The 56,475-nt window shown below is 74.6% G+C and carries 48 protein-coding genes (2 of these 48 only partly in view); 28 read left to right on the top strand and 20 right to left on the bottom strand.

Annotated elements, in window-relative coordinates; translation table 11 throughout:
• Both ACZ5GH_RS34560 and ACZ5GH_RS34565 read right to left on the bottom strand, forming a co-directional pair.
• Positions 1 to 180 carry the 5' portion of a hypothetical protein gene (locus ACZ5GH_RS34560; protein WP_464336287.1) on the bottom strand. 249 nt of this gene lie to the left of the window's left edge, so 180 of the gene's 429 nt are visible here — the first part of the coding sequence; its start codon is at positions 178 to 180; the stop codon falls past the left edge of the window.
• 125 nt (positions 181 to 305) lie between these two features.
• The gene (locus ACZ5GH_RS34565) at positions 306 to 998 is read right to left on the bottom strand and encodes a phosphoribosyltransferase (protein ID WP_464336288.1); all 693 of its coding nucleotides are present in this window, start codon (positions 996 to 998) and stop codon (positions 306 to 308) included.
• A 425-nt stretch (positions 999 to 1,423) separates the two neighbouring features.
• Here ACZ5GH_RS34565 and ACZ5GH_RS34570 point away from each other — a divergent pair, with 425 nt between their 5' ends.
• From ACZ5GH_RS34570 to ACZ5GH_RS34600, 7 genes are all read left to right on the top strand, one after another.
• Positions 1,424 to 1,876, top strand: a complete 453-nt coding sequence (locus ACZ5GH_RS34570; RefSeq protein ID WP_387757395.1) for an STAS domain-containing protein — start codon at positions 1,424 to 1,426, stop codon at positions 1,874 to 1,876.
• A gap of 11 nt (positions 1,877 to 1,887) precedes the next feature.
• Positions 1,888 to 2,385, top strand: coding sequence for an ATP-binding protein (locus ACZ5GH_RS34575; protein ID WP_387757396.1), 498 nt, complete (start codon positions 1,888 to 1,890; stop codon positions 2,383 to 2,385).
• 128 nt (positions 2,386 to 2,513) lie between these two features.
• Positions 2,514 to 2,885, top strand: a complete 372-nt coding sequence (locus ACZ5GH_RS34580) for an STAS domain-containing protein (protein WP_387757398.1) — start codon at positions 2,514 to 2,516, stop codon at positions 2,883 to 2,885.
• Positions 2,886 to 3,027: 142 nt separating this feature from the next.
• Positions 3,028 to 7,191, top strand: coding sequence for a HAMP domain-containing protein (locus tag ACZ5GH_RS34585; RefSeq protein ID WP_464336289.1), 4,164 nt, complete (start codon positions 3,028 to 3,030; stop codon positions 7,189 to 7,191).
• A gap of 67 nt (positions 7,192 to 7,258) precedes the next feature.
• Positions 7,259 to 9,640 (top strand): SpoIIE family protein phosphatase, encoded by a 2,382-nt coding sequence (locus ACZ5GH_RS34590; protein ID WP_464336290.1) that lies wholly within the window; start codon positions 7,259 to 7,261, stop codon positions 9,638 to 9,640.
• A gap of 128 nt (positions 9,641 to 9,768) precedes the next feature.
• Positions 9,769 to 10,152 (top strand): hypothetical protein, encoded by a 384-nt coding sequence (locus tag ACZ5GH_RS34595; protein WP_387757403.1) that lies wholly within the window; start codon positions 9,769 to 9,771, stop codon positions 10,150 to 10,152.
• A gap of 44 nt (positions 10,153 to 10,196) precedes the next feature.
• Entirely contained in the window at positions 10,197 to 11,339 is a 1,143-nt protein-coding gene (locus tag ACZ5GH_RS34600) for a baeRF2 domain-containing protein (protein WP_387757404.1), read from the top strand.
• A gap of 96 nt (positions 11,340 to 11,435) precedes the next feature.
• Here the strand turns inward: ACZ5GH_RS34600 and ACZ5GH_RS34605 are convergent, their stop codons facing one another.
• The 5 genes from ACZ5GH_RS34605 to gcvPA form a co-directional block, all read right to left on the bottom strand.
• Positions 11,436 to 12,089: a GntR family transcriptional regulator gene (locus ACZ5GH_RS34605; RefSeq protein ID WP_387757406.1), complete on the bottom strand. Its 654-nt coding sequence runs from the start codon at positions 12,087 to 12,089 to the stop codon at positions 11,436 to 11,438.
• A 91-nt stretch (positions 12,090 to 12,180) separates the two neighbouring features.
• Complete coding sequence (locus ACZ5GH_RS34610; RefSeq protein WP_464336291.1) at positions 12,181 to 12,927, bottom strand: SDR family NAD(P)-dependent oxidoreductase; 747 nt, start codon at positions 12,925 to 12,927, stop codon at positions 12,181 to 12,183.
• A gap of 42 nt (positions 12,928 to 12,969) precedes the next feature.
• The gene (locus tag ACZ5GH_RS34615; RefSeq protein WP_464336292.1) at positions 12,970 to 14,169 is read right to left on the bottom strand and encodes an ATP-NAD kinase family protein; all 1,200 of its coding nucleotides are present in this window, start codon (positions 14,167 to 14,169) and stop codon (positions 12,970 to 12,972) included.
• Positions 14,166 to 15,767 (bottom strand): aminomethyl-transferring glycine dehydrogenase subunit GcvPB, encoded by a 1,602-nt coding sequence (gcvPB, locus tag ACZ5GH_RS34620; protein WP_464336293.1) that lies wholly within the window; start codon positions 15,765 to 15,767, stop codon positions 14,166 to 14,168. Before gcvPB ends, ACZ5GH_RS34615 begins: the two co-directional genes overlap by 4 nt.
• On the bottom strand, positions 15,764 to 17,122 hold the full coding sequence (gene gcvPA, locus ACZ5GH_RS34625; protein WP_464336294.1) for an aminomethyl-transferring glycine dehydrogenase subunit GcvPA: 1,359 nt from the start codon (positions 17,120 to 17,122) through the stop codon (positions 15,764 to 15,766). The genes gcvPB and gcvPA overlap by 4 nt, the downstream gene beginning before the upstream one ends.
• 96 nt (positions 17,123 to 17,218) lie before the next feature.
• On the opposite strand from gcvPA, the gene ACZ5GH_RS34630 reads away from it, so the two are divergent.
• The 7 genes from ACZ5GH_RS34630 to ACZ5GH_RS34660 all read left to right on the top strand — a co-directional run bounded on the left by ACZ5GH_RS34630 (position 17,219) and on the right by ACZ5GH_RS34660 (position 26,448).
• Positions 17,219 to 18,610, top strand: coding sequence for an ABC transporter substrate-binding protein (locus ACZ5GH_RS34630; RefSeq protein ID WP_387757413.1), 1,392 nt, complete (start codon positions 17,219 to 17,221; stop codon positions 18,608 to 18,610).
• An 11-nt stretch (positions 18,611 to 18,621) separates the two neighbouring features.
• The gene (locus ACZ5GH_RS34635) at positions 18,622 to 19,551 is read left to right on the top strand and encodes a carbohydrate ABC transporter permease (protein ID WP_387757415.1); all 930 of its coding nucleotides are present in this window, start codon (positions 18,622 to 18,624) and stop codon (positions 19,549 to 19,551) included.
• On the top strand, positions 19,548 to 20,465 hold the full coding sequence (locus tag ACZ5GH_RS34640) for a carbohydrate ABC transporter permease (RefSeq protein WP_464336295.1): 918 nt from the start codon (positions 19,548 to 19,550) through the stop codon (positions 20,463 to 20,465). The genes ACZ5GH_RS34635 and ACZ5GH_RS34640 overlap by 4 nt, the downstream gene beginning before the upstream one ends.
• 41 nt (positions 20,466 to 20,506) lie before the next feature.
• Positions 20,507 to 22,651: a beta-galactosidase gene (locus ACZ5GH_RS34645; RefSeq protein WP_464336296.1), complete on the top strand. Its 2,145-nt coding sequence runs from the start codon at positions 20,507 to 20,509 to the stop codon at positions 22,649 to 22,651.
• Positions 22,648 to 24,843, top strand: a complete 2,196-nt coding sequence (locus ACZ5GH_RS34650) for an MGH1-like glycoside hydrolase domain-containing protein (RefSeq protein WP_464336297.1) — start codon at positions 22,648 to 22,650, stop codon at positions 24,841 to 24,843. Before ACZ5GH_RS34645 ends, ACZ5GH_RS34650 begins: the two co-directional genes overlap by 4 nt.
• A gap of 42 nt (positions 24,844 to 24,885) precedes the next feature.
• The gene (locus ACZ5GH_RS34655; RefSeq protein ID WP_464336298.1) at positions 24,886 to 25,593 is read left to right on the top strand and encodes a ribonuclease H family protein; all 708 of its coding nucleotides are present in this window, start codon (positions 24,886 to 24,888) and stop codon (positions 25,591 to 25,593) included.
• Positions 25,594 to 25,794: 201 nt separating this feature from the next.
• Complete coding sequence (locus tag ACZ5GH_RS34660; RefSeq protein ID WP_387757424.1) at positions 25,795 to 26,448, top strand: LysE family translocator; 654 nt, start codon at positions 25,795 to 25,797, stop codon at positions 26,446 to 26,448.
• Between the two features lie 104 nt (positions 26,449 to 26,552).
• On the opposite strand, the gene ACZ5GH_RS34665 is transcribed toward ACZ5GH_RS34660, so the two are convergent.
• Positions 26,553 to 27,836, bottom strand: coding sequence for a hypothetical protein (locus tag ACZ5GH_RS34665; protein ID WP_464336299.1), 1,284 nt, complete (start codon positions 27,834 to 27,836; stop codon positions 26,553 to 26,555).
• A gap of 351 nt (positions 27,837 to 28,187) precedes the next feature.
• Between ACZ5GH_RS34665 and ACZ5GH_RS34670 the strand changes: the two genes are divergently transcribed.
• The 4 genes from ACZ5GH_RS34670 (at position 28,188) to ACZ5GH_RS34685 (ending at position 32,733) form a co-directional block, all read left to right on the top strand.
• The gene (locus tag ACZ5GH_RS34670; protein ID WP_464336300.1) at positions 28,188 to 28,925 is read left to right on the top strand and encodes a dienelactone hydrolase family protein; all 738 of its coding nucleotides are present in this window, start codon (positions 28,188 to 28,190) and stop codon (positions 28,923 to 28,925) included.
• Between the two features lie 353 nt (positions 28,926 to 29,278).
• Complete coding sequence (locus ACZ5GH_RS34675; protein ID WP_464336301.1) at positions 29,279 to 30,541, top strand: TolB family protein; 1,263 nt, start codon at positions 29,279 to 29,281, stop codon at positions 30,539 to 30,541.
• 215 nt (positions 30,542 to 30,756) lie between these two features.
• Positions 30,757 to 31,734, top strand: a complete 978-nt coding sequence (gene sph, locus ACZ5GH_RS34680; RefSeq protein ID WP_464336302.1) for a sphingomyelin phosphodiesterase — start codon at positions 30,757 to 30,759, stop codon at positions 31,732 to 31,734.
• Positions 31,735 to 31,887: 153 nt separating this feature from the next.
• Complete coding sequence (locus ACZ5GH_RS34685; RefSeq protein WP_464336303.1) at positions 31,888 to 32,733, top strand: thioesterase family protein; 846 nt, start codon at positions 31,888 to 31,890, stop codon at positions 32,731 to 32,733.
• 65 nt (positions 32,734 to 32,798) lie between these two features.
• Here ACZ5GH_RS34685 and ACZ5GH_RS34690 read toward each other — a convergent pair whose 3' ends face one another.
• Together ACZ5GH_RS34690 and ACZ5GH_RS34695 are read right to left on the bottom strand one after the other, a co-directional pair.
• A complete protein-coding gene (locus ACZ5GH_RS34690) occupies positions 32,799 to 34,124 on the bottom strand; it encodes a radical SAM protein (protein WP_387757435.1) in 1,326 nt (441 codons plus the stop codon).
• A gap of 96 nt (positions 34,125 to 34,220) precedes the next feature.
• Positions 34,221 to 34,607 carry a MerR family transcriptional regulator gene (locus tag ACZ5GH_RS34695; protein ID WP_464336925.1) on the bottom strand — a complete coding sequence of 129 codons (387 nt, stop codon included), beginning with the start codon at positions 34,605 to 34,607 and terminating at the stop codon, positions 34,221 to 34,223.
• A 131-nt stretch (positions 34,608 to 34,738) separates the two neighbouring features.
• Between ACZ5GH_RS34695 and ACZ5GH_RS34700 the strand changes: the two genes are divergently transcribed.
• Positions 34,739 to 35,404, top strand: coding sequence for a class II aldolase/adducin family protein (locus tag ACZ5GH_RS34700; protein ID WP_387757438.1), 666 nt, complete (start codon positions 34,739 to 34,741; stop codon positions 35,402 to 35,404).
• Positions 35,401 to 35,823 (top strand): carboxymuconolactone decarboxylase family protein, encoded by a 423-nt coding sequence (locus ACZ5GH_RS34705; RefSeq protein ID WP_387757439.1) that lies wholly within the window; start codon positions 35,401 to 35,403, stop codon positions 35,821 to 35,823. Before ACZ5GH_RS34700 ends, ACZ5GH_RS34705 begins: the two co-directional genes overlap by 4 nt.
• A gap of 10 nt (positions 35,824 to 35,833) precedes the next feature.
• Here the strand turns inward: ACZ5GH_RS34705 and ACZ5GH_RS34710 are convergent, their stop codons facing one another.
• The 3 genes from ACZ5GH_RS34710 to ACZ5GH_RS34720 are packed head-to-tail and all read right to left on the bottom strand — an operon-like array spanning position 35,834 to position 39,900.
• On the bottom strand, positions 35,834 to 37,492 hold the full coding sequence (locus tag ACZ5GH_RS34710) for a S41 family peptidase (RefSeq protein WP_464336304.1): 1,659 nt from the start codon (positions 37,490 to 37,492) through the stop codon (positions 35,834 to 35,836).
• A gap of 30 nt (positions 37,493 to 37,522) precedes the next feature.
• Positions 37,523 to 39,130, bottom strand: coding sequence for an amidohydrolase family protein (locus tag ACZ5GH_RS34715; protein WP_464336305.1), 1,608 nt, complete (start codon positions 39,128 to 39,130; stop codon positions 37,523 to 37,525).
• Positions 39,130 to 39,900, bottom strand: a complete 771-nt coding sequence (locus tag ACZ5GH_RS34720) for a uracil-DNA glycosylase family protein (protein WP_387757444.1) — start codon at positions 39,898 to 39,900, stop codon at positions 39,130 to 39,132. The genes ACZ5GH_RS34715 and ACZ5GH_RS34720 overlap by 1 nt, the downstream gene beginning before the upstream one ends.
• A 676-nt stretch (positions 39,901 to 40,576) precedes the next feature.
• On the opposite strand from ACZ5GH_RS34720, the gene ACZ5GH_RS34725 reads away from it, so the two are divergent.
• Positions 40,577 to 41,893, top strand: a complete 1,317-nt coding sequence (locus ACZ5GH_RS34725; RefSeq protein ID WP_464336306.1) for a family 2 encapsulin nanocompartment cargo protein terpene cyclase — start codon at positions 40,577 to 40,579, stop codon at positions 41,891 to 41,893.
• Positions 41,894 to 41,977: 84 nt separating this feature from the next.
• Positions 41,978 to 42,856, top strand: a complete 879-nt coding sequence (locus ACZ5GH_RS34730) for a geranyl diphosphate 2-C-methyltransferase (protein WP_464336307.1) — start codon at positions 41,978 to 41,980, stop codon at positions 42,854 to 42,856.
• Positions 42,857 to 43,010: 154 nt separating this feature from the next.
• On the opposite strand, the gene ACZ5GH_RS34735 is transcribed toward ACZ5GH_RS34730, so the two are convergent.
• Complete coding sequence (locus ACZ5GH_RS34735) at positions 43,011 to 43,655, bottom strand: dihydrofolate reductase family protein (protein ID WP_464336308.1); 645 nt, start codon at positions 43,653 to 43,655, stop codon at positions 43,011 to 43,013.
• A gap of 300 nt (positions 43,656 to 43,955) precedes the next feature.
• On the opposite strand from ACZ5GH_RS34735, the gene ACZ5GH_RS34740 reads away from it, so the two are divergent.
• The 3 genes from ACZ5GH_RS34740 to ACZ5GH_RS34750 all read left to right on the top strand — a co-directional run bounded on the left by ACZ5GH_RS34740 (position 43,956) and on the right by ACZ5GH_RS34750 (position 45,997).
• The gene (locus ACZ5GH_RS34740) at positions 43,956 to 45,026 is read left to right on the top strand and encodes a phosphatidylinositol-specific phospholipase C domain-containing protein (protein WP_387755740.1); all 1,071 of its coding nucleotides are present in this window, start codon (positions 43,956 to 43,958) and stop codon (positions 45,024 to 45,026) included.
• Positions 45,027 to 45,139: 113 nt separating this feature from the next.
• On the top strand, positions 45,140 to 45,532 hold the full coding sequence (locus ACZ5GH_RS34745; protein ID WP_387755742.1) for a guanyl-specific ribonuclease: 393 nt from the start codon (positions 45,140 to 45,142) through the stop codon (positions 45,530 to 45,532).
• Between the two features lie 114 nt (positions 45,533 to 45,646).
• Entirely contained in the window at positions 45,647 to 45,997 is a 351-nt protein-coding gene (locus ACZ5GH_RS34750) for a 5-carboxymethyl-2-hydroxymuconate Delta-isomerase (RefSeq protein WP_387755744.1), read from the top strand.
• Between the two features lie 67 nt (positions 45,998 to 46,064).
• Here ACZ5GH_RS34750 and ACZ5GH_RS34755 read toward each other — a convergent pair whose 3' ends face one another.
• A complete protein-coding gene (locus ACZ5GH_RS34755; RefSeq protein WP_387755746.1) occupies positions 46,065 to 47,678 on the bottom strand; it encodes an alpha/beta hydrolase in 1,614 nt (537 codons plus the stop codon).
• 146 nt (positions 47,679 to 47,824) lie between these two features.
• Between ACZ5GH_RS34755 and ACZ5GH_RS34760 the strand changes: the two genes are divergently transcribed.
• The 3 genes from ACZ5GH_RS34760 to ACZ5GH_RS34770 all read left to right on the top strand — a co-directional run bounded on the left by ACZ5GH_RS34760 (position 47,825) and on the right by ACZ5GH_RS34770 (position 51,962).
• The gene (locus ACZ5GH_RS34760) at positions 47,825 to 49,177 is read left to right on the top strand and encodes an MFS transporter (protein WP_464336309.1); all 1,353 of its coding nucleotides are present in this window, start codon (positions 47,825 to 47,827) and stop codon (positions 49,175 to 49,177) included.
• A 236-nt stretch (positions 49,178 to 49,413) separates the two neighbouring features.
• A complete protein-coding gene (locus ACZ5GH_RS34765) occupies positions 49,414 to 50,235 on the top strand; it encodes an SAM-dependent methyltransferase (protein WP_464336926.1) in 822 nt (273 codons plus the stop codon).
• A 92-nt stretch (positions 50,236 to 50,327) separates the two neighbouring features.
• On the top strand, positions 50,328 to 51,962 hold the full coding sequence (locus ACZ5GH_RS34770) for a purple acid phosphatase family protein (protein ID WP_387755750.1): 1,635 nt from the start codon (positions 50,328 to 50,330) through the stop codon (positions 51,960 to 51,962).
• Positions 51,963 to 52,133: 171 nt separating this feature from the next.
• Here the strand turns inward: ACZ5GH_RS34770 and ACZ5GH_RS34775 are convergent, their stop codons facing one another.
• The 5 genes from ACZ5GH_RS34775 to ACZ5GH_RS34795 form a co-directional block, all read right to left on the bottom strand.
• Complete coding sequence (locus ACZ5GH_RS34775; RefSeq protein ID WP_387756174.1) at positions 52,134 to 53,612, bottom strand: cytochrome P450; 1,479 nt, start codon at positions 53,610 to 53,612, stop codon at positions 52,134 to 52,136.
• 168 nt (positions 53,613 to 53,780) lie between these two features.
• The gene (locus ACZ5GH_RS34780; protein ID WP_387755752.1) at positions 53,781 to 54,398 is read right to left on the bottom strand and encodes a GTP-binding protein; all 618 of its coding nucleotides are present in this window, start codon (positions 54,396 to 54,398) and stop codon (positions 53,781 to 53,783) included.
• Positions 54,379 to 54,741, bottom strand: a complete 363-nt coding sequence (locus tag ACZ5GH_RS34785) for a DUF742 domain-containing protein (RefSeq protein WP_387755754.1) — start codon at positions 54,739 to 54,741, stop codon at positions 54,379 to 54,381. The genes ACZ5GH_RS34780 and ACZ5GH_RS34785 overlap by 20 nt, the downstream gene beginning before the upstream one ends.
• Before the next feature lie 82 nt (positions 54,742 to 54,823).
• Positions 54,824 to 55,210, bottom strand: coding sequence for a roadblock/LC7 domain-containing protein (locus tag ACZ5GH_RS34790; protein ID WP_355264222.1), 387 nt, complete (start codon positions 55,208 to 55,210; stop codon positions 54,824 to 54,826).
• A 17-nt stretch (positions 55,211 to 55,227) separates the two neighbouring features.
• Positions 55,228 to 56,475: the 3' portion of an ATP-binding protein gene (locus tag ACZ5GH_RS34795; protein ID WP_387755756.1), read on the bottom strand. It continues 534 nt past the right edge of the window; only the last 1,248 of its 1,782 coding nucleotides appear in the window; its start codon lies beyond the right edge, outside the window — the gene reads right to left on this strand; its stop codon occupies positions 55,228 to 55,230.

The following is a 56,475-nucleotide window of genomic DNA, read 5'->3' on the forward strand; positions in this document are numbered from 1 at the left end:
CGGCCCGTCCGGCGCGGACCAGACGATCCGGATCGGATCGGTGTGCCCGGCGCCGTTCTCCACGCTGAACCCGTGGGCCGCGAACACGGCCGCCAACAGGGCGCCCAGCCACAACAGCCGCGCCGCCACCCCTCGGGGGCGGGCGCGTCGTGTACGCAACGGCGACCGGGCGGTGACCATGCCGTGATCCTAGCCCGACTTCCCGCTCCGCCATAGCGTGCCCTGGTTGATGTGATGAATCGTCAACCAGCTGTGCCGGCAGGCCGATCGATGGAAGCGCGGCGCACGCCGGAGAGGGGCGCTTGTCAGCTCCGGTCGCTCCGTGCGGCCGCGTGCCCGACGCGGGGCCGGCCGGGCGGGGTGCGGCGCTGGAGCACGACGGCCGCCTCGCGGTCGGTGACCTCGTGGAAGTCGCTGTACCAGGGCCCGGCGGCGTGCGCGTAGCGGGGGAGGTGGAGGCAGACCACCGCGTCCACGTCCCGGTGCAGCTCGGCCGCGATCCGGGCGTCGCCGACCGGCGCCGCGACGATCAGCTGCCGCGGGTGCTCGGCGGCGAGCGCGTGGAGCGCCGCCCGGGCGGTGAGGGCGTCGGTCAGGCCGTCGGAGACCAGGACGGCGGTGCGCCCGCTCAGCGGCAGCCGGGCGCGGCCCTGGCGGTAGAGCGACTCCCGGCGGTGGACCTCGACCCGTTCCCGCCGGACGCTCTCGCCCAGCTCCGCCGGGGTGACGCCGAGGCTGGTCAGGCTGCACCGGTCGAACAGCGGGGGGTCACCGTCGGCGATCGCGCCGACCGGGCGGTCGTGGCCGGGCACGGCCAGCGGCCGCACCACGGTGGCTTCGAGCGGGGCGCCCAGGGCCTCGGCGACCTCGGCGGCCACCGGCATCCCGCCCGGTGCCAGGCCCAGGACCACCACCCCGTCGCCGCTCCGTTCGCCCAGCAGCGGGACGAGCCTGCGGGCCAGCTGGTGTCCGGCGGTGCTGCGGTCGAGGAATCTCACGGCCTGTTCCCTGCCCTCCGTGCGTCCGAGCGCCCCGGTCGGGCGGCCGGGGTGCACCGGCGAGCGGCCTGCGGCCCCCGCCGCCGGTGCGGCTTCCCCGTCGGGACGGGCTCTAACGTCCGGCACGCGGCCCGGATCGTCCGTGGACGGTGACCCCGGCCCGTCCGGGACACGACCCGGACCGTCCAGGACGCGGCCCCGGAGCGTCCCGGACGCGATCCGGGCCGGACGCCCCCGGCGGGTGTGCCCCGGGCGGGTGTGCTCCGGCGGGGTTCGGGCAGACGCGGGGCATGGACGGCCGACGGTCGGCGCTACCGCCCGTACCCGGTGTGCTCGCGGGTACGGGCGCCGGCACGGCCCGCGACGGCGCACGCGATGATGTCCGGCGCGACGCCCCGCCGTCCCCGTCTGACCGGGAGCGAGCCATGCCAGGACCATCCGAGCCATCCCACGAGCCCGCCGGTCGGGACGGACCCGGCGAGCCCGAGCCCGACGACCTGAGCGTCACGGTGGCCGACCGGGGCCGGGTGCGGATCGTCACCGTCACCGGCGAACTGGACCACGACAGCGCCGACCGGCTGCGCGTCGCGCTCGCCCGGCCGGCGTCGGCGGACGGCATCGAGCGGATCGTGGTCGACCTCGCCGGCCTGCGGTTCTGCGACTCGACCGGACTGAACGTCCTGCTGCGCGCCCGACTGGACGCGGGAGCGGGGGAGCTGCGGCTGGAGCTGGCCGGCCCAGGCCCGCTGGTGGCTCGGCTGATCGCGATCACCGGGGCCGACAGCGTGCTGCGGGTCCACCCAGATCTCCGCGCGGCGCTGGCGGTCTCCGGCGAGGGGTCCGCCGGCGGGGCCGTGGTGCCACCCGGACCGAGGTGAGGAGGCGGACCGTGGAGCGCCCCGCGAACGGTGGGCCGCCGGGCCGGGAGGAGACCAGGCGGCTGGCGCTGCAGGGCAGCGCCGGCGCGGTACAGCGCAGCCGTGACTTCAGCCGGCGGGCGCTGGTGTCCTGGCACTGGCTGCCGGCCGCCGACGAGGAGCGGCGGGCCGCGGCCGAGGACGTCCTGCTGATGGTCTCCGAGCTGGTCACCAACGCCTGCCTGCACGCGCCCGGCGGCCCGCGCGAGCTGCGGCTGCGCTGGGACGGCGACCGGCTGCGGGTGGAGGTCGAGGACGCCAGCCCCGTCCCGCCGCGGCTGCGCCCGTTCGCGGGGCCGGGCCGCCCGGGCGGGCACGGGCTGCGGGTGGTCGACCGGCTCGCCGCCGCCTGGGGCTCGCGGCCCGAGGGCGGCGGGAAGCTGGTCTGGCTGGAGGTGCCGCGCCCACCCGCCGTGACGGCGGCGGACGGGAACCGGGCCGGGGGACCGGCGGGGCCGGGCCCGGGCTGATCGGCGGCCCGGCCCGATCGGGACGCACCGAGGGGTTTCCGGCGCGGCACAGCGGATAGTCGCGGGATGTGAGCGCCGGCCGTCGACCGGCGCGTGCGGTCCGGACCGTGTGAGAGGAGCCCGCAGCCATGGCGCAGCGCCCGTCGAAGTCCGGGGAACCCGCCGCCGACCGGGCCGAGGGGCTCACCGTCGAGATCCGGCCGTGGGCCGGGGGGGCCGTGCTGGCGCTGCTCGGCGACCTGGACCTGGACTCGATCGCCGATCTGCGGGTCGCGTTCGACCGGGCCCTCACCGAGCCCGCCACCGTCATCGTGGTGGACTGCGCCGGGTTGGAGTTCTGCGACTCCACGGGGCTCAACGCCCTGCTGCGGGCCAAGGCCCGGGCGGCGGTGGACGGCAGCCGGATCGAGCTGGCCCGGCCCCGGCCGCTGATCCTGCGGATGCTCGAACTGACCGGCGCCACCGACGCCTTCCCGATCCGCGACACCGTGCCCGACTGAGCCCGGCCCCCGCGTGCCCTCCCCGCCGTGTCACCCCCGGCCGGCGGTGGCACAGTGGGAGCAGGGCGGCGCCCGCCGCCTTCGGGGCCGAGGTGCCCGAACGGCGCACCCCGGCCGTGCGAGCGATCCGGACGGTGGACGGATGGACGAGCACCCGGTGGCCGGAGCCCCCGCGCCCGACCCGGCCGAGCAGGCGCTGCGGCAGCTGCTCGCCGGGCTGACGGCCGTGCGCGACGGGGACTTCCGCACTCGGCTCGCCCCGGACCGGCCGGGGGTGCTGGGGGAGATCGCCGCGGTCTTCAACGGCATGGCCGACCAGCTGGCCCGGGTGACCTCCGAGGTGACCAGGGTGGCCCGGGAGGTCGGCAGCGACGGACGGCTCGGCGGCCAGGCCCAGGTGCCGGACGCGACCGGCACCTGGCTGGAGCTGACCGACTCGGTGAACGCGATGGCGCGCAACCTGACCTGGCAGGTGCGCAACATCGCCCAGGTCACGACGGCGGTGGCGCGCGGCGACCTCACCCAGAAGATCGAGGTGGACGCGCGCGGCGAGATCCTGGAGCTCAAGAGCACCGTCAACACCATGGTGGACACCCTCTCCTCGTTCGCGGACGAGGTGACCAGGGTGGCCCGGGAGGTCGGTACCGAGGGCCGGCTCGGCGGCCAGGCCCAGGTGCCGGGCGTCGCCGGGACGTGGCGCGACCTGACCGACTCGGTGAACGCGATGGCGGGCAACCTGACCTGGCAGGTGCGCAACATCGCCCAGGTGGCGACCGCCGTGGCGGAGGGGGACCTCACCCAGAAGATCTCGGTCGCCGCCCGCGGGGAGATCCTGGAGCTCAAGACCACCATCAACACCATGGTCGACCAGCTGTCCGCCTTCGCCGCGGAGGTGACCAGGGTCGCCCGCGAGGTCGGCACCGAGGGCCGGCTCGGCGGCCAGGCGGACGTCCGGGACGTCTCCGGCACCTGGAAGGCGCTGACCGAGTCCGTCAACGTCATGGCCGACAACCTCACCGCCCAGGTCCGCTCGATCGCCGAGGTGACCACCGCCGTCGCGGAGGGCGACCTGACCCAGAAGATCCGGGTCGACGCGCGCGGGGAGATCCTGGAGCTGAAGGAGACCATCAACACGATGGTGGACCAGCTGTCCGCCTTCGCCGCCGAGGTGACCAGGGTCGCCCGGGAGGTCGGCACCGCCGGGAACCTGGGCGGGCAGGCCACCGTCCGGGGCGTCTCCGGGACGTGGAAGGACCTCACCGACAACGTCAACGTGATGGCCTCCAACCTCACCGGCCAGGTCCGCTCGATGTCCGAGGTGGCGACCGCGGTGGCCCGCGGCGACCTCTCCCGGAAGATCACCGTCGAGGCCGAGGGCGAGGTCGCGGCCCTCGCCGACGCGATCAACACCATGGTGGACACCCTGTCCGTGTTCGCCGACGAGGTGACCCGGGTCGCCCGCGAGGTCGGCACCGAAGGCATCCTGGGCGGCCAGGCCCGGGTGCCCAACGTCGCCGGGACGTGGAAGGACCTCACCGACAACGTCAACTTCATGGCGCACAACCTGACCAGCCAGGTGCGCAACATCGCCCAGGTCACCACCGCCGTCGCCGAGGGCGACCTGACCCGCAAGATCGACGTGGACGCGCGCGGGGAGATCCTGGAGCTGAAGACGACCGTCAACACGATGGTCGACCTGCTGTCCTCGTTCGCCGCCGAGGTGACGCGGGTGGCCCGGGAGGTCGGCAGCGAGGGCCGGCTCGGCGGGCAGGCCCGGGTGGAGGGCGTCTCCGGCACCTGGAAGCGGCTCACCGAGAACGTCAACGAGCTGGCCGGCAACCTGACCCGGCAGGTCCGGGCGATCGCCGAGGTCACCAGCGCCGTCGCGGCCGGCGACCTGACCCGCTCGATCAGCGTGGACGCCTCCGGCGAGGTCGCCGACCTCAAGGACAACATCAACGCGATGGTCGGATCGCTGCGCGAGACCACCCTGGCCAACCAGGAGCAGGACTGGCTCAAGACCAACCTGGCCCGCTTCTCCGCCGCCATCCAGGGCCGGCGCGACATCCGCCCCGTCGCCGAGATGATCACCGACGAGCTGACCCCGCTGGTCGGCGCGCAGTACGGCGCGTTCTTCCTCGCCGAGGAAGGCGCGGACGGCACCGAACTGGCCCTGATCAGCGCCTACGGCCGCCCGGCCGGCGAGCGGCGGCTCCGGCTGGGGGAGACCCTGGTCGGCCAGGCCGCCCGGACCCGGCGGACCGTCGCGGTGGACGAGCTGCCGCCCGGCTACGCCACCGTCTCCTCCGGCGCGGGCAGCGCCGACGCCCGCTCGCTGGTCATCCTGCCGATCGCCCTGGAGGAGTGGCTGATCGGCGTGATGGAGTTCGCCTCCGTCCACCCGTTCACCCAGGTCCACCGCGACTTCCTGGCCCAGTTCGCCGAGATCTGCGGGGTCAACCTGGGCAACCTGCTGGCCAACGCCCGCACCGACGAGCTGCTCGGCGAGTCCCAGCGGCTCACCGCCGAACTCCAGGCGAGATCCGAGGAGTTGCAGGAAGGGCAGGAGGAACTGCGGCGCTCCAACGCCGAGTTGGAGGAGAAGGCCGCGCTGCTCGCCCAGCGCAACCGGGACATCGAGGCGAAGAACCTGGAGATCGAACAGGCCCGCCAGGAACTGGAGGAAAGGGCGAGGGAGTTGACCCAGGCCTCGATGTACAAGTCGGAGTTCCTGGCCAACATGAGCCACGAGCTGCGCACCCCGCTGAACAGCCTGCTCATCCTCGCCCAGCTGCTCGCCGAGAACAGCGGCGGCAACCTCACCCCGAAGCAGGTCGAGTACGCGGGCGTGATCCACTCGGCCGGCACCGACCTGCTCCAGCTGATCAACGACATCCTCGACCTCTCCAAGGTGGAGGCCGGGAAGATGGACCTGGCCATCGAGCCCTTCGCGGTGCGCGAGCTGCTGGAGTACGTGGAGTCCGGCTTCCGGCCGCTGGCCGACCAGAAGGGGCTGGCCTTCGAGGTGTCCGTCGACCGGAACATGCCGGAGCGGATCGTCACCGACCAGTCCCGGCTGCGCCAGGTGCTGCGCAACCTGCTCTCCAACGCCGTCAAGTTCACCGACATCGGCCGGGTGGAGCTGCGGATCGAACGCGTGGAGGAGGCGGACCTGCCGTCCGGACTCGGCCGGACCCGGGCCGCGGTGGCCTTCCACGTGGACGACACCGGGATCGGCATCGACCCGGCCCACCTGGACACCATCTTCGGCGCCTTCCAGCAGGCCGACGGATCCACCGCACGACGCTTCGGCGGCACCGGCCTCGGGCTGTCGATCAGCCGGGAGCTCGCCCGGCTGCTCGGCGGCACCATCACCGTGCGCTCGGCGGCCGGGCAGGGCAGCCGGTTCACGCTGTACCTGCCGCTGGGCGAGGACGAGCACACACCGGACGGCGCGGTCGAGCCGCGGGTCCTGGTGGTGGAGCCCGACCCGCCGGGGCTGCTCACCCAGCTCGCCCGGGCGGCGGTGGGGACGTCCTCGGGCGGTCCGACCGGCGGCTCTCCGGATGCGCCGGCGGCCGGCGGCCCGGCGGACGGCGGGCCGGCGTCGGTGGTGCGGGTCGACGGGGTGGGCGACGAAGCCGGGCTGCGGGCCGCGCTCACCGGCGGGCCGTACCGGTGCGTACTGCTGGACCTGGTCGGCTCCGCGCACCTCGCCCCGCTGCTCGGGCGGTTCGCGGCGGGCGGCACGCCGGTGCTCGGGTACGGGACCGGCGGTGCGCCGCCCGAGGGCGTGGAGCGGGTCGGCGGACTCGACGAGCTGCGGGTGCGGGTGATCCGGGCGCTCGGCGGCGAGCCCCCGGCCGCCCGGGAGCCCGGGGAGGCGGAGGAGGCCGCGGGGACCGACGACCCGGGCGTCGCCGCCGCTCTCGCCGGACGGACCGTGCTGATCGTCGACGACGACATCCGCAACGTCTTCGCGCTCACCGCCGCCCTGGAACGGCACGGACTGGACGTCCTGCACGCCGCCGACGGCCGCGCCGGGCTCGACCTGCTGCGCTCCCACCCGGAGACCGACCTGGTGCTGATGGACGTCATGATGCCCGGACTGGACGGCTACGCGGCCATCGCGGCGATCCGCGCCGACGCGCGCTTCGAACGGCTACCGGTCGTCGCCGTCACCGCCAAGGCGATGCCCGGCGACCGGGACCGCAGCCTGGCCGCCGGGGCCGACGACCACGTCACCAAGCCGGTCGACACCGGCCGGCTGCTGGAGCGGATGCGGGACTGGCTGGACGCGTCATGACCGCTCTCCGGCACGGGGGAACCGCCCTCCGGCACGGCGGAACCGCGCTCCGACCCCGGGGTGCGCGGTGACCGCCGGGCAGGAGCCCCCCGGGCACGCCGGGCGGGAGTCGTCCGGGCAGGAGTCCGCCCGGCGGGAGTCCGCCGAGCGCACCGCCCGGGCCCTGGCCGAGACCGTCCGCCGCCTCCAGGCCGCCGCCGCCCGGTCGCACGCCGAGGCCCGGACCAGGGCCGCCGTCGACCTCGCCACCGGCATCCTGGCCGAGCGGCTCGACCTGCCCGTCGCCGAGGCCGCCGCGCACCTCGCCCGGCTGGCCCGGGATGCGGGCGTGCCGGTGCTCGCGCTGGCGGCGGACGTCGCGGGGCTGCCGGCGCCGGGCCCGGTCCCCGGCCAGGAGCCGGCACCGGAACCGGAGGAGGGGCCCGGACGGTCCGCCCCCGCCCTGACCGCCGTCGGCCCGTCCGAGGCCGGCCCGCCCGTCGCGCCCGCGCTCGCCGCCTCGCCCGACCTGGAGCGCGCCGCCGGGGCCGTCCTGGACCAGGCCGCGGCAGCGGTCGGCGTCCGCGCCGTGGCCGTCTGGCTGCGGCTGCCCGGCGGCGCGCTCGCCCTCGCCGCGCACGCCGGGCTGTCCGCCGAGGAGGCGGCCGGCTGGGCCCGGGTACCGCCCGGCGTGCCCACCCCGGCGCAGCTGGTCGTCGGCGGCGGAGCCGAGCTGTGGCCCGGCGACCCGGGGGCGGACGGGCCCTCGGTGGGCGCCGGCGCCGCCCGGGCGGTCCTCCCGCTGATCGACCGGCGCCGCCGCCGCGGCGCGCTGGAGCTGCTCTGGCCGGCCGCCGGCCCGGGATCCGCCCCGGTGCTCGGCCAGGCCCAGCGCCGCGAGCTGTGCGCCCTCGCCGACCTGTGCACCACCCTGCTCGGCCCGCCCCCGGAGCCGATGGCCCCCGAGCAGGCCGCCGCCCTCCTGGACGGGCTGCTCACCCCCGCGCTGCTCCTGGCCCCCGCCGTCCGGGCCGAGCGGATCGCCGACTTCACGCTGCTGCGGGTCAGCGCCGGGTTCCGCGACCCGCTCGGCCGCTCCCGGCAGGACTTGGAGGGCGCCTCGCTGCTGGCGACCTACCCCGCCGCCTGCGCCGCCGGACTGCTCGACCGGCTGCTGCGCGCGTACGAGACCGGCGTGCCGTCGACCGCCGAGCCGGTCCGGCTGGCCTTCCGGGAGCACGGACCGGCGGTGCCGGTGGCCGTGCTGCTCTCGGTCGTCCCGCTCGGCGCCCGGATGCTGGTCTGCTGGCAGCTGGAGGACGAGCGGGAGGACGACGAGCACACCGCCCTGCTGCGCCAGGCCCAGCGGCTGGCCCGGGTGGCCGGGTTCGAGGAGCGCCCGGCCGAGGGCCGGATCCGCTGGAGCGACGGGCTGCGCGAGCTGTACGGACTGCCGCCGGACGCCCCGCCCGTACCGCTGGACCGGCTCGCCCGGCACACCCACCCGGACGACCGGCCGGCGATCCGGCGGCTGCTGGACACCGTCCGGCACCACCACCGCACCGCCTCCGCGGTGGTCCGGCTGGACCGCCCGGACGGCACCCACCGCTTCACCCGGGTGATCGCCGAACCGGTGGTGGACGAGGCCGGCCGACTGGTCGCCGTCCGTGGCGCCTACCACGACGTCTCCGCCCAGCACTGGACGGAGGTCGCGCTCGGCGCCACCCGGGAGCTGCTGGCCGACAGCGAGCAGGAGTCCGCCGAGCGGGCGCAGCTGGCGCTCCGGCTCCAGCAGGCGATCCTGCCGGCCGCGCCGCCCCCGCTCGGCGTGACCGGCCTGCACGCCGCCGTCCGCTACCGCCCCGCCGGCCAGCGCGACCGGGTCGGCGGCGACTGGTACGACGTGCTGGTGCTGCCCGACCGGCGGGTGCTGCTCGCGGTCGGGGACGTGGCCGGGCACGGCGTCGGCGCGGCCACCGGGATGGTCGCGCTGCGGCACGCGCTGCGCGGCCTCGCCGTCACCGGGGCCGGCCCGGGCCGGCTGCTGGCCTGGGCCAACACCGTGGCGCTGCGCGAACCGGGCCAGATCACCGCAACCGCCGTCTGCGTGCTGCTGGACCCGGTCGGCGGCGAACTGCGCTGGGCCCGGGCCGGCCACCTGCCGCCGATCCGGCTCGGCGCGGGCGGCGCCCAGGTGCTGCCGCTGCCGCACGGCGTGCTGCTCGGCGCGCTCGACGACGCCGAGTACGAGGAGCACACCGCCCGGCTCGACCCGGGGGACGTCCTGCTGCTCTACACCGACGGGCTGGTCGAGCGCCGGGACCGCCCGGTGGAGGAGTCGGTGGAGCAGCTGCTCCGGGCGGCCGGCGCCCCCGGCCCGGACCTGGAGCAGTACCTGGACCGGCTGCTCGAACTCAGCCCCGCCGACACCGACGACGACACCTGCCTGATCGCCGTCCAGACCGAGTGAGGCCGATCGCCGCCGCGACGGCGGTCGCCCGTCCCTTCCGCCGCCGTTCCCCGGCGGCCGTTACGGGCCGCCGGGGGCGGGTAGGCGCGAGCGGACAAGGGGGGCCGAGACGGAAGGGACCGATCCCCATGTTGCTGCTGGGACTTCTGCTGATGGCGGCGTCCGGAGCATTCGTCGGACTGCTGATCGCGGACAACCTCTCCGGCGGGCCCGACTACCAGGTGACGATCCTGGGCAACGACCTCGTGACGCTGAACAGCCTGAGCATCTTCCTCGCCGGGGTGGCGCTGGCCCTGATCTTCTGCCTCGGCCTCGCGATGATGCGGCTGGCCCGGCGGACGCCGCGACGGGCGCGGCGGGCGCGGCCGGTCGCGGCTCCCGTGGAACGCGAACGCACCCTGGGCGGCACCGACGACATGCGGGTGCTGCCCGAGGACCGGGCCGCCGAGCAGGGCGGCCGGGAGACGGCGGCGCGACCGGGCGGCCGGATCCGGCACATGTTCGGACACTGACCACCGGTCGCCGACCGAACCGCCCGCCACCCAAGGAGGCCGCCATGGACCTCGCCTTCCTCACCCCGCTGCTCGACCGGACCAGCCCCTGGGCCTCGGTTTACCTCGACACCTCCCGCGCCACCGAGGACGCCGCCCGGCGGCGGGCGCTGATCGACCGCGCCGCCGTCCAGCGACTGGCCGACGCCGGCGCAGACGGGCCGACCTGCACGGCCGTCCGCGAGCACCTGGCCGGGATGCCCGCCGCCGGGTCCCCGCCCGGCCGGGCGCTGTTCGCCGCCGACGGCGAGGTCGTGCTGGACGTGCCGCTCGCCGACTCCCCGCCCGACGTCGCCGCCACCTGGGCCCCGCTGCCGCACACCGGCCCGCTGCTCGGCCTGCTGGACGACGCGGTGCCCGCCTGCCTGGTCGCCGCCGTCGACCGCACCGGGGCCGACCTGCGGCGCTACGAACTCGGTCGCGGGGAGCCGCTGGGTACCGTCGAGGGTCCGCAGTGGCAGGGCCGGGGGCACCGCGCCCCACCCGCCGACCGCTACGAGTGGCACTACCGGCACCGGGTCGAGGACACCTGGGAGCGCACCGCCGGGATCGTCGCCGAGCACCTCGCCCGGAGCTGGCCGCACAGCGGCGCCCACCTGCTGGTGCTCACCGGCGGCACCCGGGAGCGCCGGGCCGTCCACGACCGGCTCCCCCCGCAACTCCAGGACGTGACCGTCGAGTTGGACGGCGAACCCGCCGGAGGCGCCTTCGACCGGCGCCTCGCCGAGGCCTGGGCCGACCACCGCGGCCGGCACGTGGCCGAGCTGCTGGACGCCTTCCGCACCGGCGTCGGCCGCCCCGGCGGACACCGTACCGACGGCGACGGCACCGAGACCGCGCCCGGCCCGGCCGCCCAGGGCATCCCCGCCGTGGTGAGCGCCGCCCGGCAGCACCAGCTTGCCGCGCTGCTCCTGCAGGCCGGCGGCCACGACCCGGAGCGCCCGGTGTGGACCGGGCCCGAGCCCGAGCACCTCGGCGTCGACCGGGCCGACCTGCGGCGCATGGGCGTCCGCCACCCGGTGCAGGCCCCCGCCGCCGACGCCCTGCTGCGCGCCGCCACGGCCTGCGCGGCCGAGGCCGTGCTCGTCCCGGAGACCGTCCCCGGCCCGCCGGGTGGACTCGGCGCGGTGCTGCGCTGGCCCGCCTGACGCCACGCCCGACCGGCGGACGGCACACCGCCGGCCCGTCGGCCGGGCGGAGCCGGCGCCGACGGGCCGGCTCGGAGACCGTCACGGCCGCGTCGTTCAGCGGGCGGCGACCGGGGGCAGCCGGTCCAGGATGCGCTCCATGCCGCTGGTCCAGTTGGCCTCCAGCGCGGTGACGGCCTGGTCGATGTCGCCGTCCAGCAGGCACTGGGCGATCCGCTCGTGCTCCTCTGCGGCGCGTTCCAGGATCTCGTGGTCGCCGACCACCACCCGCTCGTAGCGGTGCAGGGTGAGCTTCAGCGAGTCGATCATCTCGCGCAGCCGGGCGTTGGCGCAGCCGGAGAGCAGCAGGGCGTGCCAGGCGTCGTCGTAGCGTTCTATCGTGCCGTGCGGGGCCTGCGGGGCGGAGAAGGCGCGGGCCTCGGCGAGCAGCCGGGGGGCGATCTCGGCGAGGTGCGCGGGGTCGGAGGTGCGCAGGGCCAGCGACTCCAGGGCGATCACGATCGCGGTGAGGTCGAGGAACTCCTGTTTGCCGGTGGGCGCGAAGCGGAAGCCCTTGCCGCGCTCGCTGGTGATGATGCCCTCGCGTTCCAGGCTGATCAGGGCCTCGCGCAGGGGGGTCCGGCTGACGCCAAGTTCCTCGGCGAGCTGGACCTCGTTGATCGACTCGCCGGGGGTGAACCGGCCGCGGCCGAGCTGCTCCAGGAGTTCGTCCTTCACCTGCTCGCGCAGCGGACGCCGCTCGATCGCCATCGGGCTTTCCTTTCGTTCTCGGTCGGTAGCGTACCGGCCGGGCGACCGGCGTCGGCGGTCAGGCGCCCGGGGCCGGGTACGGCGGTGCGGGTCAGGCGGTGCCGGCGCCGTCCACGGCGATGACCGCGCCGCTGACGAAGGCGGCGGCGTCGCTGGCCAGGAACGCCACGGTCCGGGCGATGTCCCGGGGTTGGCCGATCCGGCCGAGCGGCCGGTCGGCGGCGTCGGTGTAGAAGGCGCCCGGGCTCTCGCCGAGCTGGCGGGCCTCCTCGGCGAGCATCCCGGTGTCGGTGTCGCCCGGGCAGACGCAGTTGACCCGGATGTTGTCCGGGCCGTGGTCGATGGCCATCGCCCGGGTCATGTTGACCACGGCGCCCTTGGAGGCGCAGTAGGAGACGGCCCGGCCCCCGCCCTTGATGCCCCAGCCGGAGCCGGTGTTGACGATGCTGCCGCCGCCGTCCGCGGCCATCAGCGGCACCACCAGCCCGCTGAGCAGCATGATCGAGCGGACGTTGACGGCCATCACCAGGTCCCAGTCCTCGTCGCTGATCTCGGTGACGGTGGAGCGGCGGATGATGCCCGCGTTGTTGAACAGCACGTCCACGCCGCCGAATTGCTCCACCGCGGTGCGTACGGCCCGCTCGCAGTCGGCGCGGCGGGAGACGTCGCAGCGGACGAAGGTGCCGCCGGTCTCCTCGGCGGCCGCTTCGCCGCGCTCGGCGTCGACGTCGAGGAGGACGACGGCCGCGCCGAGTTCGGCGAGCAGGGCGGCGGTGGCCCGGCCGATGCCGGAGGCGGCGCCGGTGACGATCGCGCGCTTGCCGTGCAGGTCGATCATGGGAGGCTCCTTCAACTGGCCTGGGGGAGTGGGGCGTCGGAGTCAGGCGGAGAGGCGGTAGACGGCGCCGGAGCGGCGGCCGGTGATCACCCGGACGTGGCCGGCGAGGGCGTCGTCCAGGTCGGGGTCGCCGGTGTCCAGCAGCAGCGGGCGCCCCGCCAGGGCGGCGAGCTTCGCCTCGGTGGCGAGCACCAGCAGCCTCTCCCGGCCCGCGGCGCGCAGCAGTTCGGGGGTGAGCTGCTGGTTGCCGCGGCCGAGCAGGAAGCCCTGGCCGCCGATCGGGGACAGGGCGATGTAGGGGGTGGTGGGCAGGGCGCGCAGCTGGTCGGCCCGGGCGTCGCGGACCAGCACCCGGGCGGCGGGGGCGAGGCCGTCGGCTTGGCCCGGGCCGGGGGCCCGGGGCCGGACTCCTGCCCGCGGGGCACCGGCGGGGCCGAGCCGCAGCAGGTCGACGCCGGTCAGGCTGGTGTCCGGCGCACCGAGCGCGGTGGCCACCGCGTGGGTGGTGCTGCCGGGCCCGAGGACCAGCAGCCCGCCGGGGCCGACCCGTTCGGCGACCTCGGCGGCGAGACCGGCCGGGGTCCCCGGGTCGGGCCCGGAGCTGCCGGTCTTGCGCTGCTGCACCCGGGCGGGCAGCACCGGGACGGTCAGCCGGCCGTACAGCCGGGCGGAGACCAGGCCGGCCCGCAGCGCGGCCTCGTCCCGGTCGACCACCTCGGCGGCCGTCAGGCGCACGCCCCGGCCGGCCGCCCAGGCCGCCGCGACCTCGGCGGCGGCCCGGGGGTGGACGGCGAACACCGCGGAGTGCATCTTGACCCCGGCCGGGATGCCCAGCACGGGCAGCCGGGGCTCGGGCCCGAGCGCCTCCAGCACGTCGCGGGCGGTGCCGTCGCCGCCGCAGAACAGCAGCAGTCCGGCGCCGGCCGCGACCAGGGCGCGCACCACCGCGCGGGTGTCGGCGGCGGTGGTCGCCGCCCCGGCGGGCCGGTGGACGACCCGCGCGGGCCGGCCGGCCGCCCGGGCGGCGTCGGCGCCCATCGGGCCGTCGGCGGTGACCAGCTCCACGCCGGGCAGGCCGCGCAGCGTCAGCGCGGCCCGGGCGACGGCCTGCGGGGCGGCCCCGAGTGCCAGGGCCCGCCGCTGGACGTCGGCGCCGTCGCTGCCCTTGAGGCCGACCCGGCCGCCGAGCCCGGCGACCGGGTTGACCACGAGCCCGATCCGGGCGCCCGGGGCGGACGTCACGGCCGCTCGCCCAGGACCTTGCGGCGGTAGGCGCGCCAGCTGACCGCCCAGAGCGCCGGGTCGTCCAGCGGTTCGTGCCGGATCCGGTGCACGGTGGAGTTGTGCGGCGCGGTGCGGACGGTCTCCGGGTCCTCGTACGCCTCGCGGGCGACCTCGGCCAGGATCGCCGCGTACTCGTCCAGGTCGGCCCGGGAGTAGGACTCGGTGGGCTCCAGGGTCATCGGCTCGGGGACGACGTAGGGGTGGTGGCTGGTCCAGTAGTGGGTGCCGAAGTCGGCGGCGCGGTAGCCGAGGTCCTCGCTGTGCAGGCCGGTGTCCTCGTTGAGCCGCTGCCAGCTGTAGCGGACCTGCTCGACCCGGGGGCGGCCCTCGGCGTACGGGACGGAGACGCCGCGGATCCGCCGTACGTGGTGCAGCAGGTAGTTGTTGTTGAGCACGGCCGTCTCGGCGGCCGCGCGCAGCCCCTCGGCGCCCAGCGCGGTGATCCAGGCGTAGGCGCGCACCAGGTTCGGCACGACGCCCAGGTAGGGGCGGATCTTGCCGACCGAGTCCGGCCGGTCGTCGTCCAGGAAGTACCGTTCGCCGTCGAACTCGACGGTGGGGCGCGGCAGGTGGGGCGCCAGCTCGGCGGTGACGCCGCAGGCGCCGGCCGCCGGGCCGCCGCAGGCGTGCGGGGTGGAGAAGGTCTTGTGCAGGTTGAAGTGGCACAGGTCGAAGCCGGCCTCGCGGGCCCGGGTGATGCCGAGGATGCCGTTGGCGTTGGCCTGGTCGTAGGCGCACAGGCCGCCGGCCTCGTGGACGATCCGGACGAACTCGGCGATCCGGGGGTTGTAGATGCCGGTGTCCTCGGGGTTGGTGATCAGGAGGGCGGCGGTGCGCGGGCCGACGGCGGCGCGCAGCGCCTCGATGTCGGGGTAGCCGTCGGCGTCCGGGTGCAGGGTGACCACCCGGAAGCCGGCGGTCCTCGCGCAGGCGGCGTTGGAGGGGTGGGAGAAGGCGGTGGTGACGACCTCGTCGCGCTGCTCCAGCTCGCCGCGCGCGGCGTGGTACGCGCGGATCACCGAGACGTTGGTCCAGATCGCCGCCGAGCCCGCCCCGGGCTGGAGGCTGACCCGGTCCATGCCGGAGACCTCCTTGAGCGCCTGCTCCAGCCGGTGGACGAGTTCGAGCACGCCCTGGACGGTGGAGGCGTCCTGCGCCGGGTGCAGGGCCGCGATCCGGGGGTCGCGGACGAAGGCGTCGTTGACCTTGGGGCTGTACTTCATGGTGCAGGTGCCCTGGCCGACGTCCACGTTGAGGTCGGCGCCGAGGTTCTCCTGGGAGAGCCGCAGGTAGTGCCGGAGCACCTGTTGCTGGCCGAGTTCGGGCAGGGCGGGCGGTGTGCCGCGGCGCAGGGCGGCGGGCAGCCGCGCGGCCGGGTCGCCGACGGCGGCGGTGACGGCGGGCTCGGGCAGCGGGGGCAGGACGCCGCGCTCGCCGGGGGTGCCCAGCTCGAAGATCAGCTTCTCGTCCCAGCGGGCCTGGTGGAAGCGGCGCAGCGCGGGTTTGGCGGCGATCCGCGGGTGCACCGGCCGGCTGTTCTCCTGACGATTCGTCACTTCACGATCTCCTCAAGCGCGTCGGCGAGGCGGTCGATGTCGGCCCGGGTGTGCAGTTCGGTCACGCAGTACCGGCCCTCGTGCGGCCCGGCCGGGGTGCCGCCGTGCAGGCCGAGGGCGAGCAGCGCGCCGGCGATCTCGGCGGCGCCGCGCTCGCCGGTGTAGCGGACGGTGAAGTCGGCGAAGTGCACGGCCTCCGGGTCCGCCGGTTCCACGCCGGGGACGCGGGCCAGGCGCCGGCGGGCGTACTCGGTGTTGGCGAGGATCGTCGTGCCGATCTCGCGCATGCCGTGCGGTCCCATCAGCGCGAGGTAGACCCCGGCGGCGATGCCGTGCAGGGCGGCGGCGGTGCCGACCCACTCCTTGCCCCCCTCGCGCAGCGCGAAGGAGGTGCGCTCGTACGCGACGTCGCCGAAGCCGTACTCGCCGGGGACGTCGGTGGGGGTGAGGCCGAACAGCCGGCTCGGGTACTCGGCGACCAGCCGCTCGTCGTCCGGGCTGCCGATGAAGCCGGCGTTGCCGCCGCCGAAGCTCGGGTGGATGCCGAGCGGCTGGAGGTCGCCGCAGGTGAGGTCGGCGCCGAGTTCGGCGGGCGGGGTGAGCACGCCGAGGCTGAGTGGGTTGACGTGGACCACCGCCAGCGCCCCGGCCCGGTGGGCGAGTTCGACGTACCGCGGCAGTTCCGGGTCCACCCGCCCGCAGTGGTCGGTCAGTTGGGCGTAGACCGCGGCCGCGTCGCCCCGCTCCAGCGCGGCCCGGACGGCGGCGGGATCGGCCGGGACGGGCACCAGTTCGTGGACGCCCCGGACGTAGTCGCGGATCCGGGAGAGCCGGTCCGGGTCGATCGCGCCGACCAGCACCAGCCGGCGCCGCCCGGTGGCCCGTCCGGCCATCCGCAGCGCGGTCGCGGCGGCCTGGAAGCCGTCGTACGTCGGCACGTTGACGACCTCGACGGCCAGCAGCTCGGCCATCAGCGACTGGTACTCCCACAGCGCCTGGAAGCGGCCGTGGTCCTCGTACGGTTCGCCCGCGTAGGCGGTGAGGAACTCGCTGCGGTTGACGATCTCGTCCACCACGGCGGGGACGTGGTGGCGGTAGCAGCCGGCGCCGAGGAAGCTGCGGCCCGGCGGCACGGCGGTGTTGCGGGAGAGCAGTTCCTCCATGTGCGCGACCAGCCGGGCCTCGGACTCCAGCGGCTCGGGCAGCCGCAGCGGGCGGTCCAGCCGGAGGGCGGCGGGGATGTCGGCGTAGAACTCCTCGACGTCCTGGGCGCCGATCGCCGCCAGCATCGCTTTGCGCACCTGCGGGGCGGAGTTGGGGATGTACGGGTGGGTTCGGGGGGCGCGTGTGCTCATCCTGGCACCTTCCGCGATTTCAGTCACAAGCCTTGACGGGTTTGTGAATGCTGAGTTCTGTATACAGCATTCGGCATTCACCAGTCGGGAGGCAAGATGTCCGCACGAACCCGGCACCGAGAACATCCCCAACTCGCCCACGACCAGGGCGGATCGCCACCACGTCCGGCGCGGCGCCGGATCCTCTCCGCCGGACTCGCGGGCGGCGCACTGCTGTTGACCGGCGCCGCCGGCTGCGCGACCGGCGGGGCCGGCGGCACCGGAGCCAAGCAGCTCACCGCCGGCCCGGGCAGCACGCCCACCGGCAAGGTCGTCATCTGGTCCTGGGACGTCGCCGCCAAGGCCATGCGGCGGCTCGGCAGGGACTTCGAACAGGCCCACCCCGGCACCACCGTCGAAGTGGTCGACATCGGCTACGACAACGCCTACGACAAGATCGCCGTCGGCCTCGGCGCCGGCAGCGGACTGCCCGACGTCCTCACCGTCGAGGGCCACCGGCTGCCCGCCTACCTCGGCAACTTCCCGAACGCCCTGGTCGACCTCACCGGCCGAGCTGCCGGCCTCAGGCCCCAGTACGCCGAGGCCTCCTGGCGCGCCGTCTCGGACGCCGAGGGCCGGGTCTTCGCCCTGCCCTGGGACAGCGGTCCGTGCGCCCTGTTCTACCGGCGAGACCTGTTCGAGCAGGCCGGCATCGACCCGACGGGCCTCGGCACCTGGGACGACTACGTCACCGCCGGCACCGCCCTCAAGGCCGCCACCGGCAGGAAGCTGCTCGTCCTGGACGCCAAGCAGGACAGCCTCTTCGCCATGCTGCTCCAGCAACAGGGCCAGCGCTGGTTCACGGACGGCAAGGTGGCCGTCGCCACCCCCGCCGCCGAACGCGCGCTCACCCTGCTCAAACAGCTCGTCGACCGCGACCTGGTCGACTTCGAGAACGGCTGGGACGGACTGGTCTCCGCCACCCATGACGGCAAGGCCGCCACCACCCCCACCGCCGCCTGGTGGGACGGCACCCTCACCGCCGAAATGGCCGACCTCGGCGGGAAGTTCGGCGTTGTCCCGCTCCCCGCCTTCACCTCCGGCGGCACCCGCACCTCCAACAGCGGCGGCTCCGCCCTGTGCGTCCCCGCGCAGAGCGGGAACCCCGAGACGGCCTGGGCCTTCGTCTCCTTCCTGCTCGCCGACAAGGCCAACCAGGCCTCGATGATGCGCCACGAAGGCCTCTTCCCCGCCTACCTCCCCGCCCTGGACGACCCGTACTTCCAGCAGCCCGCCCCCTACTACGACGGCCAGTCCGCCATGCGGCTGTTCGCCGGGCTCACCCGCTCCATCCCCACCGTCGAGCTCACCGCCGACGACGCCAAGGCCGCCGACATCGTCACCACCGCCGTCAACCAGGTGCTGCACAACGGCGCCGACCCGGGCACCGTACTGCGCTCCGCCGCCCGCCAGATCGCCACCGCGACCGGCCGCCGAACAGTCGGGTAGGGGCGGAACCGATGACCAGCCCTCCGGTGACCCCGCGCAAGCCGGCGGCCCCGACCCGGGCCGCCCCCGCCCGCCGCCGACGCTCCCCACGCACCGCCGCCTGGCTGTTCGCCGGGCCCACCACCGCGCTCTTCGTCGCCTTCTTCGCCTACCCGCTCGGCGCCAGCCTCTACCAGAGCTTCACCGCCCGCCGCGACGGCGCCGACGTCTGGGTCGGCCTGGACCAGTACCGGCGGATGCTGAACGACCCCGCGTTCCTGCACTCCCTGGTCAACACCGGCATGATCCTGGCCGTCCAGGTGCCCGTGATGACCGGCCTCGCCCTGGTGCTGGCCGTCCTGCTCAACCAGTCCTGGCTGCGGTTCCGGGCCGGCTGGCGGGCGGTGTTCTTCCTGCCCGCGATCACCACCCTGGTCGCCTACGCCGTGGTCTTCCAGGTCCTGCTGCGCACCGACGGCGGCCTCGCCAACCAGGTCCTCCAGGCGCTCGGCCTCGGCCCGGTCGACTGGCTCAACTCGCCCACCTGGGCCAGGATCTCGCTGATCGGCTCGGTCACCTGGCGCTGGACCGGCTACAACGCCGTCATCCTGCTGGCCGGACTGCACGCCATCGGCCGCGACCAGTACGAGGCCGCCGCCCTCGACGGCGCCGGCGCCGTGCGCACCTACACCGGCGTCGTGCTGCCGCAGCTGCGCCCGGTGGTGCTGTTCTGCGTCATCACCTCCACCATCGGCACCCTCCAACTCTTCGACGAGAACTACGTGCTGACCCGCGGCGGCCCCGGCGACGCCACGCTCACCCCGGTCGTCTACCTCTACAAGGTCGGCTTCCAGCAGCTTGACTTCGGCTACGCGGCCGCCATTGCCTGGGTGGTTGTGCTGGTCATCGCGGCGGTCTCGCTGCTCCAGTTCCGGCTCTACGGAAGGGAAAGGCGCCGATGAGCAGCACCCCACCGCCCGGCGCGCCCGGCCGCGCTCCGCTGTCGGCCCGGGTCGCCCGCACCCCGCCGCCCGGCGCGCCCGCCCGCACCCCGCTGCCCGCCCGGCTCGGCCGGACCGCCGTCCTCGCCGTCCTCGTCCTCGGCGCCGTGCTCAGCCTGCTGCCCTTCGCCTGGATGCTCGTCGCCAGCACCCACAGCAGCTCCGAACTGTTCCACTCCCCACCGCCGTTCCTGCCCGGCGGCAACCTGCTGCGCAACCTGGTGCACCTCCAGGAGACCATCGGCTTCGGCCGGGTGCTGCTCAACAGCCTCGGGATCGCCGTCGTCTACACCGCGCTCAGCTCGCTGCTCTCCGCGATGTGCGGCTACGGGCTGGCCAAGTACCGCTTCCGCGGCCGCGGACTGCTGCTCGGCCTGGTGCTGGCCACCATGATGATCCCCCTGCAGGTGCTGCTGGTCCCGCTGTTCCAGATGATGGCCAGCCTCGGCTGGATCGACAGCTACCAGGCCGTGATCGTGCCGTTCCTGGCCAACTCCTTCGGCATCCTGCTGATGCGCCAGGGCTTCCTGGACTTCCCCGACGAGCTGCTGGAGTCCGCCCGGATCGACGGCTCCGGGGAGCTGCGCACCTTCTACCGGGTCGTCCTGCCGTGCGTGCGGCCGCAGTTGGGCGCACTGGTGATCTTCACGTTCATGGGCCAGTGGAACAGCTTCATCTGGCCGCTGCTGATGCTCAACACCGAGGACAGGTACACCGTGCCGGTGGCGCTCAACACGCTGACCGGGCTTTCCCACGTCGACTACTCCGGCCTGATGCTGGGCTCCTTCCTGGCCACCCTGCCGCTGATGGTGCTCTTCCTGGTCTTCCAGCGGCAGTTCGTGGCCGGCCTGCTCGGCGGAGCCCTGAAGGGATGAGTGACGAAGCGATGAGCGCTGAAGGAACGCCTGACGGGGCGATGCGCGCTGCCGGAACGCGTGACGAAGCGGCGCCTGACGGAGCGACGGCCACGGACCGCCTGACCAGGGTGCCCGGCCTGCTGTACGGCGGGGACTGGAACCCCGAGCAGTGGCCCGAGCGGGTGTGGGCCGAGGACGTGAAGCTGATGGCCGAGGCCGGGGTCAACCTGGTCACCGTCGGCATCTTCTCCTGGGCCCGCCTCCAACCCGACGCCCACAGCTGGGACTTCGGCTGGCTGGACCGGCTGCTCGACCTCGTGCACCGGCACGGCATCGCCGTCGACCTGGCCACCGCCACCGCCTCGCCACCCGCCTGGCTGGTCCGCGCCCACCCCGAGCTGCTGCCGGTCACCGCCGACGGGGTACGGCTGGAGTTCGGCTCGCGCCAGCACTACTGCCCGTCCTCGCCCGCCTACCGGGAGGCCGCCGTCCGGCTCACCCGGGCGCTCGCCGAGCGCTACCGGCACCACCCGGCGCTCGCCCTGTGGCACGTCCACAACGAGTACGCCGACCACGTCGAGGAGTGCTTCTGCCCCGCCTCGGCCGCCGACTTCCGCCGCTGGCTGCGCCAACGCCACGGCGGCATCGAGGAGTTGAACCGCTCCTGGGGCACCGCCTTCTGGTCCCAGCACTACAACTCCTTCGACCAGATCGAGCCGCCGCGCACCGCGCCGGGCCCGGTCAACCCCACCCAGCTGCTGGACTGGCGCCGGTTCTGCTCGGACGCGCTGCTCGCCCTGCACCGCGCCGAGAAGGCCGTCCTGGACGAGGTCTCGCCCGGCGTCCCGGTCACCACCAACTTCATGTCGATGCTCAAGGCGCTGGACTACTGGGAGTGGAGCCGGCACGAGGATTTCGTCTCCGACGACGCCTACCCCGACCCGGCCGACCCGCGCGCCCACGTCAACGCGGCGATGAACTACGACCTGATGCGCTCGCTCAAGGGCGGCCGCCCCTGGCTGCTGATGGAACAGGCCCCCTCCGCGGTCAGCTGGCGCCCGGTCAACCTGCCCAAGGGCCCCGGCCGCTACCGCCTCTGGTCGCTCCAGGCGCTGGCCCGCGGCGCCGACGGCGTCCTGCACTTCCAGTGGCGCGCCTCGGTGGCCGGGGCCGAGAAGTTCCACAGCGCGATGCTCCCGCACCGGGGCACCGCCTCGCGCGGCTGGCAGGAGACCGTCCGCCTCGGCGCCGAACTGCGCCGGCTGGGCGAGGTCGCCGGCAGCCGGCTGCGCGGGCGCGCCGCCGTCCTGCTCGACTGGGACAGCTGGTGGGCGCTGGAACTGGACGACCACCCCTCCGCCCGGATGCGCTGGCCGGACCTGCTCCGCCCCTGGTACGCGGCGCTGTACGAGCGCGGCGTCACCGTGGACTTCGTCCCGCCCACCGCCGGGTTCGACGACCACCCGCTGCTGCTCGCGCCCAACCTCTACCTGCTCGACACCGCTACCGCCGAACGGCTCACCGCGTACGTGCGGGGCGGCGGCCGGCTGGTCTGCGGCCCGTTCAGCGGCATCGCCGACCGGCACGACCACATCCACCCCGGCGGCCACCCCGGGCCGCTGCGCGACCTGCTCGGGATCGTGGTGGACGAGCACTGGCCGATCCCGGACGGCGCGACCACCGCCGTGGACCTGAACGGCACGGGCCTGGACGCCGAACGCTGGAGCGAGTGGATCGAGACGGAGGCCGCCGAGACCGTCGCCCGCTACGGCTCCGGCGCCCTGGCCGGCCTCCCGGCCGTCACCCGCAACCGCCTGGGCGCCGGCAGCGCCTGGTACCTGAGCTGCCACCTCGGCGCCGACCTCGGGCCGGTGCTCGACCTGGCACTCGCCGAGGCCGGGGTGGGCGCCGAACTGCCCGGCCTGCCCGGGGGCGTCGAGGCCACCTGCCGGGTGGCCGCCGACGGCACCGGCTACCTCTTCCTGCTCAACCACGGCCCGGAGGAGCGCCTCGTCCCGCTTCGCGCGCCCGGCCGCGACCCGCTCGCCGGCGCGGGCCCGCTCGCCGGGGCCGATCCGTTCCCCGGCACGGTCCCGCTCACCGGTACCGACCTGCTCACCGGCGCCGAGGCCGCCGGAGCCGTCACCCTCGCGCCGCTCGGCGCCGCCGTCATCCGACTCCCCGCCGCCCAGGAGCGCGCATGAACCCGCTGACCCGCCGCCACTTCCTGGCCGGCTCCGCCGCCCTCGCCGCGGCCGGCACCCTCGCCGCCGCCCCGGCCGACGCCGCGGAACCCGTACCGGCCGCGGAACCGCTGCCGGCCGCCGGGCCGCCGGACGACCGCTACGCCGACGTCCTCGACCTCCACGGCACCCCCGCCCAGGCCTACCCCGGCGACGCCCGCGGCAACAACCCGATCAACGTCTTCGCCGACCTCGGCGCCTGGCACGCCTACGCCCTGCCCCGCCCGGCAGACCGGCCCGGCGGCTTCACCGGCCCGCTGTACCTCGCCCAGGAGTACCCCTGGTGGCTCAGCGACGGCCTGACCCGTCTCGAACTGACCGAACGGGGCCGCCCGCTCGACCTCACCGCCGGCGCGCCCGCGCGCGGCACCTCGCTGCCCGGCCTGCTGCGGCTGACCCACGACCTCGGCGGCGGCCTCGGCCTCACCCTGGAACTGCGCTTCGCCGGCAACCGCACCGCCCTGCTGCGGGCCCGGCTCGCCAACACCGGCCCGGCCGTACGGACCCTGGCCGTCGCCTGGACCGGCCGGCTGCTGCGCCCGGCCACCGGCCCGCAGCGCGAGGCGCCGGAACTGCTCGCCGCCGAACGGGGCGTGGAGGTGCGCTTCGCCAGGGTCCGGCAGACCTGGGACTACCTCACCGACGGCACCGAGCGCTTCGCCGTCCGCCACGCGCGGCCCGTCCGGGTCGTGCTGAGCGCCGACGGCGACGGCCACCGCACCGAACTCGCCGAGCCGCTCCGGCTGGCACCGGGGGAGAGCCGGAGCCTGGACTGGACCGAGAGCTACACCTTCACCGAAGCCGAGCACGCCCGGGCGGCGGAGGAGGCCGAGGCCGCGCTGCGCGCCCCCGACCGGATCGCGGCGGAGGGCGCCGCCCGCTGGCACGGGTACCTGACCCGGGCCACCGAGGGCGTCCCGGCCGCCCGCCGCCGCACCGCGGTCAAGTGCGTGCAGACCCTGGTCACCAACTGGCGCAGCCCGGCCGGGCGGATCCGGCACGACGCCGTCACCCCCACGCTCTCCTACAAGTGGTTCAGCGGGGTCTGGGCCTGGGACACCTGGAAACAGGCCGTCGGCACCGCCGCGTTCGCGCCCGGCCTGGCCGCCGACCAGATCCGGGCGGTCTTCGACCACCAGGTCCCGATCGGCTCGCCCCAGCGCCCGCAGGACGCCGGCATGGTCCCCGACTGCGTCTTCTACAACGACCCGGGCACCGGCGGCGGCAACTGGAACGAGCGCAACTCCAAGCCCCCGCTGGCCTCCTGGGCGGTATGGGAGGTCTACCGGCGCGGCGGCGACCGGGCCTTCCTGCGGGAGCTGCTGCCCAAACTGACCGCCTACCAGGACTGGTGGTACCGCACCCGGGACCACCTCGGCGAGGGCCTGTGCGAGTACGGCGCCACCGTGGACCCGGCCAACGCCACCGCCGAGGACCGCCGGGAGGCGGCCGCCTGGGAGTCCGGCATGGACAACGCCCCGCGCTTCGACGCCGCCGCCGTGCTCCCCAACCGGGACGCGGACGGCACCCTGCTCGGCTGGTCGCTCGACCAGCGCTCCGTCGACCTCAACGCCTACCTGGCCGCCGACCACCGCCACCTGGCGCTGATCGCCGCCGAACTGGGCGACCGGTCCGCCGCCGAACGGCTGCGGGCCCGCGCCGAACGGATCGACGCCGCCGTGCGCGACACCATGTACGACCCGGCCGACGGCTGGTTCCACGACACCGACCTCGCCACCGGCGCCCGGCTCACCGCCCGGGGCCGCGGCATCGAGGGCGCCGTTCCGCTCTGGTCGGGCACCGCCACCGCCGCCCAGGCCCGTACCGTCCGCCGGCTACTGCTCGACCCGGCGGAGTTCGGCACGGCCATGCCGTTCCCGACGGTGGCCCGCAGCTCGGCCGCCTTCGACCCGGCCGGCTACTGGCGCGGCCTGGCCTGGCTCGACCAGACCTACTTCGCCGTCGAGGGCCTGCGCCGGTACGGCTGGGAGCAGGACGCCCGGCGCACGGTCGAGCGACTGCTCGCCACCGCCGCCGGGCTGGCCGGGGACGGCCCGGTGCGGGAGAACTACGACCCGCTGACCGGCGAGGGGCGCAGCTCGACCAACTTCAGCTGGTCGGCGGCGCTGCTGCTGCTCCTGCTGCGCGGCTGAGCGGCTTTGGCTCCGGGCCGTCCGACCAGGCATGATCGGGGCATGGTCGAACGAGTCATTGCAGCGTGTGACGGAGCAGCCAAGGGCAACCCCGGCCCGGCGGGCTGGGCGTACGTGGTGGCGGACGCCGCCGGGGCGCCCCAGCGCTGGCAGGCCGGTGCGCTCGGGCACAGCACCAACAACGTGGGCGAGTTGACGGCACTGCGGCAGCTGCTGGCCTCGACGGACCCGGCGGTCCCGCTGGAGGTGCGGCTGGACAGCACCTACACCCGCGACTCGGTGACCAAGTGGCTCAAGGGCTGGAAGCGCAACGGCTGGAAGACGGCGGCCGGCAAGCCGGTCGCCAACCAGGAGCTGATCCAGGCGATCGACGCCCTGCTGGAGGGCCGGGACGTCACCTTCGTGTACGTGCCGGCCCACCAGGTGGACGGCGACCCGCTGAACGCCATCGCCGACAAGGCCGCCAGCGACGCCGCCCGCACCCAGCAGGACGCCTCCGGCACCGCCGCCGACCTGCCGGTGCCCGACCCGGCCGCCGCCACGAAGGCCCCCAAGGCGCGCGCCGCCCGTCCCGCCGCCACCGGCGCCACCGGCACGGGCGGCGCCGCCAAGCGGAGCGGCGGCTCGCGCACCCTGAACGCCCGCTTCCCCGGCACCTGCCCGTGCAGCCGCCCGTACGCCAAGGGCGACAAGATCACCAAGGTCGGCGGCTCCTGGGGCCACCCGGAGTGCGCCGCCGCCCACGCCTGACGGCCGGACCGGGCGCACCGGCGCCGCCGGGCGAGGCCGGAGGCCCACCCGGCGGCGGACGACGGCGGTCATCGCCGAACCGCGCGACGAAGGACGGGCCGGTCGTCGCACGGCCGGGCGAGCGGCGGCATCAGCCCCGCTGATGCGCGGTGCAGCGGACCGCGTTGGACGCGATCGAGGCCGCGGCTACAGGATGGCCGCATGACCGTTTCCTCCGCCATCGTCTCCTTCGCCGTCGTGGCCGGCATGCTCACCGTCATGCCGGGACTGGACACCGCCCTGGTGCTGCGTTCCGCCATCACCCTCGGCAGGCGCCGGGCCTTCGCGACCGCGCTGGGGATCCTCTGCGGCGTACTGGTGTGGGGCGTGGCCGCGGCGGTCGGTGCCACCGCGGTGCTCACGGCCTCCCGCCTGCTGTACGACGTGCTGCGCCTGGCCGGTGCCGGGTACCTGGCGTGGCTGGGGATCGGCATGGTCCTCCGGACGCTCAAGGGGCGCGGCCGGTCCGGGCCGGGGGAGGCGGCGGGCGGAGCGGGAGCCACCACCGCGGAGGCGACCTGGGCACGGTCCTGGGCGCGCGGACTGGGCACCAGCCTGCTGAACCCGAAGAACGGCGTCTTCTACATGGCGATGCTGCCCCAGTTCATCCCCGACGGCGCCCCGCACCTGCTGATGGGCGTCGTGCTGGCGGCCGTGCACGACCTGGAGGGACTGGTCTGGTTCAGCGCGCTGATCTTCGGCACCCACCTTGTCCGCCGGTGGCTGAACCGCGGCTCGGTGCAGCGGGCCATCGACGCCGTCACCGGCACGGTACTCGTCGGCTTCGGCATCAAGCTGGCGCTCGGGAACGACTGACCGACGACCGACCACGGAGGCCGGCCTGCGCGGACGGCGGCGCGGGCCGGGAACGCGCGACCGGCCGACCGCGTCGCGCGCGGTCGGCCGGTCACGGGTGCGGGTCAGGCCCGGGGCGGGGTGTCCTCCTGGGCGATCTCCTTGATGTCCTCGTAGGTGAGGCCGGCCCGGTTGAAGGCACGCGCCTCGGTCTCGGTGACGCCGAGGCCGGCGAGCTCCTTGATCTGGGCGTCGGTCAGCGGCGGCGCCAGCGTGACGTCGTCCGTGTCCTCGGGGCCGAAGGCGTTCCCGGTGCCCGCGCTGCCCAGGCCGAGCACCGCGTCCGTCAGCTGCTCGTCGGTCACCTTGACGGCGTCGCCCGGCGCCTGGACGTTCGGCGCCGCCTGGTTGAAGGCCAGCTTCACCGGGAAGTTGACGCCCGGCTCGACCTTGTCGGCCAGCTGGGCCAGGTCGAAGGTGGCCGAGGAGAAGGCGCCGCCCTTCAGGTAGAGGTCGAGGCCGATCCGGCGGTCCGGCACGTCGCTCGGCGCCTGGTCCGGGAAGCCGCCCAGCTGCTTCGGGAACTTGGTCGACAGCGGCTTGACGGCCTTGTACATCTCGTCCACCAGCTGGCGGGCCGGGGCGCTGACCCAGAGGTGCTCGGTCCCGTCCTTCTTGCCCTTGTCCTCGTACGTGACGGTGCGGCCGAGCACGTCCTTGACCGAGTTGAGCAGCTGGTTGCCGAGCTCCGGGTCGACGCCCGGGGCGGCCTTCTTCCCGTCGGACTCCTTCGCCCTGTCCGCGAGCGACTGGAGGTCGAAGGAGACCCACTTGCCGGCCAGCACGTCCCCGACCGGCTTCAGCTTCTCGGGCAGGTCCTCGCGCATCTCGTCCACCACGGACGGGTCCTCGCCGACCAGCTTCACCAGGGCCTTGGCGTCGGCGTGCAGGTAGCCGGTGCCGTCGACCTGGCGGTACTCCAGCAGCGCGGTCCCGTTGCGGTCGGCGAGCAGGTAGGAGACGCGCACCGACTTGTCGAGCGTCAGGTCGGTGTTCCGGCCCGCCTTGCCGGCGTTCTTGAAGGCCTCGACGTCCTTGAGCGGCTTGTCGGCGGAGACCGCGACCGAGACGGAGAGGCCGGAGATCGCCTTGGCGGCCTTCTCGTCCATCTCGCGGCCGTTGCCGCGGGCCGAGCCGACCAGGCCCTTGCCGTGCTTGCCCTTGCCGCTCCGGGCGAACGCGGCCACCTGCTCGGGGGTGGCGTCGATGGAGAGGGTGAAGCCGGCCGACTTGCCGTTGCCGACCTTGTCGAAGGCCTTGGACACCTTCTGGGCGGCGGACAGCTGCTCGACGGTGCCGCAGGCGGCGAGACCGGTGGCGAGCACGGAGGCGGTGACGGCGACGGGCATCGCCCCACGGGCGGCCTTGCGGATGGCGGTGTTGATGGTGCGACTCCTGTTGATGGGGCCCGCTCGGTGAAGCGGGCCGTTCCCTCCCCTGCGACGCGCAACGCCACAGTGCCTGCACATGTGATCACATTATCGGCAAGGGGTCACTCGCTTATTTGGCCGGGTCTTTAACCACATCGGCCAAAACCACGACCAAAAGTCCGGAATCTCCCCTCGGCCAAGGGCACCCGGACCCCGGGGACGGGTCACGGGTATCGCGGGTCGCCGCCCTCGCCCGCGGACCGGCCGCCCGCTCTGCCGAGGGCTAAGTCCGGCCCGGACGGGGCCAGGCGGTCACTACAGTCCGATCCCATGACGACGGTTACCACGCACACGGTCGAGTACCCGGCCGACGGACTGACGATGATCGGGCACCTGGCTCTCCCCGCCGGCGCCGGCCGCGGGCCCGCGGTCCTGATCGGGCCCGAGGGGCCCGGCCTGAGCGACGTCCTGCGCCGGAGGGCCGACGCGCTCGCCGAACTGGGTTACGTGGCACTGGCCTTCGACCTCCACGGCGGCCACTGGTTCACCGACCCGCAGGAGATGCTGGCGCGGGTGATGCCGCTGCTCGACGACCCCGACCGGATGCGGGGCATCGGCCGGGCGGCGCTCGACGTGCTGCTCGCCGAGCCGCGGACCGACCCAGGGCGGATCGCCGCCATCGGCTACGGCACCGGCGGCGCGATCGCGGTCGAACTCGGGCGCGCCGGTGTCGACCTGCGGGCGATCGGGACGGTCAACGGCCTGACCACGGGCCGACCGGGCGAGGCGGCGCGGATCCGGTGCCCCGTGTGGGCCGGGGTCGGCTCGGAGGACCCGATCATGCCGGCCGAGCGGCGGGACGCCTTCGCCGCCGAGATGCAGGCGGCGGGCGTCGACTGGCGCCTCGTCGTCTACGGCGGGGCCCAGCACGCCTTCCACCACCCGACGGTCGGCCACGCCGTGCTGCCCGGCGTGGGCCACCACCCGCGGCAGGCCGAGCGGGCCTGGCGCGACATCGTCGGCCTGCTCGCCGAGTGCCTGCCCGTGGACCCGCCCGTGGCGGTCTGAGCCCGCCCCTTCGGAGTCGGACCGGGCGGCCCTGTGCGGCCCCGGAACGGTCCGGAGCCGTACGGGAGCCCGGGGCTGCATGGTGCCGACGCTCTCGGAGCCGTTCGGCCCGTCGGACAACGCCCGGCCGCTGCCCACGAGTCCGTTCATGCGGATCTCGAGTTGCGCGTCCTCGGATGTTCCGGGCCGAGCCGAGCCGGGCCGAGCCGGGTCGACCCGTGTGGGCGGTGCGGGCGTTCCGTGTGCGGGAGTTGGCGAGATCGTGCCCGTTCCGGGGCGGCCGGGTTGACCTTGGCCGCGACCGGGCGGTTGGCTCGGCCGGAAGGACGGGGAATCCAAGGGGAGGGGAGCCCATGAGGACGACGACGGTACGGGTGGTCTGCGCGCTGGTGGCCGTGCTGCTGGCGGGCACCGGAGCACCGGCGGCGCAGGCCGCGCCCGCGCCCGCGGCGGGCGGCGGAGGCCCGGTGCCGGTGAACGTGAGCCCCGACGGCGCGCCCGCCGACGACTGGTCCGAGCCGCTCGGGCTGAGCGCCGACGGCCGCTACGCCCTGTTCGCCTCGCTGGCCTCGAACCTGGTGGCCGGCGACACCAACCGCCTCTACGACGTCTTCGTCCGTGACCTGTGGACGCGGCGGACCGAGCGGGTGAGCGTCGCCGACGACGGCTCCCAACTCGACGGCTCCAGCAGCCAGGCGGCGATCAGCGCCGACGGCCGGTACGTCGCCTTCAGCAGCGACGCCGCCGGCGCCGTCCCCGGGAACGCCGGCGGCCGCACCGACGTCTACGTCCGCGACCGCCGCACCGGCCGCACCGAGCTGCTCACCGCCGGAAGGGGCGCAGGCAACTCCGTCAGCCCGGCGATCAGCGCCGACGGCCGCTACGTCGCCTACTCCTCGGACCGCGCCGACCTCGCCCCCGGGGCCGGGGCGGGCACCTCCAACGTCTACCTGACGGACCGCCGGACCGGCACCACCCGCCTGGTCACCGCCGGGCAGGGCGGCGCCCCCGCCGACGGCGGCTCGGTCGAGCCCTCGCTCAGCGCCGACGGCCGGACCGTCGCCTTCCGGTCGAAGGCGGCCAACCTGCTGCCGCCCGCGCCGACGGCCCTGAAGCCGCCGCCCACCCGGCAGCTGTTCCCGCTCTACGTGTACGACGCCCGCACCGGGCGGATCGAGGGCGCGAGCACCGACGGGAGCGGTGCCCTGCGCGACGCGGCACGCCAGGGGCGGCTGAGCCCCGACGGCCGGTACGCGCTGTTCCGGGTGTTCCAGCCGGACCAGGGCGCCACCCGCGTCGCGCTCCACGCCCGCGACCTGCGCACCGGGACGGTCACCGAGGTGGCCCCCGCCGGCACCCAGCCGGCCGCTGTGACGGCGGACGACCGCTGGGTCTACTTCGCCTCGGACGACGCCGCTCTGGTGCCCGACGACACCAACGGCGCCGCGGACCTCTTCCGGCGGGACCTGCGGACCGGCCGGACCGAGCGGGTCGCCGAGGCCGTCGGCCCGGCGTCCACCGCGCCCGCCGTGGACGCGTTCGGCACCACCGTGCTGTACGGCGCCCTGGACGGCACCCGCGCCGACGTCCTGGTGCGCCGCCTGCCGCCCCGCTGACCGGCCGTGGCTCCCGGATCCCGCGGGGTGCGGCGCGCCGCGACCGGGGCGCGGCCGGTCGGCCGGTGACCAACCGTCAGGCCCGCGGCGACGGAGTTACCGACGAGTTCACCGAATGCTCGCCCGATGTCTTGCGGACGGTGTCGAGAGCCAAGTTGGATACACAACATCCCTCGACCCGACGGGTCCACGACAACGCCCCCCACGGAGGCCCGATGCCCCTGTCGTCCGTCCGCCGCGCCCTGGCCGCCGGCGCCGCCGCCACCGTCCTCGCCGTGCTCGGCGCCGCCCCGGCCTCGGCCGGGAGCGCTCCGGCGACCGCGCCCCCGCTCGACGTGCTGACCTACAACACGTTCCTGATGAGCACCTCGCTCTACCCCAACTGGGGCCAGCAGTACCGCGCGCAGGCCATCGCCTCGGCGGACTTCTTCCAGGGCCACGACGTGGTCGTGCTGGAGGAGGCCTTCGACAACGCGGCCTCCGACGCGCTGATCACCAAGGCCTCGGCCGGGTACCCGTACCACACGCCGGTGGTCGGCCGCTCGACCGGCGGCTGGGACGCCACCTCCGGCAGCTTCAGCTCCACCACCCCCGAGGACGGCGGCGTCACCCTGCTCAGCAAGTGGCCGATCCTGCGCAAGGAGCAGTACGTCTTCAAGGACGCCTGCGGCTCGGACTGGTTCTCCAACAAGGGCTTCGCCTACGCGGTGCTGGATGTGAACGGCCGCCGCACCCACGTGGTCGGCACCCACCTGCAGTCCACCGACTCGGGCTGCGCGAGCGGCCAGGCGGCGGACATCCGGGCCAAGCAGCTCACCGCGATGCGCTCCTTCCTGGACGCCAAGCGGATCCCGGCCGACGAGCCGGTCCTGGTCGCGGGCGACCTCAACATCGACTCGCACGGCTCCGAGTACCAGGCGCTGCTGACCAACGGCAACCTCGCCCCGGCCTCCGAGCGCACCGGCTGGCCGTACTCCTTCGACACCGTCGACAACTCCGTCGCCGCCTACCGCTACCCGGGCGAGCCCAGGGAGGACCTGGACTACGTCCTCTACCGGGCCGACCACGCCCGCCCGCAGCAGTACACCAACCAGGTGGTCCGGACGCGCAGCGCGCCCTGGACGGTGAGCAGTTGGGGAAAGAGCTACACCTACACCGACCTGTCCGACCACTACCCGCTGGCCGCGCGCTGACGGTCCGGACCCTCCGGGGGTGTGGGATGCGTCACCCGTGACGCCCCGCAGGCCGTTCGGCCCCTTACGATCCTGAACGCCGAGGTCGGGCGCCGTCGTACCACGGCGGCGCCCCGCCCGGCAGCCAGCGATCCGGCCCGAGGAGAAGCGCACGTGACCACCCCCACCACCGCGCCCGACAGCTACTACCAGCGCACCGGCGAGAACAGCTACAAGCCCACCGCGCAGGCGCAGGGCGCCTGGCACCCCGACGAGCAGCACTTCAGCCCGCTCGGCGGGCTGATCGTGCACGCCATCGACCGCTACCGGGCCGACCGCCACCGGGCCGACCAGCAGCGGGCCGACCAGCGGTCCGACCGTCCCGCCGACGGGCTGGCGCTGGCCCGGATCAGCTACGACATACTCGGCCTGATCGCCCTCGACGAGTTCGAGATCACCGTGGAGACCGTCCGCCCCGGCCGCACCATCGAGCTGGTCGAGGCGACCGTGGTGGTCGGCGGGCGCGCCGTGGTCCGGGCCCGCGCCTGGTCCCTCGCCCAGCTGGACACCGCCGCCGTCGCCGGCACCCACGACGAGCCGTTGCCCGCGCCCGAGGAGTTCGAGCCCTGGGCGATGGACGGGGTGTGGGGCGGCGGCTACATCTCCTCCGTCGACGTCCGCCACCGGGTGACGGCCCCCGGCCGCGCCGCCGCCTGGATCTCCACCCCGGTCGAGCTGGTCGCGGGGGAGCCCAGCGGCCCGCACGCCTCCTTCGTCATGCTGGTGGACACCGCCAACGGCATCGCCGTGCGGCAGGACCCCACCGAGTGGATGTTCCCCAACACCGACCTGACGATCCACTTCCACCGCCGCCCCGAGGGCCGTTGGACCGGCCTGGACACCAGCGTCAGCTTCGGCCCGGCCGGGCACGGCGTCACCAGCACCGTGCTGCACGACGTCCACGGACCGGTGGGCCGGGCCGAGCAGATCCTCACCGTCCGCCCGCTGAACGGGAGCTGACGGGTACGGGGCGGAGCCGGGGCGGCGCGGAGTCGGGCCTCGCGCCGCCCGAGGCCTCAGGGGCCTCAGCCGGTCAGCGAGTCCATGAAGGAGCTCACCGAGAAGACCGCCTGCCCCGGCCCGGCCGGCCCGTAGCCGGGCGGGGAGGAGAGACCGAACTCCTCCAGGGTCGCCCGGTAGGTCCGCAGCAGCCGGATGTGGTACTCCAGCGGAGCGCCGTGCGGGTTGGCCTTGCCGAGCGGGGTGGTCGGCTCGGGGCACCAGGTGGTGAAGCGCGGCACCACGCCGTGGGACATGAAGAAGCGCAGGCCCTCCTCGGTGGACGCGATCGCCTCGTCGACCGTGGTGAAGCCGAAGGGCTCGGCCATCTCCACGCCCGCGACGAAGTTGGGGATCACGTTCTCCGGGCCGAACACCTCGGTGGAGTCGAGGATCCGGCGGTGCCACTCGTCCCGGCCGACGTAGCGCTCCTTGCCCGGGCAGTACAGCTCGAACAGCCGCTTGTCCCACACCTCGAAGTTGGGGTGGTAGATCCGCACCCCGTAGTCGTGGAAGCGCTGGACGTCCTCGCGCGGCAGCGCCTGGGCCACCACCTTGCCGATCCAGCGCCCGGGGAAGCGCTCCTCGATGGCCTTGGCGTACTGCCCGTAGAAGTCGGCCTCGTCCCGGCCGCCGACGTGCGAGGTGATCGCCCCGCCGGTGAGGGTGTACGCCTGGGAGGCGCGGGCGGTGTCGTGCTCGTCGATCAGCGCGAGCGCCTCCAGCACCTCCTCGACCGGCTTGACCCCGGTGTACGGGCGGCCGGCGGCCTTGTGCTGGCGCCAGTTGTGGTTGATGTCGCAGTACTGGCACTCCTCCTTGGCACCGAAGTACTGGCAGACCCGGAACACCGTGAGGTAGATCAGGTAGCCCCACTGGATGGTCGGGGCGACCTCCATCACCGACTTGCCGTTGGCCAGCGTGTGCCGGTAGTAGTCCGGCATCGGCGGCAGCCCGACGTCGGCGATCCGGGCGCCGTCCAGGTAGAGGCCGAGCGTGCCGTCCTCGCCCGCGCCGACCCGGTACGGCGAGTCCGGGTTCACCCGCACCGACACCACCGTGCGGCGCAGCCCGTACGGCCCGCCGGTCAGCACGACCTCCTCCGGCGGCCGGTTGAGCGCGGCGGCGCCCAGTTCGGGCAGGGTGCGGTGGTCGAAGGAGAAGATGAAGTACGACTTCGGCTTGACCTCGCCGCCCCCGTCGGCACCGGCGCTGCCGCTGAGCGCGGACTCGTCGAAGGCCATGCCGCCGCGCAGCAGGTCCTCCTTGATCACCGCCTCGCGGGGCACGTCGGGATAGCGCTCCATGAGCTCCTCGACGAGTGCGGTGCGGCTGCGGGCCTGGCTCTCCATGCGCTGGTCTTCCTTCCTGGCACCGTCCTCACGGCGCCCAGCCCATTCTGGTCCCCCTTACGCGGCCGGTCGCGCACCGGTGTCCGCCGGAGACGGTCACCCGGTCGGATCGGGGGACCGCCACGCCGCCATCTGCTGTCGGAACTTCGGACAGTCGACGATGTCCTCCTCGCCGCACCTGAGGGCGTGGACCAGGAGCTGTTCGGCGTGGTCGAGATCGACCACGCGCTGCCGGAGCTCGGTGATCTTGGCGCGGATCATGGCCTCCCGGCGCGGCTGCTCCCGCTGGAACTCGCGGATCTCGGCCAGGCTCAGCCCGGCCTGCTGGCACGTGCGCAGCACCGTGATCCGCGCGGCGGCCTCGGGCGGGTAGCGCCGCTGCCCGCTCTCGCGCTCGGGCGTGGGGAGCAGTCCGTGGCGCTCCCAGTACCGGATGGCCGACGCGGGCACCCCGGTGATCTCGGCGAGTCGGCCGATCGTCATGCGCACGTTCCGCTTCCTCTGCTCCTCGTCGATCCGGGCGTTTGACTTGAACCTTAGTTCAAGCAGCAGAGTGGTCGGCACCTGGACGGCGGCGAACGGAAGCCGCCGGCAGCACACTTGGGGAGACCGCCATGACCGACAGGAACGTACGGGAAGAGCGCGCCGAGCAGTTGGTGGAGGCCGCGGAGAACCTGTTCGCGGCCGGGGTGATGTCCCACTCCGGGCACGCCAACCTGAGCGCCCGGCTCGACGGCGAGCGCCTCCTGCTGACGCCGGGGTTCGTCCGCGGCCTGAGGCCCGGACAGCTGGCGACCGTGGGATTCGACGGGCGGGTCCTCGACGGCGAGCTGCGGTCCGTCAGCGCCGAGATCATCGCCATGCACACGGCCGTGTACGAGGCCCGGCCCCACGTGGGCGCGATCATCCACACCCACTCGCCCGCCGCGACCGCCTTCGCCGTGGCCCACCGGCCGCTGCCCTGCCGCACGGAGCCGATGCTGCGCTTCGGACAGGCCGAGGAGGTCCCCGTGGTCCCCTGGGGGCCCCGCGGGTCGGACGTGTCGGTGCGCGGCATCGCGGACGTGCTGCGCCGGCGTCCGACGACGGCGGCCGTCCTCCTGGCCAACCACGGCCTCCTGGTGTTCGGCCCGGACTCCGCGGCCGCCGCCCACCTCGTGGTGGCGATCGAGGAGAGCGCCGAGGCCGAGATCGCCGCCGCGGCGATCGGCGGGGCTGTCGACTTCCCCCCGGGTGCCCAGGAGGCCGTGCGCGCCTCGATCGCGCGGGTCGCGTCATGACGGACGACACCCTGGACGCGCGTACGGAGGCCGTCCGCGACCGCTACCGCTCCACCCTCGGGACCGTCCCCGGCGGGGTGCGGGAACGGCTGCGCCTGGCCCGGGAGTTCGACCGGCTGCCGACCGAGGAGGCGATCGCGGAACTGCGGCACATCGTGCTGACCGACAGCCCGCTGGGAGCGCGGGTGCAGCAGCTCGTCCACTTCGGCCAGCTGCTGGCCCTCGGCCGGGAACACCCCGCCCGGATCCACGCCCGGGGAGCGCTCCACGCCGGAGCCGGTGTCGCCGACCTCATCGGTGTCGCCGAGACCGCGCTCATCACCGCGGGCGTGCCGGCGTACGCACTCGGCACCGAGATCGTCGCCGAGCTCGTGGCCCGGGAGGGCTCCGACGCCCGGGAGGACGCCGACGAGGAGTGAGGCCGGACGGTCATCCGCCGGACCGGCCCTGGCGTCCGTCCAGCAGCGCGGCCGCGGCGGCCAGCAGGTCCTCGTTGTGGCCGAGGACGTCGCGCCTGGTCAGCCGGTGCAGCGGGTCGGCCGCGACGCCGAAGTCCTCCAGCGGGACGCCGATGCTCGCCCCGGCCCGGGTGGCGCGGCGCAGGGCGACGCGGAACCCGGCCCCGCGCGGCAGGGCGGGCAGCAGTTCGGGCAGCCAGACGCTCAGCAGGTCGTAGGTCCAGACGTTGGCGCCGCCGGCGCCGGTGCTCGCGGCGGTCCCGAGCACCGCTCCGGCCCCGCCGTCCGCGTCGTCGTCCGTCCCGCCGCCCGCTCCGCCGTCCGTCAGCACGCCCGCCCGGTTGTCCGCGAACCCGGCGGCGAAGATGTCGGCGGCCGAGTACGTCAGGGCGTCGACGACCAGCACCTTCGGCCCCGCGTAGTGCGGCAGCCCCTCGGCGACCGCGTCGGGGTCGGTGAGCGGGAACGCCTGGGAGTACGGTTCGCCGGTCTCCACGGCGTCCCGGATCGAGGCGGTCCACCGGCGGAAGGCCGGGTTGGCGCGGACCAGGGCGAGCGCGGCCCGGGTGGTCGGCAGCGAGAACCGCACCGGGGCGACGGGGCCCGCGCTGAGCACCCGCAACGCGGCCTCGGCGGCCAGGATGTTGCCGCCGGGGTTGCCGCGGACGTCCACGACCAGCCCCTCGGCCGGAGCCTTCGCCGCGATCACGGCCACCTGCTCGGCGAACCGCCGCGCGCTCGCGACGTTGAAGGAGAAGATCCGCAGGTACCCGTACGGCCGCGCGCGGGCCCGCGAGTAGGCCAGGACGTCACGCGGCGCCCGCGCCACCGACCTCCGGGCCGACTCCGGGGCGAACAGCGCGCGCTTGGCCTGGCGGGTGGCCTCGTTGCCGGCGTCGATGCCGAGGTGGGCGCCGAACGTGGGCACCGGGTCCTGGTCCCGTCCCCGGTACCGCTCCGCGGCGCGCACCCGCCACGGCACCCGGGTCTCGCGCGTCCGACCCTCGGGCGTGCGGTAGGTCAGCAGCACCCAGCGCTCGTCGGGCGGTGGAGCGGTCCGCAGCGGGCGCAGCGTCAGCGACTCCAGCCCCCGGGCCAGGCGGGCGTCGGGGCTGCAGCCCGCCTGCGCGGCCGTGCCGCGCTCGACGGCGCGCTCCACCGGGACCCCGTTCCACAGCTCCAGCTCGACGCCGGCGTCGAAGTCCGCGTGCCGCAGCGAGTCGTCGATCCGGGAGACGAGGTGGTGCGGCGTCCCGTCCTCGTCCTGGTAGCGCTCGACGAGGAAGCCGAGCACCGCCACCTGGCCCCGGTAGGGGGCGGGCAGCTGGTAGACGGTGTGCAGGTCGCGCAGGTCCCGGAAGACGGCGGCGAGCTCGGCGTGGAACTGCAGCTCGCTGAGCGCGGGCACGCGCCGCTCCAGCAGGCGCAGGCGTTGGACCGGGTCGGTGGCGTACCGGGCGCGCTTGAGCGGGAGGTGGACGTACAGCTCCTCGACCAGGACGCGGGCGGCGGCCACCAGCCGGTAGCGGTCGGCGAGCGGCAGCGGGTCGGTGGCGACCCGGTCCATGAACTCCTCGATCCCGATCGAGTCCGGCAGGGGACGGGCCGGGCCGGTGACCCGCGGGCTCACGGCCGTCCCTCGCTCATGCCCGTCCCGTCCTCACCCGTAGTAGTCCCCGAGCCGCCGCAGCTCCGGTATCCCGGTGCGGTCCACGGCGGCGAGGAACGCGGCGTCGTGGGTCAGCGCGTCCAGCGGGGGGATGACCAGGCCGGCCGGGACGTCGTCGGTGCCGGCGAGGGCCGTCGCCTCGCCCTCGGGCATGTCGCCGAAGAGGGCGAGCGGTGCTTCGGGGTCGTCGAGCGGGCCGCCCCACGCCGCGAGCGCGTTCTGGGCCTCGCGCCAGGCGGTCCGCGGGTCCCGGCGGACCTTCTCCAGCGCCCGCTTGACGGCGGGCCAGTCCGGCGCGGCGCCCGCGGCTCCGCCCCCACCGGGCGCGCCCGGCCGCCGCACCGCCACCCGCCGCCGGATGCCGTCCGCCGGCTCGATCGGGTCGGTGTCCGTCGCCCCGGCGGCGGTCATCAGCGGCGCGGTCCCGTACCGCGGCACTCCCCGGGCGACCACCAGCAGGACGTGCCGTTCGGTCGCGTCGACGAGGTTGCGGTACGCGTCCTGGTCGGGTTCGTGGCGTTCGATCACCAGCAGGTCGGCGGCGCTGCCCGCGGCCAGCCGTCCCACCTGCGGCCCCCAGGCGGTGGCGAGCGCGTCGCCGGGGTTCGCGGTGACCATGTCGCACAGGCCGCGGTCGTCGAAGTGGCCGCCGAGCTCGTGGCGGTTGATGCCGTCGGCGACCTTGAGCTCGCCGAGCACGTGCTTGGTCCCGGACGGCGACCAGTCGGAGCCGAGTGCGATCCGCAGCCCCTGCGCGGTCGCCGCGACCACGTCCGTCGTCTGGTGGTAGAGCCAGAGGTTGGAGAACGGCGACCACACCACGGTGCCCCGCTCGGCCGGGTCGATCCCCGTCACCCGCTGCTGCCAGGTGGCGAACTCGGCGGCGGTGAGCGCGGTGGCGTGCACGCAGACCAGGCCCGGCTTCAGGCAGGAGTCGAGGTCCGTGAACTCGCGGTGGACCAGCGGCGCCTTCCCCGGCGGGGGCGGCACCTCGGCGCGCTGCCCCTCCGCGACGTGGTAGATCAGCACCCGGCTGCCGTCGAGGTCGTCCGCGAGGCTCCGCAACTGCTCGACGTCCCGCTGGAGCGCGGCGGTCAGCACCATGTCGCGGCCCGCCGGCAGCTTCTCGACGTCCACGATCCGCACCGGCCCGCCGTCGATCGGGCGGGTCGCGCGCGGCGCGCCCTGGACCGAGGTGCTCCCGCCGACCAGCGCCTTGACCGCGATGTACGTGAGCAGCGCCTCCGGCGCGGCGGTGCCGAGGACCTTGGCGGGCCAGGAGACCGCCGTGGCGTAGTCCGGAGGGCGCTTCTCGTCCACCCAGCGGTCGTGGTGCCGGTACGGGACGCCGACCGCCTCCCAGAGCGGCAGGGTGTTGTACTGCAGGTGGCCGTGGAGGTCGACCAGGCCGGGCAGGACCAGCGCGCCCGTGCCGACCAGGTCGACGACCGGGGCGGCGGAGAACCCGGTGGGCGGTGCCTGCCCAGCAGGCTGCACCGCGCCGAGGCGGCCGTCGTCACCGACGTACACCGCGCCGGGGTCGAGGATCCGGTGCTCGTCGTCGAAGGTGACGACGGTGCCGCGCAGGACGAGTGCCATCAGCCCGGGGCCTTCCAGATCAGGGTGTGCCCGTCGTCCGGGGACGGGCGGCTGACCGAGGTCGGCACCTCGCCGCCCTGCGCCCGCACCCAGGCGTCGTCGCCCAGGAACGCCGGTGCGCCGAACGGCAGGTCGCCCCGGGGGATCGGGCGGTAGTCGCTCTCCTGGAAGGCGGCGCCGTAGTCGGGGCCGGTGTTGTCACCGTCGTCGTCCGGCGTGACGACCGCGCGCAGCGTGGTGACCGCCGCGCGCCAGCCGTCGAGCAGCGCCACCGGGTCGTGGCTCGTCGGGTGGGGCACCCGCACGAGCACCGCCTGCTGCGGCCGGGCGGTCCAGAGCCGCACCGCCTCCTGGGCCATGAACCCCATCGCGACGACGGCCTGCAGCGCCGGGCCGGTCGCGGTGCTGTAGACCTCGTTGCGCCACTGGGTCTGCGCGGGCTCGCGGAGCCGCTCCTTCATCGCCGTGGCACGGGACGGACGGACCGCGTACGCCCATGCGTTGAGGCAGACGTACGACCGGGTCAGGCCCAGCTTGGCGAGGAAGCCCTGCACCCGCTGCCCGGCGTTGCCGACCAGGCTGCGCCCGGCGATCCGCTCGGTCGGCCCGGGGTCGGAGGCGACGACCAGGACCCGCGCCGACCCGTCGACCCGGCCCCGGTGGAAGACCGGCCCCCAGTCGGACCAGAACGCCGTTTCGTCGGGCGGATCGGGCACCCGCGCGCACAGCTCCGCGAAGGCGTCCGTCGGCCCCCGGTCGAACTCGGCCATCGGTCACCACCTCACTCACCGGTGGCCACCCGGGCGCCGGCGCTCACGGACCGTGGCGGCACCGTGGGCCGCCGGGACGGTACCGGGGCGGGTCGGCCGTTCCGGTGTCCCTTCCAGCGCACCACACCGCCCTCACCTCCGCAAAAGCGGGCCGGGGCGCCCGGTCCGGCACGGGAGGCCGGCCGGGGCGGCCTCCTGCGCCGGTCGGGTCGGACGCTCGGGCGACGTGCGGACGCGACACCCGGCGGGCGGCCACCGGTCAGGGGATTCGCGGTCGAACAGCCTCCGCCGCGGAGGCGGGAACGCCGTCGACCGGATCGGGACACGGGTGCTGCTCACCGGGTTGACGCGCCGGGCGGGTGGAGCGGTCCGGTCGGTTCGCGCTCGGAGCGCCAACCAGCGGGACAGGCCGAAGCACGGCCGCGGCTTGTCCAAACGCCGTCAGCATGAACGTTCACCCTATCGGGTGAGGAAGATCGTCCGTTGCGATGTGGAACGCGCCTTCGCGCCTACGGTGGGGAACCGAGCGAGACGGGGCCCGCGGCCGGAGTTCCCGTCCCAGACGGGCGAGATGACGGCCCGTCATATTGTGCGATCCCTTCAGAGGAGGCTCCATGCCCCTGCGTGCCAGACCGGACACCGCATCCGGGCCCGTCACCGTCCCGGTGGTGGGCCCATGAGCTCCCCGGCGATCGACCGGGTCCTGCGCGGGCCCAGCGGACTGGGCACCTCCGGGCTGCAGTTCCGGCCGCGGGTGCCGGCGCCCGAGGCTGCGGTGTACGAGGCCGCGGTGTACGAGGTGTCGGCTGTGGAGACCTCGGTGCCCGACGCCCCGGTGGTCAGGCCCTCGGGGCCGGAGGCCGCGGCGCCCGCGGCCGTGCTGACCGAGACCCCCGGGTTCCGGGCGCCGTCCGTCCCCGTCCTCCCCTTCCCGGCCGCCGTGGCCCCGGCCGCGGTGGCCACGTCCACCGGGGGCTCGGCCGCCGGGGCGCCCGGGGGCGGCAAGCCCAGGAGCGGCGACCCCGTCCCCGGCCTCTACCACCACCCGGTCGCCGAGCCCGACCCGGTGCGGGTGGAGGCGTTGAGCGCCAAGCTCAAGGTCTGGGCGATGGAGGAGATCGAGCTCTACCCGCCGGAGTGGGAGAAGGACTTCGACGGCTTCTCCACCGGGCGCTACATGGTGGCCTGCCACCCGGACGCGCCGAGCGTCGACCACCTGATGCTCGCGGCCCGCCTGATGGTGGCCGAGAACGCGGTGGACGACTGCTACTGCGAGGACCTCGGCGGTTCGCCGATCGGCCTGGGCAGCCGCCTGCTGCTCGCGCACACCGCGCTCGACCCGCTGCACACCACGCCGGAGTACCAACCGGCCTGGGAGGCCTCGCTGTCCTCGGACGCGCCCCGGCGCGCCTACCACTCCGCGATGGAGTACTTCACCCGGGCCGCCACGCCGTCCCAGTCGGACCGGTTCCGGCACGACATGGCGCGGTTGCACCTCGGGTACCTGGCCGAGGCCGCCTGGGACCAGGCGGACCACGTCCCGGAGGTGTGGGAGTACCTGGCCATGCGCCAGTTCAACAACTTCCGCCCCTGCCCGACGATCACGGACACCGTCGGAGCCTACGAGCTGCCCGCCGAGCTGCACGCGCTGCCCGCGACGCAGCGGGTGATCGCCCTGGCCTCCAACGCGACCACCATCGTCAACGACCTGTACTCGTACACGAAGGAGCTGTCCAGCCCCGGACTGCACCTGAACCTGCCGGTGGTGATCTCCGAGCGCGAGGGCGTCTCCCGCAAGGAGGGCTACCTGAAGGCGGTCGAGGTCCACAACGAGCTGATGCTGGCCTTCGAGGCCGAGGCGGCGGCCCTGGCCGTGGCCTGCCCGGTGCCGACGCTGGCACGGTTCCTGCGCGGCGTGGCCGCGTGGGTCGACGGCAACCACTACTGGCACCAGACCAACACCTACCGCTACACCCTGCCGGACTTCTGGTGACACCACCCGTCGCCGGCGGCGCCTTCCCCTTGACGACCGATCCCTTGACGACCGATCCCTTGACCATCCGCTAGGAGCTGACCCATGTCCGTGACCGACGACATCACCACCCCCGGCAACGCCATCCCCGGCCCGGCCACCCCGTACCAGGGCGACATCGCACGCTACTGGGACCACGAGGCCCGTCCGGTCAACCTCCGCCTGGGTGACGTCGACGGCCTCTACCACCACCACTACGGCATCGGTGCGGTCGACCAGGCCGCGATCGGCGACCCGGCCGACAGCGAGCGAGAGAAGAAGGTGATCGCCGAGCTGCACCGCCTGGAGTCCGCCCAGGCCGAGGTACTGCTCGACCACCTCGGCGACATCCGTGCCGACCGGACCCTGGTCGACGCGGGCTGCGGCCGCGGCGGCTCGATGGTGATGGCCCACCAGCGCTTCGGCTGCCGGGTCGAGGGCCTGACCCTCTCCACCCAGCAGGCGGAGTTCGGCAACAAGCGCGCCGCCGAGCTGGGCATCGGCGACTTCGTCCGCTCCCGGGTCGCCAACATGCTGAACATGCCGATCGAGACCGGTGCGGTCGCGGGTTCCTGGAACAACGAGTCCAGCATGTACGTCGACCTGCACGACCTGTTCGCCGAGCACGCCCGGGTGCTGAGCGTCGGCGGTCGGTACGTGACCATCACCGGCTGCTGGAACCCGCGCTACGGCCAGCCGTCGAAGTGGGTGTCGCAGATCAACGCCCACTTCGAGTGCAACATCCACTCCCGCCGGGAGTACCTGCGGGCGATGGCCGACAACCGCCTGGTGCCGCAGGCCGTCATCGACCTGACCCCGGACACCCTGCCCTACTGGGAGCTGCGGAACACCACCTCGCTGGTGACCGGCATCGAGGAGGCGTTCATCGAGTCCTACAAGGACGGCTCCTTCCAGTACGTGCTGATCGCGGCCGACCGGGTCTGATCCGGCGGTCCGGACCGGGCTCGCCCCGGTCCGGTGGTGCGGAACCACGACGGCGGCCTCCCCGCGGGTGCGGGGAGGCCGCCGTCGTCCGTACCGCGCCGTCCGCGCCGTCCGTGCCGAGCACCCGGCCGTAGCCGGGCCGGCCGGGGCCCGGCTACGGCCGGGTGAAGGTGAGGTGGGTGACGCCGCTCGGCGAGGCCACCGCCTCGGTGCGGAAGCGCCGCTCCAGCCCCTCGAGCCCGGTCCAGAGCGGCTCGCCCCGGCCGAGCAGCACCGGCACCAGGACCACGTGCAGGTGGTCGATCAGATCGGCCGCCAGGAACTCCCGGACGGTGGTCGGGCCGCCGCCGATCCGCACGTCCAGGCCGCCGGCCGCCTCCCGGGCCCGGCGCAGCGCCTCCTCGGGGGAGGCGTCGATGAAGTGGAAGACCGTGCCGCCGTCCATCTCCAGTGACGGGCGCGGGTGGTGGGTGAGGACGAAGACCGGGGTGTGGAACGGCGGGTTCGGCCCCCACCAGCCCCGCCAGTCCTCGTCCTGCCAGGGGCCGCGCTGCGGGCCGAACTTGTGGCGGCCCATGATCTCCGCGCCGATGCCGTCGCCCCAGGTGCGCGCCATCGCGTCGTCCACGCCGGTGCTGCCGCCGTCTTTGCCCTGCATCCGCCGGAACGTCCGGGTGTGGAAGAACCAGGTGTGCAGCCGGTCGGCGGCATGGCCGAACGGGGCGTCCAGGCTCTGGCCCTCGCCCGTGCCGTAACCGTCCAGGGAGATCGAGAAGTTGTGGACCCGCACCAGGGACATCGTTCCTCCGCCGCGCCGTGTCTCGCGCGTGCCTCGGGTGCGGACCGCCCGCACCCCCGCGCGCGGGCCACGCTAACCGGGGGCGCCGGTTTCCCGACGCTCCGTCACCCGTGCCGGGCGTGGCGGGAGCGGCGGGTGGTGAACGGGTGGAGGAAGGGGAGGGGAGCGGGGGAGAAGCGGTGTGGCCGTCACGCTATTGTCGTGCCTTCTTCATCCTGAGCACGCCCGGGCGGGCGATGCTTCGTCAGGCTGCCCGGGAGCCGGGCGGCCGCATCCCACGACCTCGGGGGGACCGTTCCGATGACCGTACGCCGCACCCTGACCGGATTCCTGGCCGCGGGCCTGATGGCCGCCGCGGCGGCGCTGGTGCCGACCGCACCGGCGGACGCCACCACCGGCGGGCCGGGCGACCTGCCGTTCGGCTCCGCGACCACCGTCGGCCTCCACAACACCTACGACCCGGGCGCCTTCCCGTACCTCGCTCAGGGGCTGGACACCGGCACCGGGATGATCGAGCTGGACCTCTGGCCGAACATCGTGACCAAGAAGTGGCAGGTCAGCCACTCCAACCCGTTCGGCAACTCCAACAACTGCACCGCCGCGAGCACCCCCGCGCAGCTCTACGGCGGCAACACCGACCAGGACCTGGGGAGCTGCCTGGACGACGTCCGGGTCTGGCTCGCCGCGCACCCCGGCGCCGGGCCGCTGGTGATCAAGCTGGAGCTCAAGCCCGGCTACTCGGCGAACCTCGGGATGGGCCCGGACCAGCTGGACGCGCTGATCGCCCAGCACCTCGGCTCCGCGGTGCTGCGCCCGGCCGACCTGCTGGCCAGGCCCGGCGGCGGCTCGTACGCGAGCGTCGACGAGGCGGTGCGGGCGGGCAACTGGCCGAGCCGCTCGGCGCTGGCCGGCAAGGTGCTGCTGTACGCGATACCGGGCACGGTCGAGCTGGACAACCCCTTCGACACCCTGCACACCGACGTCGAGCAGGGCCGGCACCTGCGCGACCTGGCGGCGGCCGGCCGGATCGGCCAGGCCCAGGTGTTCCCGTCCGTGCTGGGCGCCGCCACCGGCGACCCGCGCGGCCGGTACACCGGCGCGGACGCCTCGATCCGGCCCTGGTTCGTGGTCTTCGACGGCGACGCCTCCACGTACGTCACCACCGTCGACACCGCCTGGTACGACGGCGCCCACTACCTGCTGGTGATGACGGACTCCCACCTGGTCGCCCCGGCGATCAGCGGCACCGACCCGACCGCCGACCAGGCGCGGGCCCGCACCGAGCAGTTGGCGAAGGCGCACGCGAGCATCGTCTCCAGCGACTGGCGCAGGCTCGCGTCGGTGCAGTCGCTGGTGCTGTCCCGCGGCTGACCGGGGCCGGTGGCTGACCAGGTCAAGGCACCCGGAAGTACGTCGAGTTGACCGGAGGTGAAGAGTTGGAACGGGGGTTCCGGCGGCGCCGCGCGGTCGCCATCCTGGTTGTCATGACCCGAACTCTACGCGCGTGGAAGACCCGCGTCGCCGCCACCGCCGCCGTTGCCCTGGTCACCCTCGCGCCGATCGCCGTCGCCACCGAGGCGCACGCCGCGGTGAGCGGCTCGGTGTGCCTGACCGCCCTGCCCTCGCAGGCCCGCACCACCCTCGACCTGATCGCCTCCGGCGGTCCCTTCCCGTACCGCCAGGACGGCGTCGTCTTCCAGAACCGGGAGCGCGTGCTGCCCGCGCAGTCGTCCGGCTACTACCACGAGTACACCGTGGTCACCCCGGGCTCGTCGACCCGCGGGGCCCGCCGCATCGTCACCGGCGAGCAGTACCACGAGGACTACTACACCGCCGACCACTACGCGACCTTCCGCAAGGTGAACTTCGGCTGCTGACCAGGCCACCGCTCCACCGGACGCTCCGGGGCCCCGGCGCCGCACCAGCGCCGGGGCCCCGGAGCGGGTCCGGTACCCTCGGCCGCGCCCGGCAGACGACTCCTGGAGGTTCCCGTGCCGCAGATCCTGGTCGACCACTCGGCCGAACTCGAATTCGACCGGGCGGCCCTGGCCGCCGAGGTCCACCAGGCGATCACCGAGGTGATCGACACCACCGTGGCGGACTGCAAGACCCTCTTCCGCCCGGCCGGCGGGCACCGGGTCGGCGACGGGACCGGCGGTGAGGCCGTGGTCCTGGTCGAGGTGAAGATCCTGGCCGGCCGCAGCACCGAGCAGCGCGCCGAACTGAGCGCCCGGGTGCTCGCCGCCCTGCGCGCCCGGATCGCCCGGCCCGCGGTCATCGCCGTCCAGGTCACCGAACTCGACCGGGACACCTACCGCATCGTCCACCACCCCGGCCACTGAGAGCCCGGGAGGACGGCGGCGGCGCCGGGCCCGCGGGCCCGGCGCCGCCGGTGGGGTGCGGTCCGGATCAGTCCGTCGGGCAGTGGATGCCCGCGGCCGGCACGGTGCCGTCCAGCAGGAAGGCGTCCACCGAGGCGCGGACGCATTTGCTCGCGCCGTACCCGGTGTGGCCCTCGCCGTCACGGCTGAGCAGGACCGCGTTGCCCAGCTCGGCGGTGAGCTTCTCGGCCCAGGCGTACGGGGTGGCCGGGTCGCCGGTGGTGCCGACGACCACGATCGGGGTGGTGGCGGCGGACTTGATCACGTGCGGCTTCTCGGTGGCGCGGAACGGCCAGATCCGGCAGTCCGGGTCGAACAGCGCGGCCGTCGGGTCGTGCTTGCTGACCAGCGGGGCCTTGGCGGCGAGGTCGGTCAGCGCGGCCTGCAGCTGCTCGCCGGCCGGGGCGTCGGTGGCGCCGTCGGCGCAGTGGATGGCGGTGTAGGCGTCCGCCGAGGGGCTGTAACGGCCGTCCTTGTCGCGGCCGTTGTAGCCGTCGGCGAGGTCGAGCAGATAGTCGCCCTTGCCGCGCACCATCGCCCAGCCGAGCGAGTTGCGCAGACCGTTCCAGGCCTTCTCGCCGCCGTAGAGCCGGCTGAGGACACCGGTCCAGGCCAGGCTGGACGTCAGGGTGCGGCCCTTCTCCGTCCTGAGCGGCTTGTCCTTGAGCCCGTCGAGGAAGGCGGCGAGCTTCGGCGCCGCCTGGTCGGCGTCCTTGCCGAGCGGGCACGCGTCCTTGGTGACGCAGTCGGCGGCGAAGGCCTTCAGGGCCCGCTCGAAGCCGGCCTGCTGCTCGATGTTGTGCTGGACCAGCGCGGTGGAGGCGGAGGTGGCGCCGTCCAGGACGAGCCGGCCGACCCGGTCCGGGAACTCCTCGGCGTAGAGCGAGCCGAGGTAGGTGCCGTAGGACATGCCGAGGTAGTTGAGCTTCCGGTCGCCGAGCGCGGCGCGCAGCACGTCCATGTCCCGGGCGCTGTTGCGGGTGCTGACGAACGGCAGGACCTGCGCGAACTTGGCCTGGCAGGCGTCGGCCAGCTGCTTGCCGTGGCCGTCACCGGGCTGGTCGGTGCTCAGCCAGCCGTCCCGGGTCCGGTCGTCCAGGCAGTTGAGCGGGCTGGTGCCGTCGGTGCCGCGCGGGTCGAAGCCGACGATGTCGTAGCGGTCGTGGACCGGGCCGTCGAAGCCCTTGGGGTCGTAGGTGACCATCTGGACGCCGGAGCCGCCCGGGCCGCCGGGGTTGAGCAGCAGCGAGCCGATCCGCTGGTCGGCCTTGGCGGCCGGGTTGCGGACCACGGCGACGTCCAGGGTGCCGGTGGCCGGGGCGGTGTAGTCGAGCGGGACCTTGAGGGCGGCGCACTGGAGCGCCGAGGTGTCCTCCTGGTTCTGCGGGTCCTTCGCGCAGGGGCCCCAGGCGAGCTGCTGGCCGTAGAAGGCCTTGAGCGCCGGGTCCTCGGCGCCGGTGGGCCTGACCGTCGGGGTCGGTGTCGGTGTCGGGGCGGCGCCGGGCGTCGCCGCGGCGGCGGCCGGGGTGGTCGCGGGGGCGGCGGCGGGGCCGCTCCCGCTGCCGCAGCCGGCCAGCAGGGCGGCGGTGGCGACGGCCGCGACGGCGGCGGGCAGGGTGCGCCGCGGGGTTCGGGTGATCATGGAATGCACGGCACAGGAATATCACCCGCCCGTCACATCGGTCACATGGGATTCCCGGAGACCCTCCCGGTGTCGAACCGTGCGACGGCGGACATCGCTTGCGACGCATGATTCCCCGGCGGTCCGAACGGTGCCATGCTGAGGCCATGACAGAAAGCAGTGCGGTGGCCCCGCTCCGTGATCACGTGGAAGTCGGCGGGCGGCGGCGCGAGTTGGCCGCGGCAACGGTCGGATCGGTGGTCGAGTCCTTCGACTGGAGCATCTACGCCGTCCTCGCGCCCTACTTCGCGGCGGACCTCTTCGGGCACGGCAAGCACGGCGTCAGCGGCGTGCTCGGCGCGTACGTCACCTTCGCGGTGGGCTTCGTCGCCCGCCCGGTCGGCTCCTACCTGATCGGACGGCTCAGCGACACCCGGGGACGACGCTTCGCGCTGAGCTTCGGCATGGCCGTGATCGCCGCCGCCAGCCTGGGCATCGCCGCCATCCCGGGGCGGGAGGCGATCGGGGTCTGGGCCGCGGTGCTGGCCGTGCTCGCGCGGGTGGTGCAGGGGCTCGCCTTCGGCGGCGAGGCGCCGAGCGTGGCCGCGTACGTGACCGAGACCGCCCCGCCGCGGCACCGCTTCGCGTTCAGCTCGGTCTCCTACGGCGGGATCGTCCTCGGCTCGCTGCTCTCCTTCGGGGTGCTCACCGTACTGATCCGCACCATCGGCAAGTCCGGTCTGGAGAACGGTGGTTGGCGCTGGGGATTCGTGATCGCCGCGCTGCTCGGGCTGGCCGCCGTCTGGGTGCGGCGGTGGGCGCCGGAGAGCGCGGAGTTCCGCCGCGCCCGGGAGCGCGCGCGGCGCACCGCCCGCCCGCCGTTCCTGCGGACCCTGCGCGACCACCGCTGGGCGGTCTTCACCGTCTTCCTCAACACCCTGGGCGGGACGGTCGGTTACTACTTCGCGCTGGCCTACCTGCCGCAGTACGCCGCCGCCTACCACGTGATCAGCAAGGAGGAGGCGGCCTCCTTCATGACCGTGGTGCTCGGCGTGGTACTGGTCACCATGCTGCTCACCGGCGCCGCCGCCGACCGCTTCGGCCTGCTGCCGGTCGCCCGGCTCGGCTTCGGCCTGCCGATCCCGCTGGTCGGCATCCTGCTCGCCGGGCTGCGCCAGGGCTGGCTGCCGTTCCAGGTCGTCGCCGTGCTGCTGGGGATGCTGGTGGCGACGGTGCTCGGCACGCTCAACGTCTTCACCGGACTGCTGTTCCCGACCGAGGTGCGGGCGGTCGGCCTCGGCGTGGTCAACGCGTCCACCATCGCCGCGTTCGGCGGCACCTTCCCGCTGCTCGCCGAGTGGTTGAGCGACCGGCACTGGCTGGGGGTCATCCCGGTGTACGTCACCGTCTGCACGGCCGGGCCGGCCCTCGCGCTGCTGACCGCGATGAAGGTGCCGTCCTTCGCGGCGGCCGTCCGGGAGGCCGACGCGCCGGTTCGGCGGACAGCGGGAACCGCCTGACGGACAGTCAACAGCTGTGGTTGAGTGGTCCGGACCACCGCTGAACGGGGAGGGCGAGCGTGGACACCGACGCATCGGGTACCGACACACCGCGCACCGACACACCGCGCACCGGCGCACGGGGCGCCGACGCACCGCACACCGGCACGCGCGGCGGCAACACGCCGGGCGGCTTCGTGGCGGACGGCTTCGGAGCGGACGACCGCGACCTGGCGGCCGACCTGTCGGAGAGCTGGCTGACCGAGGCCGGGTTCGAGGAGCCGCCGCAGGTGGACCTGCGCACCGACCGGGCCCACTCCGCCCGGGTCTACGACTACCTGCTCGGCGGCAAGACCAACTTCCCGGCCGACCGCGAGGTCGGTGACCGGGTCATCGCCGACCTGCCCGGCGTGCGCGAGGACGCCACCGCCGCCCGGGCCGTGATGCACCGGATGGTGCGCAGGCTCGCCGAGGTGCACGGCGTCCGCCAGTTCCTGGACGTCGGCACCGGCATCCCCACCGCGCCCAACCTGCACGAGATCGTGCAGGCCGTGGACCCGGCCTGCCGCGTGGTCTACGTCGACAACGACCCGATCGTGCTGGCCCACTCGCGCGCCCTGCTCACCAGCGCCCCCGAGGGCCGCACCGCCTACGTCCAGGGCGATCTGCGCGACCCGGAGCGGTTCCTGGCCGACCCGGGGGTGGCCGCCACCCTCGACCTCGGCCAGCCGGTCGCCCTGACGCTGATCAACATCGTCCACTTCCTCTCCGACGAGGCCGCGCACCCGCCCGTCCGCAAGCTCCTGGAGGCCCTGCCCGCGGGCAGCTTCCTGGCGCTGTCCGCGGGGACCGCCGACGTCGCGCCGGAGCGCATCGCGACCGCCGGCCGCCGGTACGCGGAGGCCGGGATCCCGCTCCACTTCCGTTCCCGCGAGGGCGTCGAGCGCTTCTTCGCCGGGCTGGAGCCGGACGACCCGGGGGTGGTCCTGATCAACCGCTGGCACCCGGAGCTCGCCGACGACCCGGCGCAGGTCGAGGGCGAGGTCTCGGCCTACGGGGGAGTCGGTCGCAAGCCGTAGAAAACCGAAGATCTGTCAAAACGATCGTCTTTACCTGTACATGTCATTAAAGTGACTGCCCGTCGAACCCCCACTCGGCAGGCGGAGTTTTCATGACCATTGCACGCAGGTCCATCCTCAAGGGCACATCGGCGGCCGGAGCCGCCCTGGTGGCAGCGGGATCGGCGGCGGCCGCGCAACCCGCGGCCGCCCGGCCGGCCGACGACGCGCCCACCAGCCCCCTCCTGCAGACCACCCCGCACCGCGCCGGAACGGCCGGAGTGAGCGGACTGCACCTCCAGTTCGGCACCGACGCCGGCACGGAGATGACCGTCTCCTGGATCACCCCGCAGTCCGTGCGCCGCCCGCAGGTGCGGTACGGCTCACCGGACGGCGGCCTCGGCCGGGTCGTCCAGGCGGAGACCCGCACCTACCGGGACTCGATCGACAAGGCCGAGGTGTACGTCCACCACGCCCGACTCTCCGGCCTGCGCCCGGGCGCCACCTACCTCTACAGCGCCGGACACGACGGTGCCGTCCCCGAGACCGGCACCTTCACCACCGCCCCGCGCGGCCGCGCCCCCTTCACCTTCACCAGCTTCGGCGACCAGGCGGCCCCCAACCTCCGCCGCCGGATCACCTTCCCCGACGGCATGCCCTCCCCGCTCGGCAAGTACCCGGTGTTCATGAGCAGCCAGGTCGGCACCGCGGCCTCCGCCGACATCGTCGCCGCCGTCGAACGCGTCGGCCCGCTGTTCAACCTCGTCAACGGCGACCTCTGCTACTCCTCCTACGCCGGCCGGCACGGCCAGAGCCGCACCGCGACCTGGGCCGACTGGTTCATCAGCAACAGCCGCTCCACCCGGCTGCGGCCCTGGATGCCCTGCGTCGGCAACCACGAGAACGAGGGCGGCAACGGCCCGATCGGCGCCACCGGCTACCAGGCCTACTTCTCCCTCCCCGACTCCTCGGCCTCCTCGGACGAGGAGACCCGGGGCATGTGGTACGCCTTCACCGTCGGCTCGGTGCGCTTCATCAGCCTCGCCAACGACGACGAGGCCATCCAGAACTCCGGCGACGGCTACCTGCGCGGCTACTCCGGCGGCGCCCAACGGCGCTGGCTGGAGCGGGAGTTGCGGGCGGCGCGGGGCAGCCGGGCGATCGACTGGATCGTGGTCTGCATGCACCACCCGATGATCTCCAGCTCGAAGCACGGCTCCGGCAGCGACCTCGGCCTCCGGGAGGCCTGGGGCCCGCTGTTCGACGCCTACGGGGTCGACCTGGTGGTGTGCGGCCACGAGCACTACTACGAGCGCTCCCACCCCGTCCGCGGCACCCTGCCCAACGACGCCCGCACCCCGGTGCCGACCGAGACCCGCACCGACCTGGTCGACACCGGGAGGGGCACCGTCCACATGATCATCGGCGCCGGCGGCAACGCCGCCACCACCCAGGACGACCTCTTCGAGCAGCCCAAGGGCCGGGTGGTCGTCGGGCTGGAGGACCCGAAGCCGGGGGCGCCCTACCGGGAGTCGGTCTGGCTCACCGAGGACGCCCCCTGGGCCGCCGTCCAGGACCGCGTGCACAGCCACGGCTTCGCGGCCTTCGAGGTCGACCCGGGCGACCGGCGCGGCGGCACCACCACCATGAAGGTCACCTACTACACCTTCGACGGGCCGCACGGCGACCTCACCCCGGTGGACACCTTCACGCTGTACCGGCGCCGGACCGACGGGCGCGACGGCTGATCCGAGGCCCGGGGTCGGGCCGGGCCTCGGCAGGGTCCGGGTCCGCGGCAGGGTCCGGATCCGCGCCGGGAGCCGGGTCCGCGCCGGGGCCCCGGGGAGACCGTACGGCCTCCCCGCGCCCGGCGGCCAGGCCTGACCGGGCCAGGTGCGAGGGGCCGGCCGAGCGGCCGTTCAGCGCCGGAACAGACCGGTCAGCACGTCCCACCAGCCGCGGCGCTGCGCCGGGACCGTCGGGGCCACCGCCCCGGCCGCCCCGGCCGCCCCCGTGCGCTCGGCACCGCGGGGCGCCGGGACGGCCGGGCCCGGTGCCTGCTCCGCCGCCGCCCCGGCCTTCGCCTGGACGGCCTCCGCCTGCTCCGCCTCGGCCACCGAGAGCGGGTCCGGCTCGATGTCCCGGGCGGTGAACTCCACCGGCAGCGCCGTCAGATGACGGGAGATCCAGGCCGAGCTCCAGGTCAGCTCCTCCTCGGGGACCGCGAGCCGGACGTCCGGCAGCAGGGTGAGCAGGATGTCGATCCCGGCCTCGGCGACGTGCCGCCCGATGTCCTGGCCGGGGCACTCGTGCGGCCCGGCGCCGAAGGACAGGTGGGAGCGGTTGCCGTACAGCGGGGCCGCCAGGTCGGGGCGGACCACCGGGTCGACGTTGCCCGCCGCGAGCCCGAGCAGCAGCAGATCCCCGGCCCGGATCTGTTGGCCGCCCAGCTCGGTGTCGGCCGTCGCCCAGCGGCCGGCCACCAGGGACATCGGCGGGGAGTCCCACAGAACCTGGTCCAGCGCCTCGCCCAGGGTCATCTGGCCGCCGGAGAGGTGGGCGCGGAAGCGCGGGTCGGTGAGCACCATCTTCAGCGAGTCGGCGATCAGGTTGACGGTGGTCTCGTTCGCGGCCAGCAGCACCACCCGCAGGTGCTCCATCACCTCGTCCTCGGTCAGCCCGGCCGGGTGCGCCAGCAGACGGCTGGTCAGGTCGTCGCCGGGGCTCTCGCGCCTGATGGCGATGGTCCGGCGCAGACCGGCGACCACGTACTCGTTGCTGGCGATCGCCGTCTCGGTGCCCTTCATCAGGTCCCGGGCGGCGGTGACCAGCTGCGGACCGTACTCGTCCGGCATGCCGAGCAGCTTGGTCATCACCAGCATCGGCAGGTGCTCGGCGAACTGGGAGATCAGCTCGGCCCGTCCGGTCGGCCCGACCACCTGGACCAGGTCGGTGGTGAAGCGGCGGACGTGGCGGCGGATGCCGCGCCGGTCGAAGCCGTTCAGGCCGTCCAGCAGCGCGCCGCGCAGCCGGCGGTGCTCGTCGCCGTCCGCGAACACGCAGATCGGCTGCCAGGCGACCACCGGCAGCAGCGGGGAGTCCGCCGGGACCTCGTTGTTGCGGAAGGCGTTCCACAGGCGCGAGTCCCGGGAGAACAGCGAGGGGGTGCGCATCGCGGCGATGTTGGCGCCGTGGCCGAGCACCAGCCAGGCCCGGTGGTCGCCGTGCAGCAGCACCGGGGCCACCTCGCCGTACTCGGCGCGCAGCTTCTCGTACAGGCCCGCCGGGTCGGCCTCGGCCTCCGGCCCGTACAGGCGGCGCAGGCCGCCGGGGCCGGTCGGGGCGATGCCGCCGCCCGCGTGGGCCGGGCAGCCGGGCGGCGGGGCGGCGGCCGGCACGGGGGCGGCGGCGGTACGGGCCGCGGAGCGGGGCCCGGTACGGGGTTCGGGTTCGGCGCCGACGGGTTCGGGGGTCGGGGTGGTCACGGGCTCTCCGGTCGCGGGTGGGATTCGGTGACGGGCATCGGGTCGGCGGGCGGGCCGGGAGGGGGCCGGTGCGCCGGCGGGCTACGGGGCCGCCGGGGCGGCCAGCTCGTACAGGTGGTGCATCAGGGCCATCAGGGTGTCCCGGCTGGACTCCCGGCTGCGCGCGTCGCAGGCGACGATCGGCACCTCGGGCGGCAGGTCGAGCGCGCCCCGCAGCTCGTCGAGCGGGACGGACGGCGCCTCCGGGAAGCCGTTGACGGCCACCACGAAGGGCACGCCGCGCTCCTCCAGCCGGCCGATCACCTCGAAGCTGACCTCCAGCCGACGGGTGTCCACCAGCACCACCGCGCCCAGGGCGCCCTCGAACAGGCCGTTCCAGAGGAACCAGAACCGTTCCTGGCCGGGGGTGCCGAAGACGTACAGCACCAGCCGGTCGCTGATGCTGATCCGGCCGAAGTCCATGGCCACGGTGGTGGAGGTCTTCTGCTCGACCCCGGTCGGGTCGTCCACCCCGACCCCGGCCTGGGTCATGGTCTCCTCGGTGGTCAGCGGGCGGATCTCGCTGACCGCGCTGACCAGCGTCGTCTTGCCGACGCCGAAGCCGCCGACGACCACCACCTTGACCGCCGTGGTGACGGTGTCCGGCAGCAGGTCCGTACCGGCCGGCCCGACCACCGGGTCAGAGCCGCTGAAGTCCATGGATCACCGCCTCCAACAGGGCACGGTCGGGGAGTTCCGCCGCGGGCACGGCGGCGCTGCGGGCCTCGATCAGCCCGTCGTCGAGCAGGTCCGCCAGCAGGACGGTGACCACGCTGACGGGGAGCTCCAGGTAGGCGGAGACCTCCGCGACCGAGAGCGGGGAACGGCACAGCCGCAGGATCGCGGCGTGTTCCGGCTGGTGGGCGGGGGTCGGCTCGGCGAGGGAGACGATCAGGGTGACCAGGTCGAAGACCCCAGGCCCGGAGGGGCCGCTGCGGCCCCGGGTGATGACGTACAGCCGGTCGGGCTCGGGGCCGTCCCAGCCACCCTGCTCGGCCGTCATGCCACCGCCTCACTGTGCTCGTTCAGGTGCCCGTCCCGCCGCCGGAGCCCGGTGCGGCGGGCCGGGTCGGCTGCCGGGTCGGTCACACGACCACCTCGGGGTTGCGCGGCGGGGTGGACAGGTGCTCGCCGATCCGGGCGACCAGGTCGCGCATCTGGTGGCTCACCAGCCCGGCGTCCACGCCCTCGTCGGCGAGCACCGCGAGGTAGGCGCGGTCACCGGCCGCCATCAGGTAGAAGTAGCCGCCGTCCACCTCGATCACCACCAGCCGCATCGAGCCGTCGCCGTGCGGGAACTCGTGGCCGATCGCGCCGGCCAGGCTCTGCAGCCCGGCGCAGGCGGCGGCGAGGCGGTCGGCGGTGTCCGGGTCGGTGCCGTACTGGGCGATCCGCAGGCCGTCGGCGGACAGCACGATGACGTGGCGCACGCACGGGACGCTGTGCGCGAGGTCGTTGAGGATCCAGTCCATGTTGCTGCGGTGCGGAATCACTGCTCGCCTTTCCCTGCCGTCTCTTCACTGGTGTGTGCGGCGCTGGTGTGTCCGGCACCCGTCTGTCCGGAACCCGGTTGTCCGGAACCCGGTTGTCGGGCGTCCGACTGCCGGGCGTCCGTGCCGTGTCCGGCTTCCGCGGTGGCGCGGCCGGTGTCCGTGCCGCGGCCGGGTTCCGTGGCGTGCCCGGTGCCTTCCGGTCCCGTGGGCCCGGTCGGTGCCGGCCCGGTGCCCTTGATGCCGTCCATGAACGCCTCCAGCCACAGGCCCGGCTGCTTGGGTTCCTTGGGCTCCCTGACGGGGCGCGGTGCCTGGGCCGGCGGCCCGGGCACGGGCCCGGCGGGCCGCGCGGCGGCACGGGCGGCCGCGCCGTAGCCGCCGCGGGGCACCATCGGCCGGCTGCGGCGGCGCTGCGGCAGGCCGTTGGGCGTCCACTCGGTCACGATCACCTCGTCGTCCCCGGCTCCCGGGCCGGACGGGCCCCACGGGTTGGTCGAGCCGTAGGACGGCCCGACGCCGGCCGAGGTCGTCCGGGTGCCCCACGGACGACCCGGGGCCGCGTGCCGGGGCGGGTTCGCGGGGAGCGGGCGGGGCCCGGAGAAGGCGCCGATGCCGTGCGCCCGCCCGGTCGGCGGCGCGGTGGTGAGCAGTTCCTGCGGTACGACCAGCACCGCCCGGACGCCGCCGTACGCGGAGCGGCGCAGCGAGATCTGGAAGCCGTACGCCTGGCAGAGCCGGCCCACGATGGCGAAGCCCAGCCGGGGCGACTCGGTGAGGTCGTCGAAGTCCTTGGAGACCATCGCCTCGCGGATCGAGCGCTCGGCGCGGATCCGCGCCTCGTCGGTGAGGCCGAGGCCGCCGTCCTCGATCTCGATCGCCATCCCGCTCTGCACCTCGGAGGCGCTCAGGTGCACGTGGGTGTGCGGCGGGGAGTAGCGGGTGGCGTTGTCGAGCAGTTCGGCGACGGCGTGGATGAGCGGCTCGACGGCCGGTCCGGTGACGGAGATCTGGGCCACCGGGTGCAGGTCGACCCGCTGGTACTCCAGGATCCGGGACATGCCGCCGCGCAGCACGCTGTAGAGCGCGATCGGGCGGGTCCACTGGCGGCCGGGGCGGGCGCCGGACAGGACGGCGATGCTGTCGGCGAGGCGGCCGGTCAGCGCGTTGCCGTGGTCCAGGCGCAGCAGGTCGTCGAAGACCGCCGGGTCGTTGCCGTGCCGGTCCTCCATCTCCCGGAGGTCCTT

The organism is Kitasatospora sp. Xyl93 (assembly GCF_055383135.1).

Bases quoted from the DNA above. Each gene is read 5' to 3' on its own strand.
- ACZ5GH_RS34660 (WP_387757424.1), top strand. From the start codon at position 25,795: ATGACCGTTTCCTCCGCCATCGTCTCCTTCGCCGTCGTGGCCGGCATG.
- ACZ5GH_RS34735 (WP_464336308.1), bottom strand. From the start codon at position 43,655: ATGTCCCTGGTGCGGGTCCACAACTTCTCGATCTCCCTGGACGGTTAC.
- ACZ5GH_RS34715 (WP_464336305.1), bottom strand. From the start codon at position 39,130: ATGGCACTCGTCCTGCGCGGCACCGTCGTCACCTTCGACGACGAGCAC.
- ACZ5GH_RS34635 (WP_387757415.1), top strand. From the start codon at position 18,622: ATGACCAGCCCTCCGGTGACCCCGCGCAAGCCGGCGGCCCCGACCCGG.
- ACZ5GH_RS34700 (WP_387757438.1), top strand. From the start codon at position 34,739: ATGACCGACAGGAACGTACGGGAAGAGCGCGCCGAGCAGTTGGTGGAG.
- ACZ5GH_RS34725 (WP_464336306.1), top strand. From the start codon at position 40,577: ATGAGCTCCCCGGCGATCGACCGGGTCCTGCGCGGGCCCAGCGGACTG.
- ACZ5GH_RS34570 (WP_387757395.1), top strand. From the start codon at position 1,424: ATGCCAGGACCATCCGAGCCATCCCACGAGCCCGCCGGTCGGGACGGA.
- ACZ5GH_RS34740 (WP_387755740.1), top strand. From the start codon at position 43,956: ATGACCGTACGCCGCACCCTGACCGGATTCCTGGCCGCGGGCCTGATG.
- ACZ5GH_RS34755 (WP_387755746.1), bottom strand. From the start codon at position 47,678: ATGATCACCCGAACCCCGCGGCGCACCCTGCCCGCCGCCGTCGCGGCC.
- ACZ5GH_RS34785 (WP_387755754.1), bottom strand. From the start codon at position 54,741: ATGACGGCCGAGCAGGGTGGCTGGGACGGCCCCGAGCCCGACCGGCTG.
- ACZ5GH_RS34640 (WP_464336295.1), top strand. From the start codon at position 19,548: ATGAGCAGCACCCCACCGCCCGGCGCGCCCGGCCGCGCTCCGCTGTCG.
- ACZ5GH_RS34580 (WP_387757398.1), top strand. From the start codon at position 2,514: ATGGCGCAGCGCCCGTCGAAGTCCGGGGAACCCGCCGCCGACCGGGCC.
- ACZ5GH_RS34730 (WP_464336307.1), top strand. From the start codon at position 41,978: ATGTCCGTGACCGACGACATCACCACCCCCGGCAACGCCATCCCCGGC.
- ACZ5GH_RS34650 (WP_464336297.1), top strand. From the start codon at position 22,648: ATGAACCCGCTGACCCGCCGCCACTTCCTGGCCGGCTCCGCCGCCCTC.
- sph (WP_464336302.1), top strand. From the start codon at position 30,757: ATGCCCCTGTCGTCCGTCCGCCGCGCCCTGGCCGCCGGCGCCGCCGCC.
- ACZ5GH_RS34675 (WP_464336301.1), top strand. From the start codon at position 29,279: ATGAGGACGACGACGGTACGGGTGGTCTGCGCGCTGGTGGCCGTGCTG.
- ACZ5GH_RS34605 (WP_387757406.1), bottom strand. From the start codon at position 12,089: ATGGCGATCGAGCGGCGTCCGCTGCGCGAGCAGGTGAAGGACGAACTC.
- ACZ5GH_RS34790 (WP_355264222.1), bottom strand. From the start codon at position 55,210: ATGGACTGGATCCTCAACGACCTCGCGCACAGCGTCCCGTGCGTGCGC.
- gcvPA (WP_464336294.1), bottom strand. From the start codon at position 17,122: ATGAGCACACGCGCCCCCCGAACCCACCCGTACATCCCCAACTCCGCC.
- ACZ5GH_RS34720 (WP_387757444.1), bottom strand. From the start codon at position 39,900: ATGGCCGAGTTCGACCGGGGGCCGACGGACGCCTTCGCGGAGCTGTGC.
- ACZ5GH_RS34610 (WP_464336291.1), bottom strand. From the start codon at position 12,927: ATGATCGACCTGCACGGCAAGCGCGCGATCGTCACCGGCGCCGCCTCC.
- ACZ5GH_RS34745 (WP_387755742.1), top strand. From the start codon at position 45,140: ATGACCCGAACTCTACGCGCGTGGAAGACCCGCGTCGCCGCCACCGCC.
- ACZ5GH_RS34690 (WP_387757435.1), bottom strand. From the start codon at position 34,124: ATGGAGAGCCAGGCCCGCAGCCGCACCGCACTCGTCGAGGAGCTCATG.
- ACZ5GH_RS34780 (WP_387755752.1), bottom strand. From the start codon at position 54,398: ATGGACTTCAGCGGCTCTGACCCGGTGGTCGGGCCGGCCGGTACGGAC.
- ACZ5GH_RS34705 (WP_387757439.1), top strand. From the start codon at position 35,401: ATGACGGACGACACCCTGGACGCGCGTACGGAGGCCGTCCGCGACCGC.
- ACZ5GH_RS34645 (WP_464336296.1), top strand. From the start codon at position 20,507: ATGCGCGCTGCCGGAACGCGTGACGAAGCGGCGCCTGACGGAGCGACG.
- ACZ5GH_RS34665 (WP_464336299.1), bottom strand. From the start codon at position 27,836: ATGCCCGTCGCCGTCACCGCCTCCGTGCTCGCCACCGGTCTCGCCGCC.
- ACZ5GH_RS34695 (WP_464336925.1), bottom strand. From the start codon at position 34,607: ATGACGATCGGCCGACTCGCCGAGATCACCGGGGTGCCCGCGTCGGCC.
- ACZ5GH_RS34630 (WP_387757413.1), top strand. From the start codon at position 17,219: ATGTCCGCACGAACCCGGCACCGAGAACATCCCCAACTCGCCCACGAC.
- ACZ5GH_RS34595 (WP_387757403.1), top strand. From the start codon at position 9,769: ATGTTGCTGCTGGGACTTCTGCTGATGGCGGCGTCCGGAGCATTCGTC.
- ACZ5GH_RS34760 (WP_464336309.1), top strand. From the start codon at position 47,825: ATGACAGAAAGCAGTGCGGTGGCCCCGCTCCGTGATCACGTGGAAGTC.
- ACZ5GH_RS34770 (WP_387755750.1), top strand. From the start codon at position 50,328: ATGACCATTGCACGCAGGTCCATCCTCAAGGGCACATCGGCGGCCGGA.
- ACZ5GH_RS34655 (WP_464336298.1), top strand. From the start codon at position 24,886: ATGGTCGAACGAGTCATTGCAGCGTGTGACGGAGCAGCCAAGGGCAAC.
- ACZ5GH_RS34585 (WP_464336289.1), top strand. From the start codon at position 3,028: ATGGACGAGCACCCGGTGGCCGGAGCCCCCGCGCCCGACCCGGCCGAG.
- ACZ5GH_RS34600 (WP_387757404.1), top strand. From the start codon at position 10,197: ATGGACCTCGCCTTCCTCACCCCGCTGCTCGACCGGACCAGCCCCTGG.
- ACZ5GH_RS34670 (WP_464336300.1), top strand. From the start codon at position 28,188: ATGACGACGGTTACCACGCACACGGTCGAGTACCCGGCCGACGGACTG.